The organism is Brevundimonas bacteroides DSM 4726, assembly GCF_000701445.1.
GTDB classification, from domain to species: domain Bacteria; phylum Pseudomonadota; class Alphaproteobacteria; order Caulobacterales; family Caulobacteraceae; genus Brevundimonas; species Brevundimonas bacteroides.
This window is the reverse complement of sequence record NZ_JNIX01000016.1, coordinates 54230-107741: the sequence shown is the minus strand read 5'-3', so window position 1 is coordinate 107741 and position 53512 is coordinate 54230. Positions and strand designations below refer to the sequence as shown.

Annotated in this window: 65 protein-coding genes (2 of these 65 cut by a window edge); 36 read left to right on the top strand and 29 right to left on the bottom strand. The window is 68.1% G+C overall.

All coding sequences use genetic code 11. The annotated features are described in order from the left end of the window. The 5 genes from gspD to Q333_RS0114605 form a co-directional block, all read left to right on the top strand. Nucleotides 1-232 carry the end of a type II secretion system secretin GspD gene (gspD, locus tag Q333_RS0114625; protein WP_029417991.1) on the top strand. It extends 1811 nt beyond the left edge of the window, so the window shows 232 of its 2043 coding nt (coding positions 1812-2043); its start codon lies beyond the left edge, outside the window; the stop codon is at nt 230-232. A gap of 55 nt (nt 233-287) precedes the next feature. Further along, complete coding sequence (locus tag Q333_RS0114620) at nt 288-1436, top strand: GNAT family N-acetyltransferase (RefSeq protein ID WP_029417990.1); 1149 nt, start codon at nt 288-290, stop codon at nt 1434-1436. Nucleotides 1437-1524: 88 nt separating this feature from the next. Further along, a complete protein-coding gene (gene phhA / locus Q333_RS0114615) occupies nt 1525-2400 on the top strand; it encodes a phenylalanine 4-monooxygenase (RefSeq protein WP_029417989.1) in 876 nt (291 codons plus the stop codon). Between the two features lie 102 nt (nt 2401-2502). Further along, on the top strand, nt 2503-3402 hold the full coding sequence (lpxC, locus tag Q333_RS0114610) for a UDP-3-O-acyl-N-acetylglucosamine deacetylase (protein WP_029417988.1): 900 nt from the start codon (nt 2503-2505) through the stop codon (nt 3400-3402). Between the two features lie 83 nt (nt 3403-3485). Then, the gene (locus Q333_RS0114605; protein WP_029417987.1) at nt 3486-4673 is read left to right on the top strand and encodes an acyltransferase family protein; all 1188 of its coding nucleotides are present in this window, start codon (nt 3486-3488) and stop codon (nt 4671-4673) included. Here Q333_RS0114605 and pgeF read toward each other — a convergent pair. The 3 genes from pgeF to lgt are packed head-to-tail and all read right to left on the bottom strand — an operon-like array spanning nt 4621 to nt 7368. Next, the gene (gene pgeF, locus Q333_RS0114600) at nt 4621-5400 is read right to left on the bottom strand and encodes a peptidoglycan editing factor PgeF (protein ID WP_029417986.1); all 780 of its coding nucleotides are present in this window, start codon (nt 5398-5400) and stop codon (nt 4621-4623) included. The genes Q333_RS0114605 and pgeF overlap by 53 nt on opposite strands. Continuing rightward, nucleotides 5397-6491, bottom strand: coding sequence for a class I SAM-dependent methyltransferase (locus Q333_RS0114595; RefSeq protein ID WP_029417985.1), 1095 nt, complete (start codon nt 6489-6491; stop codon nt 5397-5399). The genes pgeF and Q333_RS0114595 overlap by 4 nt, the downstream gene beginning before the upstream one ends. A gap of 4 nt (nt 6492-6495) precedes the next feature. Continuing rightward, entirely contained in the window at nt 6496-7368 is an 873-nt protein-coding gene (lgt, locus tag Q333_RS0114590) for a prolipoprotein diacylglyceryl transferase (protein WP_029417984.1), read from the bottom strand. 177 nt (nt 7369-7545) lie between these two features. On the opposite strand from lgt, the gene Q333_RS0114585 reads away from it, so the two are divergent. The 3 genes from Q333_RS0114585 to Q333_RS0114575 all read left to right on the top strand — a co-directional run bounded on the left by Q333_RS0114585 (nt 7546) and on the right by Q333_RS0114575 (nt 9198). Then, on the top strand, nt 7546-7836 hold the full coding sequence (locus Q333_RS0114585; protein ID WP_029417983.1) for an accessory factor UbiK family protein: 291 nt from the start codon (nt 7546-7548) through the stop codon (nt 7834-7836). A 79-nt stretch (nt 7837-7915) separates the two neighbouring features. After that, the gene (locus tag Q333_RS0114580; protein ID WP_029417982.1) at nt 7916-8416 is read left to right on the top strand and encodes a type III secretion system chaperone family protein; all 501 of its coding nucleotides are present in this window, start codon (nt 7916-7918) and stop codon (nt 8414-8416) included. Between the two features lie 32 nt (nt 8417-8448). Then, the gene (locus Q333_RS0114575; protein WP_029417981.1) at nt 8449-9198 is read left to right on the top strand and encodes a pyrroline-5-carboxylate reductase family protein; all 750 of its coding nucleotides are present in this window, start codon (nt 8449-8451) and stop codon (nt 9196-9198) included. Here Q333_RS0114575 and Q333_RS0114570 read toward each other — a convergent pair. From Q333_RS0114570 to Q333_RS0114560, 3 genes are read right to left on the bottom strand one after another with little or no spacing between them, the layout of a single operon-like run. After that, on the bottom strand, nt 9175-9663 hold the full coding sequence (locus Q333_RS0114570) for a hypothetical protein (RefSeq protein ID WP_029417980.1): 489 nt from the start codon (nt 9661-9663) through the stop codon (nt 9175-9177). The two genes, Q333_RS0114575 and Q333_RS0114570, sit on opposite strands and share 24 nt — an antisense overlap. A 56-nt stretch (nt 9664-9719) precedes the next feature. Next, on the bottom strand, nt 9720-11063 hold the full coding sequence (locus Q333_RS0114565) for an ATP-binding protein (RefSeq protein WP_029417979.1): 1344 nt from the start codon (nt 11061-11063) through the stop codon (nt 9720-9722). 2 nt (nt 11064-11065) lie between these two features. Beyond that, on the bottom strand, nt 11066-11782 hold the full coding sequence (locus tag Q333_RS0114560) for a response regulator (protein ID WP_245591556.1): 717 nt from the start codon (nt 11780-11782) through the stop codon (nt 11066-11068). Nucleotides 11783-11870: 88 nt separating this feature from the next. On the opposite strand from Q333_RS0114560, the gene Q333_RS0114555 reads away from it, so the two are divergent. The 5 genes from Q333_RS0114555 to Q333_RS0114535 all read left to right on the top strand — a co-directional run bounded on the left by Q333_RS0114555 (nt 11871) and on the right by Q333_RS0114535 (nt 15434). Beyond that, the gene (locus Q333_RS0114555) at nt 11871-12749 is read left to right on the top strand and encodes a branched-chain amino acid aminotransferase (RefSeq protein WP_029417977.1); all 879 of its coding nucleotides are present in this window, start codon (nt 11871-11873) and stop codon (nt 12747-12749) included. 63 nt (nt 12750-12812) lie between these two features. Further along, nucleotides 12813-14084: a NupC/NupG family nucleoside CNT transporter gene (locus Q333_RS0114550; protein ID WP_029417976.1), complete on the top strand. Its 1272-nt coding sequence runs from the start codon at nt 12813-12815 to the stop codon at nt 14082-14084. A 16-nt stretch (nt 14085-14100) separates the two neighbouring features. Next, nucleotides 14101-14721: a glutathione S-transferase family protein gene (locus Q333_RS0114545; protein ID WP_029417975.1), complete on the top strand. Its 621-nt coding sequence runs from the start codon at nt 14101-14103 to the stop codon at nt 14719-14721. A 36-nt stretch (nt 14722-14757) separates the two neighbouring features. Beyond that, on the top strand, nt 14758-15063 hold the full coding sequence (locus tag Q333_RS16685; protein ID WP_051651354.1) for a type II toxin-antitoxin system Phd/YefM family antitoxin: 306 nt from the start codon (nt 14758-14760) through the stop codon (nt 15061-15063). Beyond that, complete coding sequence (locus Q333_RS0114535; RefSeq protein ID WP_029417973.1) at nt 15060-15434, top strand: type II toxin-antitoxin system VapC family toxin; 375 nt, start codon at nt 15060-15062, stop codon at nt 15432-15434. Before Q333_RS16685 ends, Q333_RS0114535 begins: the two co-directional genes overlap by 4 nt. 1 nt (nt 15435) lies before the next feature. Here the strand turns inward: Q333_RS0114535 and Q333_RS0114530 are convergent, their stop codons facing one another. Next, nucleotides 15436-15870 carry a PaaI family thioesterase gene (locus Q333_RS0114530; RefSeq protein ID WP_029417972.1) on the bottom strand — a complete coding sequence of 145 codons (435 nt, stop codon included), beginning with the start codon at nt 15868-15870 and terminating at the stop codon, nt 15436-15438. 48 nt (nt 15871-15918) lie between these two features. Here Q333_RS0114530 and Q333_RS0114525 point away from each other — a divergent pair, with 48 nt between their 5' ends. The 3 genes from Q333_RS0114525 to Q333_RS0114515 are packed head-to-tail and all read left to right on the top strand — an operon-like array spanning nt 15919 to nt 17802. Further along, nucleotides 15919-16233 (top strand): DUF3253 domain-containing protein, encoded by a 315-nt coding sequence (locus tag Q333_RS0114525; protein ID WP_029417971.1) that lies wholly within the window; start codon nt 15919-15921, stop codon nt 16231-16233. Next, a complete protein-coding gene (locus Q333_RS0114520) occupies nt 16223-16810 on the top strand; it encodes a uracil-DNA glycosylase family protein (RefSeq protein ID WP_029417970.1) in 588 nt (195 codons plus the stop codon). The genes Q333_RS0114525 and Q333_RS0114520 overlap by 11 nt, the downstream gene beginning before the upstream one ends. After that, nucleotides 16807-17802 (top strand): alpha/beta fold hydrolase, encoded by a 996-nt coding sequence (locus tag Q333_RS0114515; protein ID WP_029417969.1) that lies wholly within the window; start codon nt 16807-16809, stop codon nt 17800-17802. Before Q333_RS0114520 ends, Q333_RS0114515 begins: the two co-directional genes overlap by 4 nt. On the opposite strand, the gene purD is transcribed toward Q333_RS0114515, so the two are convergent. Beyond that, nucleotides 17799-19091, bottom strand: coding sequence for a phosphoribosylamine--glycine ligase (gene purD, locus Q333_RS0114510; protein WP_029417968.1), 1293 nt, complete (start codon nt 19089-19091; stop codon nt 17799-17801). The two genes, Q333_RS0114515 and purD, sit on opposite strands and share 4 nt — an antisense overlap. A gap of 50 nt (nt 19092-19141) precedes the next feature. Next, nucleotides 19142-19333 (bottom strand): hypothetical protein, encoded by a 192-nt coding sequence (locus Q333_RS17690; RefSeq protein WP_157072476.1) that lies wholly within the window; start codon nt 19331-19333, stop codon nt 19142-19144. A gap of 27 nt (nt 19334-19360) precedes the next feature. Here Q333_RS17690 and xseA point away from each other — a divergent pair, with 27 nt between their 5' ends. The 4 genes from xseA (at nt 19361) to Q333_RS0114485 (ending at nt 22634) form a co-directional block, all read left to right on the top strand. Next, nucleotides 19361-20953, top strand: a complete 1593-nt coding sequence (gene xseA / locus Q333_RS0114500) for an exodeoxyribonuclease VII large subunit (protein WP_029417967.1) — start codon at nt 19361-19363, stop codon at nt 20951-20953. A gap of 28 nt (nt 20954-20981) precedes the next feature. Further along, nucleotides 20982-21176: a DUF2093 domain-containing protein gene (locus Q333_RS0114495; protein WP_029417966.1), complete on the top strand. Its 195-nt coding sequence runs from the start codon at nt 20982-20984 to the stop codon at nt 21174-21176. After that, on the top strand, nt 21173-22036 hold the full coding sequence (locus Q333_RS0114490; protein ID WP_035294511.1) for a M23 family metallopeptidase: 864 nt from the start codon (nt 21173-21175) through the stop codon (nt 22034-22036). The genes Q333_RS0114495 and Q333_RS0114490 overlap by 4 nt, the downstream gene beginning before the upstream one ends. A gap of 70 nt (nt 22037-22106) precedes the next feature. After that, nucleotides 22107-22634 (top strand): response regulator, encoded by a 528-nt coding sequence (locus tag Q333_RS0114485; RefSeq protein WP_029417964.1) that lies wholly within the window; start codon nt 22107-22109, stop codon nt 22632-22634. Here Q333_RS0114485 and Q333_RS0114480 read toward each other — a convergent pair. Both Q333_RS0114480 and Q333_RS0114475 read right to left on the bottom strand, forming a co-directional pair. Beyond that, nucleotides 22589-23530 (bottom strand): lysophospholipid acyltransferase family protein, encoded by a 942-nt coding sequence (locus Q333_RS0114480; RefSeq protein ID WP_029417963.1) that lies wholly within the window; start codon nt 23528-23530, stop codon nt 22589-22591. The genes Q333_RS0114485 and Q333_RS0114480 overlap by 46 nt on opposite strands. Continuing rightward, complete coding sequence (locus Q333_RS0114475) at nt 23520-24290, bottom strand: SDR family NAD(P)-dependent oxidoreductase (RefSeq protein ID WP_029417962.1); 771 nt, start codon at nt 24288-24290, stop codon at nt 23520-23522. Before Q333_RS0114475 ends, Q333_RS0114480 begins: the two co-directional genes overlap by 11 nt. A gap of 110 nt (nt 24291-24400) precedes the next feature. Between Q333_RS0114475 and tipF the strand changes: the two genes are divergently transcribed. Then, nucleotides 24401-25675 carry a flagella assembly cyclic-di-GMP phosphodiesterase TipF gene (gene tipF, locus Q333_RS0114470; RefSeq protein WP_029417961.1) on the top strand — a complete coding sequence of 425 codons (1275 nt, stop codon included), beginning with the start codon at nt 24401-24403 and terminating at the stop codon, nt 25673-25675. Nucleotides 25676-25932: 257 nt separating this feature from the next. On the opposite strand, the gene lpxK is transcribed toward tipF, so the two are convergent. From lpxK to Q333_RS0114445, 4 genes are all read right to left on the bottom strand, one after another. After that, nucleotides 25933-26943, bottom strand: a complete 1011-nt coding sequence (gene lpxK, locus Q333_RS0114465) for a tetraacyldisaccharide 4'-kinase (RefSeq protein ID WP_029417960.1) — start codon at nt 26941-26943, stop codon at nt 25933-25935. 172 nt (nt 26944-27115) lie between these two features. Continuing rightward, the gene (locus Q333_RS0114455) at nt 27116-28399 is read right to left on the bottom strand and encodes a 3-deoxy-D-manno-octulosonic acid transferase (RefSeq protein ID WP_029417959.1); all 1284 of its coding nucleotides are present in this window, start codon (nt 28397-28399) and stop codon (nt 27116-27118) included. Next, the gene (locus Q333_RS0114450) at nt 28396-29082 is read right to left on the bottom strand and encodes a lysophospholipid acyltransferase family protein (protein ID WP_029417958.1); all 687 of its coding nucleotides are present in this window, start codon (nt 29080-29082) and stop codon (nt 28396-28398) included. The genes Q333_RS0114455 and Q333_RS0114450 overlap by 4 nt, the downstream gene beginning before the upstream one ends. A 1-nt stretch (nt 29083) precedes the next feature. Next, a complete protein-coding gene (locus Q333_RS0114445) occupies nt 29084-30916 on the bottom strand; it encodes an ABC transporter ATP-binding protein (protein ID WP_029417957.1) in 1833 nt (610 codons plus the stop codon). Nucleotides 30917-31013: 97 nt separating this feature from the next. Between Q333_RS0114445 and Q333_RS0114440 the strand changes: the two genes are divergently transcribed. Further along, the gene (locus Q333_RS0114440) at nt 31014-31682 is read left to right on the top strand and encodes a fused DSP-PTPase phosphatase/NAD kinase-like protein (RefSeq protein ID WP_029417956.1); all 669 of its coding nucleotides are present in this window, start codon (nt 31014-31016) and stop codon (nt 31680-31682) included. Nucleotides 31683-31685: 3 nt separating this feature from the next. On the opposite strand, the gene Q333_RS0114435 is transcribed toward Q333_RS0114440, so the two are convergent. The 5 genes from Q333_RS0114435 to Q333_RS0114415 all read right to left on the bottom strand — a co-directional run bounded on the left by Q333_RS0114435 (nt 31686) and on the right by Q333_RS0114415 (nt 34608). Further along, on the bottom strand, nt 31686-31889 hold the full coding sequence (locus tag Q333_RS0114435) for a hypothetical protein (protein ID WP_029417955.1): 204 nt from the start codon (nt 31887-31889) through the stop codon (nt 31686-31688). Then, the gene (locus Q333_RS0114430; RefSeq protein WP_029417954.1) at nt 31886-32110 is read right to left on the bottom strand and encodes a hypothetical protein; all 225 of its coding nucleotides are present in this window, start codon (nt 32108-32110) and stop codon (nt 31886-31888) included. Before Q333_RS0114430 ends, Q333_RS0114435 begins: the two co-directional genes overlap by 4 nt. Before the next feature lie 93 nt (nt 32111-32203). Continuing rightward, complete coding sequence (locus Q333_RS0114425; protein WP_029417953.1) at nt 32204-32449, bottom strand: DUF4170 domain-containing protein; 246 nt, start codon at nt 32447-32449, stop codon at nt 32204-32206. A gap of 21 nt (nt 32450-32470) precedes the next feature. Further along, on the bottom strand, nt 32471-33265 hold the full coding sequence (locus Q333_RS0114420) for a 3'(2'),5'-bisphosphate nucleotidase CysQ (RefSeq protein ID WP_029417952.1): 795 nt from the start codon (nt 33263-33265) through the stop codon (nt 32471-32473). Then, the gene (locus tag Q333_RS0114415) at nt 33262-34608 is read right to left on the bottom strand and encodes a TldD/PmbA family protein (protein ID WP_029417951.1); all 1347 of its coding nucleotides are present in this window, start codon (nt 34606-34608) and stop codon (nt 33262-33264) included. Before Q333_RS0114415 ends, Q333_RS0114420 begins: the two co-directional genes overlap by 4 nt. A gap of 91 nt (nt 34609-34699) precedes the next feature. Between Q333_RS0114415 and Q333_RS0114410 the strand changes: the two genes are divergently transcribed. The 6 genes from Q333_RS0114410 (at nt 34700) to Q333_RS17685 (ending at nt 40439) form a co-directional block, all read left to right on the top strand. Beyond that, complete coding sequence (locus tag Q333_RS0114410) at nt 34700-36226, top strand: UbiD family decarboxylase (RefSeq protein WP_029417950.1); 1527 nt, start codon at nt 34700-34702, stop codon at nt 36224-36226. A 32-nt stretch (nt 36227-36258) separates the two neighbouring features. Next, entirely contained in the window at nt 36259-36846 is a 588-nt protein-coding gene (locus Q333_RS17110) for a hypothetical protein (RefSeq protein ID WP_051651353.1), read from the top strand. Continuing rightward, on the top strand, nt 36843-37460 hold the full coding sequence (locus tag Q333_RS0114400) for a hypothetical protein (protein ID WP_029417948.1): 618 nt from the start codon (nt 36843-36845) through the stop codon (nt 37458-37460). The genes Q333_RS17110 and Q333_RS0114400 overlap by 4 nt, the downstream gene beginning before the upstream one ends. Nucleotides 37461-37501: 41 nt before the next feature. Further along, a complete protein-coding gene (locus Q333_RS0114395) occupies nt 37502-39331 on the top strand; it encodes a M14 family metallopeptidase (protein ID WP_029417947.1) in 1830 nt (609 codons plus the stop codon). Nucleotides 39332-39333: 2 nt separating this feature from the next. Then, on the top strand, nt 39334-39750 hold the full coding sequence (locus Q333_RS0114390) for an MAPEG family protein (protein ID WP_051651352.1): 417 nt from the start codon (nt 39334-39336) through the stop codon (nt 39748-39750). Nucleotides 39751-39839: 89 nt separating this feature from the next. Next, entirely contained in the window at nt 39840-40439 is a 600-nt protein-coding gene (locus tag Q333_RS17685; RefSeq protein WP_157072475.1) for a hypothetical protein, read from the top strand. A gap of 453 nt (nt 40440-40892) precedes the next feature. Here Q333_RS17685 and Q333_RS0114380 read toward each other — a convergent pair whose 3' ends face one another. From Q333_RS0114380 to Q333_RS0114350, 7 genes are all read right to left on the bottom strand, one after another. Next, nucleotides 40893-41726: an aldo/keto reductase gene (locus Q333_RS0114380; RefSeq protein ID WP_029417944.1), complete on the bottom strand. Its 834-nt coding sequence runs from the start codon at nt 41724-41726 to the stop codon at nt 40893-40895. A 62-nt stretch (nt 41727-41788) separates the two neighbouring features. Then, nucleotides 41789-42655 (bottom strand): alpha/beta hydrolase family protein, encoded by an 867-nt coding sequence (locus Q333_RS0114375; RefSeq protein WP_029417943.1) that lies wholly within the window; start codon nt 42653-42655, stop codon nt 41789-41791. A 66-nt stretch (nt 42656-42721) separates the two neighbouring features. Further along, nucleotides 42722-43222 (bottom strand): hypothetical protein, encoded by a 501-nt coding sequence (locus Q333_RS0114370; protein WP_029417942.1) that lies wholly within the window; start codon nt 43220-43222, stop codon nt 42722-42724. A 66-nt stretch (nt 43223-43288) separates the two neighbouring features. Then, the gene (locus tag Q333_RS0114365) at nt 43289-44467 is read right to left on the bottom strand and encodes a vWA domain-containing protein (protein WP_029417941.1); all 1179 of its coding nucleotides are present in this window, start codon (nt 44465-44467) and stop codon (nt 43289-43291) included. Then, nucleotides 44467-44775: a HepT-like ribonuclease domain-containing protein gene (locus Q333_RS0114360; protein ID WP_162175592.1), complete on the bottom strand. Its 309-nt coding sequence runs from the start codon at nt 44773-44775 to the stop codon at nt 44467-44469. The genes Q333_RS0114365 and Q333_RS0114360 overlap by 1 nt, the downstream gene beginning before the upstream one ends. A 31-nt stretch (nt 44776-44806) precedes the next feature. Then, on the bottom strand, nt 44807-45094 hold the full coding sequence (locus Q333_RS0114355; protein WP_029417939.1) for a nucleotidyltransferase family protein: 288 nt from the start codon (nt 45092-45094) through the stop codon (nt 44807-44809). A 14-nt stretch (nt 45095-45108) separates the two neighbouring features. Beyond that, nucleotides 45109-45636, bottom strand: coding sequence for a GNAT family N-acetyltransferase (locus tag Q333_RS0114350; RefSeq protein WP_029417938.1), 528 nt, complete (start codon nt 45634-45636; stop codon nt 45109-45111). Nucleotides 45637-45701: 65 nt separating this feature from the next. On the opposite strand from Q333_RS0114350, the gene Q333_RS0114345 reads away from it, so the two are divergent. From Q333_RS0114345 to Q333_RS0114310, 8 genes are all read left to right on the top strand, one after another. Next, nucleotides 45702-46622: a histone deacetylase family protein gene (locus Q333_RS0114345; RefSeq protein ID WP_029417937.1), complete on the top strand. Its 921-nt coding sequence runs from the start codon at nt 45702-45704 to the stop codon at nt 46620-46622. A gap of 56 nt (nt 46623-46678) precedes the next feature. After that, on the top strand, nt 46679-47317 hold the full coding sequence (locus tag Q333_RS0114340) for a histidine phosphatase family protein (protein WP_029417936.1): 639 nt from the start codon (nt 46679-46681) through the stop codon (nt 47315-47317). A gap of 172 nt (nt 47318-47489) precedes the next feature. After that, nucleotides 47490-47978: a GNAT family N-acetyltransferase gene (locus tag Q333_RS0114335; RefSeq protein ID WP_029417935.1), complete on the top strand. Its 489-nt coding sequence runs from the start codon at nt 47490-47492 to the stop codon at nt 47976-47978. Nucleotides 47979-48072: 94 nt separating this feature from the next. Continuing rightward, nucleotides 48073-48321 (top strand): exodeoxyribonuclease VII small subunit, encoded by a 249-nt coding sequence (locus Q333_RS0114330; RefSeq protein ID WP_029417934.1) that lies wholly within the window; start codon nt 48073-48075, stop codon nt 48319-48321. Further along, entirely contained in the window at nt 48321-48671 is a 351-nt protein-coding gene (locus Q333_RS0114325; RefSeq protein ID WP_029417933.1) for a tRNA-binding protein, read from the top strand. Before Q333_RS0114330 ends, Q333_RS0114325 begins: the two co-directional genes overlap by 1 nt. After that, a complete protein-coding gene (locus tag Q333_RS0114320) occupies nt 48671-49576 on the top strand; it encodes a polyprenyl synthetase family protein (protein WP_029417932.1) in 906 nt (301 codons plus the stop codon). The genes Q333_RS0114325 and Q333_RS0114320 overlap by 1 nt, the downstream gene beginning before the upstream one ends. 65 nt (nt 49577-49641) lie before the next feature. Then, a complete protein-coding gene (gene dxs / locus Q333_RS0114315; protein ID WP_029417931.1) occupies nt 49642-51552 on the top strand; it encodes a 1-deoxy-D-xylulose-5-phosphate synthase in 1911 nt (636 codons plus the stop codon). A gap of 8 nt (nt 51553-51560) precedes the next feature. Next, nucleotides 51561-51998: an HIT family protein gene (locus Q333_RS0114310; protein ID WP_029417930.1), complete on the top strand. Its 438-nt coding sequence runs from the start codon at nt 51561-51563 to the stop codon at nt 51996-51998. 2 nt (nt 51999-52000) lie between these two features. Here Q333_RS0114310 and Q333_RS0114305 read toward each other — a convergent pair whose 3' ends face one another. Continuing rightward, the gene (locus Q333_RS0114305) at nt 52001-52738 is read right to left on the bottom strand and encodes a polysaccharide deacetylase family protein (RefSeq protein WP_029417929.1); all 738 of its coding nucleotides are present in this window, start codon (nt 52736-52738) and stop codon (nt 52001-52003) included. A 23-nt stretch (nt 52739-52761) separates the two neighbouring features. Next, nucleotides 52762-53512 carry the 3' portion of a DNA polymerase IV gene (locus Q333_RS0114300; protein ID WP_029417928.1) on the bottom strand. 503 nt of this gene lie beyond the right edge of the window, so only the last 751 of its 1254 coding nucleotides appear in the window; its start codon lies off the right edge, out of view — the gene reads right to left on this strand; the stop codon is at nt 52762-52764.

The window sequence follows — 53512 nt, the reverse complement described above, 5'->3', positions numbered from 1 at the left end:
CATCCCCCTGATCGGCAACGCCTTCCGCTCGCGGAACGACAGCCAGACGCGCCGCACCCTGTTCATCTTCCTCAAGCCCACGATCCTGCGGGACGCCGCCGACGTGGCCGCCTCGGCGCAGGAGAGCTACGACCGCTTGCGCGCCGCCGAGCCAGTGCGGATCGACCCGTCGCGGCCGCCTGCGCTGCAGTCGACGCCGAGGCTGGAGCCCGACGTGGACGAGGTGTTTTGACGCGACGCGCAATCGCCTCTTGCCCGGTCCGGATCGGGGAGGGGAGAAGGCCGGGGTGAACGACTTCACCCTTCAGGTCCACGACACCGTCTCCGCCATTGGCCGCGAGGCCTGGGACGCCTGCGCGCTCCCGACCGGCGACCCGTTCGTGTCATTCGACTTCCTCCACGCCTGCGAGGCCTCGGGCAGCGCCGTCCCGCGTCAGGGCTGGGCCGGGCGGCACCTGACGTTGCGGGACCCCGACGACCGGGTCATCGGGATCATGCCCCTCTGGCTCAAGGGCCACAGCCAGGGGGAGTACGTCTTCGACCACAGCTGGGCCGACGCCTATCAGCGGGCGGGCGGGCGCTACTATCCCAAGCTCCTGTCCGCCGTGCCCTTCACACCTGCGACCGGGCCGCGCCTGATCGCCCATCCGGACGTCGACGCCGCGACGGTGGGCGAGGCCCTGATCCACGGCGCCCTGACCCTGTGCGAGCGGCTGGACCTGTCGTCCCTGCACGTCAACTTCCCGACCGAGGCCGAGTGGCGGCTGATGGGCGACCAAGGCCTGCTGCTGCGTCAGGACATGCAGTTCATCTGGCGCAACGACGGCTATCAGACCTTCGACGACTTCCTCGCCGCCCTGTCGTCGAACCGACGAAAGACCATCCGCCGCGAACGGCGTGATGCCCACGCCGGGCTCGACATCCGCGTCCTGACAGGGAGTGATGTCAGAGAGGCCCACTGGGACGCCTTCTTCGCCTTCTACATGGACACGGGGTCGCGCAAGTGGGGCCGCCCCTATCTGACCCGCGCCTTCTTCTCGATGGTGGGCCAGACGATGGCCGACCGCATCGCCCTGATGATGGCCTTCCGGGACAAGACGCCGATCGCAGGCGCCCTCAACTTCATCGGCCGCGACGCCCTCTACGGCCGCCAGTGGGGCGCGCTGGAGGAGGTGCCCTTCCTCCATTTCGAGCTCTGCTACTACCAGGCCATCGACTTCGCCATCTCGCGCGGCCTGTCCCGCGTCGAGGCGGGCGCCCAGGGCGAGCACAAGATCGCCCGCGGCTACCTCCCCACCCCCGTACACTCCGCCCACCACATCGCCGATATGGCGCTTCGCGTGCCGGTGGATCGCTACCTGGAGCAGGAGCGGCGGGGTGTGGAGGCGGAGATCGCCGGGCTGACGGCAGAGTTGTCGCCGTATCGGCAGAGCTGACCGCCCACATTCGACCATGCGCCGAGGACCTAGCCGATTCATTGAACCTGATCGCGGCGACGCCTAAGACGATCCCGAGGAGTTCGCCATGTCCGATTTCGAGCACGTGTTCGACAAGCCGCCGGAAGGGGCGGCCGCTGACTGGACCATCTCGCAGAACTGGCGCGCCTATACCCAGGTCGAGCATGACACCTGGGATACGCTCTATGCCCGGCAGATGACGATATTGCCGGGTCGGGCCTGCGACGCCTTTCTGCGGGGGCTTCAGGCGCTGGATCTGAACACCGGCGGCATCCCCGACTTCGCCCTGATGAACCCCAAGCTGAAGGCCCTGACCGGCTGGACCGTTGTCTGCGTGCCCGGCCTGGTGCCCGACGATGTCTTCTTCGATCATCTGGCCAACCGGCGTTTTCCGTCCGGCCAGTTCATCCGCAAGCCCGATCAGCTGGATTACCTGCAAGAGCCGGATATTTTTCACGATGTGTTCGGCCATGTGCCGATGTTGACCGATCCGACCTTCGCCGACTACATGCAGGCCTATGGCCAGGGCGGGCAGAGGGCTCAGTCGCTGGGCATGCTCAAGAACCTGGCCCGGCTCTACTGGTACACGGTCGAGTTCGGCCTGCTGGAGGACACCGACGGCCTGCGCATCTACGGCGCGGGGATCGTATCCTCGGCGTCGGAGAGCGTATTCGCCCTTGAAGACCTGTCGCCTAACCGGATCGCGTTTGACCTCGAGCGGATCATGCGGACCGATTATCGCATCGACGACTTCCAGCAGGTCTACTTCGTCGTGCCCTCGATCGAGGCCCTCAACGATGCGACCTACGAGGACTTCGGACCCATCTACGAGCGGCTAAAGGGCAAGTCGTCGATCGCGGTGGACGCCATTGAGCCGTACGACCGTGTCATCACGCGCGGCACCCAGGCCTATGCGGCCAAGGGCGGGCGTTTCGCGGCGTAACAATCCGAAACCCTGATTTGGTTTTCCCTCGCGGGCGGCCCCGGTAGGCATCCAACTTCGGTTAATGCGCTTGAGACGCGCGGCCATCGTCGAGTGTTTCCCTTGCCCGCAAGGCCTGATCATCGCGAACGGACCCTGGTCGCCCCGGCGATCTGCGCCGGCGTGGGCGTGCACACGGGCCAGCGCGTGCGCCTGGCGATCCGTCCTGCGCCGACGGGGACTGGCATCGTCTTCGTCCGCACCGATGTGACTGACCGGGACAACCGCATTCGCGTATCGGGTGACGCCGTGGTGGACGCTCGGCTGAACACCATGATCGAGAACAACGCGGGCGTTCAGCTGTCGACCATCGAGCATCTGATGGCGGCCTTCTGCGCGCTAGGCGTGTCGAACGCGATCGTCGAGGTCGACGGGCCCGAGCTGCCGATCCTGGATGGATCGGCCCTGCCGTTCGTCCAGCTGCTGGATCGTGCGGGCTTCCGCCGCCAGGAAGCGCCGGTCCGCTACATCGAAATCCTGGAGCCGATCCACGTCACGGACGGCGACAAGCACGCCGCTCTGCTGCCCTGCGACCGCTATGAGATGCGGTTCGAGATAGACTTCGACAATCCGGTCGTCGGCAACCAGGTCATCGACTTCGTGGTCGACGAGCAGACCTTCCGCGACGAGATCATGTCCGCCCGCACCTTCGGTTTCGCCCATGAGGTCGAGGCGCTGCGTCAGGCCGGGCTGGCCCGGGGCGGTTCCCTGGAGAACGCGGTCGTCATCGACGGCGACGACATCCTGAACCCCGGCGGCCTGCGCATGGAACGCGAGTTCGTGCGGCACAAGGCGCTGGACGCGATCGGCGACCTCTATGTGCTCGGCGCGCCGTTGCTGGGCCGGTACGAGGGCTACAAGGCCGGGCACGCGGTGAATAACCGCCTGGTCCGGGCCCTTCTGGCCGCGCCGCACGCCTGGCGCGAGGTGGTTCTTGAGCCCCAGCTGGCGCGCGCCGGCTGACGATCCCGCCATCTGGTTGAGACGCCCGGACTGGCGTCCCCGCTGAAGTTGAGTCTTGATGCGCCCGGGGCAGGGGCGACGGCGTGCGCGCGCAGGGCGATCAGGCGATCATTCCAGAGGTGCAGGGGCTGCGCGGTGTTACCGCCTGCGCCGTCGTGCTGTTCCACATGGGCTGGCTGTGGTGTGGCTGGCTGGGCGTATGGGTGTTCTTCACCCTGTCGGGCTTCGTCATCACGCGATCCCTGCTGAGGGCCGAGGCGGCGGGCGAGTCCTACACGCCTGTTCGGTTCTATCGCGCCCGGGCGACCCGCATCCTGCCCCTTTATTTCGCCGCGATCGGGCTGGGCGTGGCGTCGCTGTCCGTGGAGGCCTGGGTGTTCGAACGGCCTGATGCGCTTGATCATCTGACGGATGTGCCCTGGCTCCTGACCGGAACCTACAACGTGCTCCGCGCCTTTCCGGGTTACGACCAAACCCAGTTGTTCGGCCATCTGTGGAGCCTGTCGGTCGAGGAGCAGTTCTACCTTCTGTTCCCGCTCGCCTTCCTGGGCCTCCGTCGCAGGATGTTCGCAGGGGTGATGATCGGCCTCGTCGTCGTGGGGCCTTTGCTCCGTGTTGTGCTTCACCTGGCGCTGACGGCGGCGGGATGGTCGTCGGGCGACACGGCGACAGCGGTCTACATGCTGACGTTCAGTCATCTCGACGCTTTCGCCCTGGGGGCGGTGATCGCTCTAAACGAGGAGCGATTGAAGGCGATGGCTGGTACCGTCGCGGCCCGCCGGCTAACACTGGGCATCGCGATCGCGCTGACAGCGATCGCCCTTGTCTGCGTGGCGCTCCAGAACTTCCAGGTCCAGGCGACGGGAAAAGATGTTCTGACCGACGCCTTCGCCGTGAAGCCGGAACTGTTGAGTGGACAGGTCGTCGTCTACGCCTTCGCGGTGGCCGTCGCGGGAGGGCTTCTGGTGTTGATCCTAACGGGAAGCCGGCTGGTCGCGGTGCTCGCGTCCGACAGCCTGGTGCGGCTTGGGACGGTTTCGTTCAGTCTCTACGTCTGGCATTTCCCGCTGCTGTGGATCTATGCCGGAGCGGGCAAGCGCAGCCTGGTCGCAGCCGTGATCTACATCGCAGCCACGATAGCCGCCGCGCTCCTCAGCCACCGCTACCTGGAACAGCCGGCGCGGCGGTGGCTGGAGGCACGGTGGCGCGACGAAGGCGTCAGGCCACGGCGATCGCCGACATCAGCCGCCCAAAGTCCGGCTCGCCTTTGAGGTAGGCTCGGCGGTTAGAGAAAAACGCCGCCTCGTCCGCGCAGGTGTCGTGGCCCGTCCAGACGGCCTGGCCGACGCCGGCCTGTTCCAGACGCCACAGGACGAACCTGGGCAGGTCGAAGCGACGCTTGTCGGGGGTGGCTCCGACCGCGAAGAAGCGGTCCGAGCCGGGGTCGTGGTGCTCGAACCGGGCCTGGAAGTCGGCGCCGACCTCATAGCTTTCCTGGGCGATGCAAGGGCCGACCACGGCGCGGATGCGCCTGGGCTGCGCGCCGAGGGCTTCCATCGCGGCGACGGCGCTGTGGACCACCCCGCCCAGCGCGCCCTTCCACCCGGCATGGACGGCCCCGACGACGCCGGCTTCCCGGTCGGCCATCAGCACGGGCGCGCAGTCGGCGGTCAGGACGGCGCAGATGACACCGGGGGTGGCGGTGACCACGGCGTCGCCCTCGGGCCGATCGCCGTACCATGGGCCCTCGGCCACGCGCGTGATGGAGGAATGGATCTGGTAGCAGGCGGCAATGTCATCGGGGGTGCCGCCCATGACCTCGGCGATCCGGCGGCGGTTCTCGGTGACGGCGGCGGGGTCGTCGCTGGAGGCGAGGCCGGTGTTCAACCCCTCGAACAGGCCGCTCGAGACGCCGCCCTGGCGCGTGAAGAAGCCGTGCCGGACACCGTCCAGGATGGGGTGTGTGATGGGTTCGGGCGTTTCCGTCGTCTCGCTCATGGCTCGAATCCTGGAACATCGAGGGTGGGCGGGGAGAAGATCGCCGCCGCTTTGAACAATACGCCCATCTGGTCGTCGGCGGTCAGTCGATGGAGCTGGCGCTGGATGACCGGGGCGGCGTCGGGCCGTGTCGACATCAACCGCTCGGCGCGGGCCTCGATCCCGAGACGGCGGAGGAAATCGCCCTGGCCGAGGCAGCCGGTGACGTCGGCCCCGGCGCGGACGGCGGCTTCGAGCACGGCGGGGAAGTCGGCCCACTGGGTCAGGTCCGCCTCGCCGGGCGTGGCGAGGGGGTCGACCTTGATGTGGCGGCGGAGCGCCTGGAGCGTATCGCCTGGGCCGGGGCGGTCGCGGCCGTAGTCGATCAGCAGGGCCGCGCCCGTCGCCTCGGAGACGAGACGGCCGAGGTCGCGGCCGAAGGCGGCTTGCTGGTCCGAGAGCTCGATCAGGTCGCCGGGGGCGACGTCGAACGCGGGGCGGACGAAGCCGCCGGTGATGCCGGTCAGGCCGAACAGGAGGTCGCCGTCGTCGGACACGCCGACCCGGCGTTCGGCCCAGCCGGTCTCGGTCTTCACGAACTGGCGAGCGGGCAGGCAGTCCAGCACCTCGTTGGCGATCAGGATCACGGGGGCGTCGCGCTCGATGGCGTCCAGGGACGAGACCCAGCGGGGAGGGGAATCACTGTCGTTCAGTCGGCGGCCCTGTACGTCGCGTAGGGGACGGCTGGGTTCAATGAGGACGAGGTCGAGCGCCGACAGGAAATCGGGCGCGACGCGGGCGGCGCGGAGCGCGTCGGTCATCAGGGTTCCGTCGCCGGGGCCGACCTCGACGAAGCGGACGCGCTCGGGCGCGCCGAGGCGCTGCCACGTTTCGACGGCCCACAGACCGATCAGCTCGCCGAACATCTGGCTGACCAGCGGCGCGGTGATGAAGTCGCCGCGCGCGCCCAGCTCCGGCCGGGTGGCGTAGTAGCCGCCTCGGGGGTCATGCAGGCAGCGGGTGACGTAATCCGCCACCGTCATCGGGCCGGTCAGGGCGATCTCGCGGGCCAGCCTGACCTTCAGGCTCCCGCCAATCTCGCTATCTGGCATGGAATCAAGCGGCGACCGGCGGGCGGCTGCGCGCGCGCCAGATCAGCCAGGCCCCGACCAGGATCATCGGGATCGACAGCAGCATGCCCATGGTGATGACGCCCTGCAACGCCTCTGGCATGTGGCTGTCGGGCTCGCGCACCGTCTCGATCGCCGCGCGGCTGAGGCCGTAGCCGACAAGGAACAGGCCGGTGACGTAGCCGGGCTTGGCCAGCAGCTTCCACTTCCAGACGGCGAGCCACAGCACGACGAACAGCACGATGCCCTCGAGCCCGGCCTCGTAGAGCTGGCTGGGGTGGCGCGGCAGGTCGCCGGCGGGGCAGAAGCCGTAGGTTTCGCGGATGCGATCGTTGCAGAAGCGGATGGCCCAGGGGACATCGGTCGTGCGGCCCCACAGCTCGCCGTTGGTGAAGTTGGCGATGCGGCCGAAGAACAGGCCCAGCGGCACGACCGGGGCGATGGCGTCGCCGATGCTGAGCAGATTGGCCTTGTTGCGGCGTCCGAAGATGACGACCGCGAGCACGACGCCGAGGAAGCCCCCGTGGAAGGACATGCCGCCGGTCCAGAGCTGGAACAGCTCCAGACGCTCGCCCAGGCTGTCGCCGGTGAAGATCTGGCCCAGGATCGCGGGCTTATAGAAAAGGACGTAGCCGAGGCGACCGCCCACGATGATGCCGAGCGTGATCCAGAGCACCAGATCGTCCAGCTGGGGCGTGGTCAGGGGCGGCCTGCCGGGTGACCAGATTCGCTCGGTCTTGATGATGCGCGCGGCATAGACCCAGCCCAGCACGATGCCGGCGACATAGGCGAGCGCGTACCAGCGGATCGGAAGCGGCCCCAGCTGGATCAGGACGGGGTCGAACTCGGGGAAGATCACGCGGGCGCTCCTGCAGCGTTGTGTAGGCCCTTTAGCAAGCGGCGCTGCGTCGCGCGAGGGCGCTGCATTTCGGCCTCGATTGACGTTATGCAGGGGGTGGCCGGGTAAGGATTGGTTCACCATATCCGGAGACCCTTCCTTAACGACGCTCGCGCCGCTGGCGGGCCGGAGACGCCGATGCAGACCCGCAATCCCTTCCTCGACGAGTTCTCCAAGCTGGGCACCAGCGCCATGGGGCTGGCCCAAGCGGCGGGCGAGGAGGCCAAGGCCGCCTTCCGCGCCCAGTCCGACCGCTTCGTGGCCGAGATGGACCTGGTCCGCCGCGACGAATTCGACGCCCTGAAGGCCGAGATCGCCGCCCTGCGCGCCGAGGTCGCGTCTCTGAAGGCCCCCGCCGCCAAGAAGGCGAACAAGCCCGAGACGGGAACGTCCACGGACGGAACTCGTCTTCCGGACGCAGCCGGTTGAGCCGAATCCGCGAACACGCCTACCGTCTCCTTATGGCGCATGAGTCGCGCCCCGCCCCCCGCGAGACCTGAGTTTTCCAATGGATGCTGTCGGACACGAAGTCGACGTTCCCTATGATCCGCTGGATGTGGTCGAGCATGTGCTGAACGCCGAGAACCTGCCGTTCGACCGGACCGACGACGGCGACCTGGCCTTCGCCCTGGCCGGCGACTGGAAGGACTACGAGCTGTGGTTCGCCTGGCGGCCGGAAGGCGACTGCCTGCAGCTGTGCTGCGCGCTGGATCTGCGCGCAACCAAGGGGCGGCGATCGGCCGCCTATGAGCTGGTGTCGATGGTCAACCAGCGAACCTGGATGGGCCATTTCGAGGTCTGGCCCGAGGACGGCGAGATCGTCTTCCGCCATTCGCTGGCCCTGCCGCACGGCGAACGGCCGACGCTGGCCCAGGCCGCGTCCATGATCGACGCGGCGATCGAGGCGGCGGATCGGTACTATCCGGCCTTCGACTTCATGATCCGGGGCAACAAGCGGCCCCAGGACGCGATCGACAGCTGCCTGTTCGAGACGGTGGGGACGGCCTAGCCGACTCGCTTGCCAGCGCGCACGATCCGCGCGTGACCGGTGCCCTTCGCATCACGCTTCTCGGCCATGGCCGTCTCGGTTCCGCATTGGCGGAAGGCTGGGGGCTGACTGGCGCGGCGACGCCTACGATCCTCACGCGGGCCAACCAGCCCGTTTGTCCGGCCGGCACCGAGGCGCTCGTCATCGCAGTCAAGCCCGCACAATGGCGGGAGGCGGTGACGCCGCTGGCGACGTCCGTGCCGCCGGGCGCCGTTGTGATTTCCGTGATGGCCGGGGTCCGCTCCGCCGACATCGCGTCGGTTCTCAGTCGACCCATTGCCCGCGTGATGCCAACCACGGCAGTGGCTAAGGCGCAGGGAGTCGCCGCGATATGGGCAGACGATGTGGAAGCGCGAGGGGTGGCTCACGCTCTGTTCGATCCTGTCGCCGACGCAGTGGATCTCGATCAGGAGGCCCTGCTTGACCCGGCCACAGCGGTCGCCGGCTCCGCGCCGGCCTTCTTCCACGCCTTTGCGCAAGCGTTGGCTTCGGCAGGATTTGAGGCGGGGCTGCCCCCCGAGGCGGCCGAGCGTCTGGCGCGAGGGGCGTTGCGGTCGGCTGGGGCAGGCGCGGCGACCGACGCTTCGTTCGAAGACCTCATCGCGCGCATCGCCTCGCCTTGCGGAACGACCCGCGCCGGGCTCGATGCCCTAATGGAAGCGCGGCTCAGCCATGCGGCGAAAGCGGCCGTCGAAGCGGCCGTCGCCCGCGCCCGGACCCTAGCGGGTGACCAGACGTCCTGAGGCCAGGTTTACCGCCAGACGGCTGTAGGCCCGCTCGGCGTCCTGCCAAGTGGTGAAGCCTTGAACGTCGGCGAGCGTCGGCGAGTAGCGCGAGAAGCGGACGGGCAGGCGCTGGCCATCAGCGGTAACCACCTCGCCCTCGATCGTCGCACCGCCGATGGAGATGCTGTCGATGATCGACAGGCCGGGCCGGTCCACCGCCTGTTGGAAGGTCGGACGGTTGGGCTTCAGGTCGGTGATGACCAGATTGATCTGGGCACCGTCCAGCGCGCCGCGCCGATCGAGCTCGCGCGACACCACCGAGCGCAGGCGCTCCAGCTGAAGATCCACGTCGCGCTGACCCAGGGTCTCGACCTGTTCGACCAGGTCCCCGCCGATGGTCACATTGACGGTGGGTTGAGCGGCGGCCGGAGCGGCGAGGCTCACGGCGAGGGCGAGGGGAGCGAGAAAGGCGAAACGGCGCATGGCGACCTCCGAGTTTTCCCTGACAGGGAGAAGATGCGCCCTGTCGGACGGTTTCGCTAGCCCGGCAGGCGAACCAGCGCCTTCAAACCTCCGAGATCGCTGCGATCCAGGGTGATGTCGCCGCCGTGGCTGCGCGCCACGTCGCGTGCGATGGCGAGGCCGAGACCGACGCCCTTGCGGTTCTGGTTGCGGCTTTCGTCCAGCCGGCTGAAGGGGCGGAAGGCTTCCTCGTGCATGTCCTCCGGGATGCCAGGGCCGTCATCCTCGATCGCGATCTCGACACCGCCCGACGGCAGGGCGCGGGCGGACAGTCTGACATGCTCGCCATGCGAAGCGGCATTGCCTGCCAGGTTGGCAAGCGCGCGCTTGAAGGCGAGGGGACGTAGGGAAGCGTTCAGGCCCTTCGGCGCGGCGATCTCGACCTCGGCACCGGCGCGTTTGACGTCCTCGCCCGCCGTTTTCAGCAGGGTCGCCAGGTCGACCGTCTGAGGGGCCTCTCCCGCCTCGCCGCGCGCGAAGGCGAGGTATTCGTCGATCATGTGCTCCATCTCATCGAGGTCGCCTTTCATGGCGGCCTGACGCTTGAACGGCGGGGCCAGCGCCAGTTCCAGCCGCAGGCGGGTGAGCGGCGTGCGCAGGTCGTGGCTGACGGAGGCGAGCAGCGCCGTCCTCTGGTCGATGTGACGCTGGATGCGATCGCGCATGTCCATGAATGCGGCGGCGGCCTGACGCACCTCGCGGGCGCCGTGGGGCTTGAAGCGGGTAGTGACCTCGCCGCGTCCGAAAGCCTCAGCCGCGTCGGCCAGTCGTTCGATGGCCCGGACCTGATTGCGGATGAACAGGATGGCGACGCCCATCAGCAGCGCCGTCGCCAGCATCAGCCAAAGGACGAAGATGTGAGCCTGGGTCGCCACGGCGCGCTCTCGCGGGGCGATGATACGCAGCACGCCGTCGCGCTGCTGCACCTGAATGTCGACGTAAGCCGGGTAGCGGGTGGTGTCGAACCAGAAGGGCTGGTCCAGCCGGCTATCCAGCGCCGCCTCCAGCGTCCGGTCCACCACGCCGATGGGGCCGCGCCGGGGCTCGGTGGGGATGGTGGCGTCGGGGCGCAGGGCGACGGATAGCTGCATCGACCGCTGGGCCTGATCGGTGATCTCGGCGAGGTTGGCGGGGGTGGGTTCGTCGCGATAGCTCTCGGCGGCCCAGGCGATGTCGCCGGCGAGACCTTCGGACAGACGCGCCGTCACCGTCTGCCAGTGCATGTCGAAGAAGGCCCAGGTCACCGCGCCCTGCATGATCAGGATCGGCAGGACGATGATCAGCAGTGAGCGTCCCCACAGCGTCGTCGGCAGGCGGCGCTTGAGAATCCGCGCGACGACGGGGAAGGGCAGCAGACGCATCGTTAGTCCGGCGCCAGCATGTAGCCGACGCCCCGGACCGTCTGGAGGTAGCGCGGGTTCTTGGGATCGACCTCGAGCTTCCGGCGCAGGCGCGTCACCTGGACGTCCACCGCGCGGCCGGTGATGTCGGCGGTGTCGGGCGACAGGTCCATGCGCTCGACCGGGGCGTGGGCGTTCAGCGCCAGGGTCTTGAGCAACTGCGCCTCGGCTTCGGTCAGGCGCATGGGCGCCCCGTCCTTGGTCAGTTCGAGCCGTTCCAGATCGAACATCGCCGGACCCAGCTTGATCTCGCGCGGCATGATCGGCTTGACGCCCGTGCGCCTCAGGATGGCGTCGATGCGCAGAGCCAGTTCCTTGGGCTCGAACGGCTTGGACATATAGTCGTCCGCGCCGCGCGACAGGCCCTCGATCCGGTCAGCCGGTTCTCCACGCGCGGTCAGCAGAAGCACCGGCGTCTTTGACAGCTGCGCCTTGTTGCGGACCCAGCTGGTCAGCTCCAGCCCGCTCTCGCCCGGCATCATGACGTCGAGCACGACCAGGTCGAACTCGATCAACTCCATCAGGCGCCGCGCGGCGGCGGCGTGGGCGGCGCCCGTCACGCGATAGCCTTCGCGCGCCAGAAACTCCTTCAGCAGCTCGCGGATGCGATCGTCGTCGTCGACGATCAGAAGGTGGCGGCCGACGCCCGCCCCAGCCACGGGTCCGGACCGGCCGCTCACGCGCGGGCTCCGAATCTGCGGGTCCGAACGTTGACCTCAGGCGTCCGGAGGGGTCTAACCGCCCAATCTGCGCAGGAGACGTTGTTCAATGGCTTTGGTCCCTTTCGACGATCGTGACGGCTGGATCTGGATGGATGGCGAATTCGTGCCCTGGCGGGAAGCGAAAACGCACGTTCTGACCCATGCCCTCCACTACGGTTCGTCGGTGTTCGAAGGGGAGCGTATGTATGGCGGCGAAATCTTCAAGCTGACCGAGCATTCCGAGCGCCTGGTGCGATCGGCGGAGCTGCTGGACTTCACCCTTCCGTGGTCTGTCGCCGAGATCGACGCCGCCTGCAAGGCGACGTGCGAGAAGATGGGCATGGAGGACGCCTATGTCCGACCCGTCGCCTATCTGGGGCCCGAGCAGACCTCCGTGTCGGCGCTGAACAACAAACCGCACCTGGCCATCGCCGTGTGGGACTGGCCCAGCTACTTCGACCCCGAGGTCAAGAAGAAGGGCATCCGGCTGGAGTGGGCCAAGTGGCGCCGTCCGGACCCGGCGACGGCTCCGACGACGGCCAAGGCGGCGGGTCTCTACATGATCTGCACCATGTCCAAGAACGCCGCCGAGAAGCGCGGCTTCTCCGACGCGATGATGCTGGACTGGCGCGGCTATGTCGCCGAGGCGACCGGTGCCAACGTCTTCTTCGTGCAGGACGGCGTGATCCATACGCCGGATGTGACCCACATCCTGAACGGCATCACGCGCCAGACGGTGATAGACATCGCCCGCGCCAAGGGCATCGAGGTCGTGGTCCGTCACATCCGACCGGAAGAGCTATCGACCTTCAGCGAATGCTTCCTGACCGGCTCGGCCGCCGAGGTGACGCCGGTCCAGTCGATCGGTGAATACACCTTCACGCCGGGCGACCTGAGCCTGGGTCTGATGGAGGACTACGGCAAGCTGGTGCGGCGCATCGCCTGACGTCCGCTTGCGGTCTCCCCGGTCGCCGTGCAGGAAGGCGGTTCGGGGAGATCGTCCTAAATCATGTTCAGCGCACTGAACCTGCAGAGCCTTGTCGGGCTCGTCGTCATTGTCGCGGCCTGCTGGCTTTTGTCGGAGAACAAGCGTCGCTTTCCGTGGCGGCTGACGCTCGGCGCGATCGCTGTGCAGGCGGCGCTGATCCTGGCGCTTTTCGCCATCCCGGGGTCGCAGGGCGTGCTTTCGGCGATCACAGGCGCCGTCGATGGTCTGGCGCAGGCCACCGCCCGAGGGACGCAGTTCGTGTTCGGCTATCTGGCGGGCGGCGATCAGCCCTATGCGGTGACCAATGAGGCGGGGCTGTTCACCTTCGCCTTCAACGTGCTGCCGCTGATCCTCGTGATTTCGGCCCTGTCGGCCCTGCTTTGGCACTGGCGTATTCTCAAGTGGATCACGCTCGGCTTCGGCTTCCTGTTCCAGCGGACTATGGGCCTGGGCGGGGCCTCGGCGCTGGCGGTGGCGGCGAACATCTTCCTCGGCATGATCGAGAGCCCCATCGTCATCCGGGCCTATCTGGACAAGCTGACCCGGTCCGAGATCTTCCTCATGATGGTGGTCGGCCTCGGTACCGTCGCCGGTTCGACCATGGTGGCTTACGCCTCCATCCTGTCGGCGGTGCTGCCGAACGCGGCGGGGCATGTGCTGGTGGCGTCGATCGTCTCGGCCCCGGCGGGCATCCTGCTGGCGCGGATCATTATTCCGGAGAAACCGGGGGAGGGCGGCGAGGTCGCCGACTATGGCTCCGCGCTGAAGTACGACAGCGCTATCGACGCCATCGTGAAGGGCACCGCCGACGGCCTGATGGTGGTGCTGAACATATCGGCCGTACTGATCGTCTTCGTGGCCTTCGTGGCCCTGGTGAACATCATGATCGGGGGTTTCTGGTTGTTCGACGCGCCGGTGACGGTCGAGCGCCTGCTGGGCTGGCTGTTCATGCCCATTGCCTGGCTGATCGGCGTGGACTGGGCCGAAGCCGGCAAGGCGGGCTGGCTGCTGGGCGTCAAGCTGACCCTGACCGAGTTCGTCGCCTTCATCGAACTAGGCCGGGTGCCGCTCGAGGACATGAGCGAGCGGACGCGGATGCTCTTGACCTATGCCCTGTGCGGCTTCGCCAACATCGGTTCCGTCGGCATCACGGTGACGGGCCTGTCGGTCCTGATCCCCGAGCGACGCGAGGAGGTGCTGGGCATGGTGTGGAAGGCGCTGTTCGCGGGCTTTCTGACCACCCTGATGACGGCGGCGGTTGTGGGGGCCATGCCGGCCTCCATATTCGCCTGAACCGGAGACCGCCTGCATGAGACTGTTCAGCAGCCACCGCGCCCCCAACCCGCGCCGCGTGCGCTGGGTCATGGCCGAGAAGGGCATCGAGGACGTCGAGATCGTCCAGGTCGACATCATGGTCGGCGACCACAAGTCGCCGGAGTACCGCGCCAGGGTCGGGGTGCCCCACGTTCCGGCGCTGGAGCTCGACGACGGCACGACCATCTCGGAATCGGTGGCGATCGGTCGCTATCTGGAGGCGCTGTATCCCGAGCCCAACCTGTTCGGCGTCGACGCCCGCGAGCAGGCGATCATCGAGATGTGGACCCGGCGCTGCGAGTTCTATCTGGCCAACCCCATCATGCTGAACGTGCGCCTGACTCACCCGGCTCTGGCCGCCATCGAGGCGCATCAGCAGCCCCAGGTCGCCGACTATAATCGGGTGGCGGCCGAGCGCTTCATGCGGACACTGGACCGGCATCTGGCCGACCACGAGTGGATCGCCGAGGACCGTTTCACCATCGCCGACATCGTCGGCGCGGTCGGGCTGGATTTCGCCCGGCTGGTCAAATATCGGCCGCCGGAGGAGCTAACGCACCTCAACCGCTGGCTGGACGCCTGCCGGGCGAGACCGGCGGCGAAGGCGGGGGTGTAGATTGAATTTTGGGGTTAGCTAAGTTAGCTTACCGACATGGCCGTCACCGCCAACATCCATGAAGCCAAGACCACGCTGTCGAAGCTTATTGAACGCGCCTTGGCGGGCGAGCGGGTCATCATCGCCAAGGCCGGCAAGCCGCTGGTCGAACTCAGCCCTATCAGCCAAACCGCGGCCGTCGATCGGGCGTCGATCTTTGGAATGTTCGAAGGGCAGATGATCCTCTCTGACGACTGGGAGGAATCGGCTTTCGACGCCGAGATGCATCGCAAATGGTACGGCGAGGAGCCTGACGCTCAGACGCACGTCGCCGAGCCATCGCGCCGGTACACGCCTGAGTGAACCTGCTGCTCGACACCAACGTGGTCGTGTGGATGCTCAGCAATCCCCGCCGGCTGAACGCTGCCGTCAGGCAGGCGCTCGAAAAGCGATCCAACCAGCTGTACGTCAGCGCAGCGTCCGTTCTCGAAATGACGTCCAAAGCCTCGTCGGGCCGATTGGTTTTCAACGAGCGAATGCGATCTGTTCTGATGGAGACATGCACCTCAGTGCCGGTGCTCGCCGACCACGCGCTGTTGGTTCAGATGTTGCCGTTGATCCACAGAGATCCGTTCGACCGCGTGATCGTGGCTCAGGCCATGATCGAGGACCTGACGCTCGTCACCGGCGACCATCTGCTCGCCGAGTATGGTGCTCCGGTGATCCTGACTTGACCTAGCCGCGCGGCCTGAACTTCCGGATTATGCCGGAGTAGGTCATTAGCGTTCGCCCGCCCGTCGTTATCTGGCCGCGCACGAAGATCAGCGAACCGCCGGCGCGGACGACCTCACCGGTCGCCTCGATCAGCTCGCCGACATAGGCGCCGTCGATCAGGGTCGAATCCAGCTGCACGGTCACGCCGTTCTTGCCCTCCATCTCCTGATAGGCCGTCTGGAACAGGGCGATGTCGGCGAAGGTCATCAGGCAGCCGCCGTGCATCCGGTCGCCGGCGTTCATGTGCTTGGGCTCGGCGCGGAAGGCGCAGCGCATGCGGCCGTCGGGATCGGGGCGGAAGTAGAAGGGGCCGACGACCTGGTCGAAGGTCCCGTGCAGGTCATAGGTCTGCCAGCCCGCGAACTCGCCTTCCGTGACTGTGACCTTCTGAACCATTCCGCCTTCAGCCTTCTTTTCGATTCCGCGATGCAGCATATAGGCCCGATGAGCGATCCAATCGAAGCGGCGATTTTCGAGACCCTGGCCAAGGCCGATCCCAAGGGCGTCGGCGGCAAGTCCGTCGAACCGGCCGAGGTGGCCAAGGTTCTGGAGCCCGAACAGTGGAGGCGCATGCTGCCTAAGGTCAGGACGACGGCGCTGGGCCTGATGCGGCAGGGCAGGCTGACAATCACCAAGAAGGGGAAGCCGGTCGATCCTAACGACTTCCGAGGCGTCACCCGGCTGCGTCTGCCGACCGAGGCGGAGACCGCCGCCGCGCTCGCCGCCCGGCCGCCTGCGTCCGAGGATGATGACGACTGACCTCGACGCGGTCCTGGCCGACATCCGGGCCTGCCGGGCTTGTCTGGGCGAGCTGCCGCACGAGCCCCGGCCGGTGGTTCGGGTGTTTCCGGAGACGCGGCTGCTGATCTGCGGCCAGGCGCCGGGACGGCGGGTGCACGAGAGCGGCATGCCGTTCACCGATCCGTCGGGAGACCGGCTGCGCGACTGGATGGGGATCGACGCCGAGACCTTCTACGGCGACCGGCGCATCGGCGTGGCGGCGCAGGCCTTCTGCTATCCCGGCACGGCGCCGCAGGGCGGGGATTATCCGCCGCCGCGCCGGTGCGCGACCCTGTGGCGGCCCAGGCTGCTGGAGGCCCTGCCCAGGATGGAGCTGACGTTGCTGGTCGGCGGATACAGCCAGGCATGGGCGCTGGGCGAGCGGGCCAAGGCGAACATGACCGAGACCGTGCGGGCCTGGCGGGAGTATGCGCCGTCGATCCTGCCGCTGCCACACCCGTCGTGGCGGAACACCGCCTGGCTTAAGCGGAACCCGTGGTTCGAGGCCGAGGTCGTGCCGTGGCTACAAGGACGGGTGCAGGAGTTTCTGGCGTGAGGCGGGGCGTGATCTCGGTTCTGGCGGCGCTAGCGCTGTCCGCCTGCGCCGCGCCGTTTGTGCAGGCGCCGATGACGCTGCCGCCCGGTTTCTCTGGGCCAGTGATCGAGGATCGCGCCTTCGTCGTTCAGGACGGGGCGCGGCTGCCCTATCGCCTCTGGGGGCCGGAGGCAGAGCCGTGGGCTGTCGTCGTGGCCCTGCACGGCATGAACGACCACTCGGCGGGGTTTCGGCTGGCGGGACCTTGGTGGGCGGAGCGCGGCATCGCCACCTACGCCTACGATCAGAGGGGCTTCGGCGCGGCGCCCGGTCGAGGCCTCTGGGCGGGCGAAGACCTGATGGCCGAGGACCTGCGCGCCGTCGTCGCCCTCGTGCGCGCGCGCCATCCTACGGCCCGCATCGCCGTCGTTGGAGAGAGCATGGGCGGAGCGGTGGCGATTTCGGCCTTCGCCTCGGACCGGCCGCCTGTCGCCGATCAGGCCATTCTGCTGGCGCCGGCCGTCTGGGGGTGGTCGAGCCAGAGCCCGTTCAATCGCGCCAGCCTGTGGGTGACGGCGCGGCTGCTGGGCGACCGGGCGGTGGAGCCGCCGGACTGGGCGGTGCGGGACATCCGGGCGACGGACAACCTGATCGAGCTGATCGCCAACGGGAACGACCCGCGTTTCATCCGGGCAACGCGGTTCGACGCGCTCTACGGTCTGGTCGACTTGATGGAGACCGCCACGGTCAAGCTGGGGCAGGTTAGGGGGCCTGTCGCCCTGCTGTATGGGGCTAACGACCAGATCATCGAGAAGGGTCCGATGCGACGCGCCCTGATGCGCGCGGGCGATCCGCCGAACCTCAGGACGGCTTGGTACGCGGACGGGTGGCACCTGCTGAACCGCGACCTTCGGGCCGAGGTCGTGTTCCGCGATGTGGAGGCCCTGCTGCGCGATCCGGACAGTCCGTTGCCCAGCGGCGCGCCGGAGGTCCTGCCGCAGTTGCGGCGCTAGTCGTCGTCGGCGGGCAGGCGCTCCATCGCGCGCCAGCCGATGTCGGTGCGGTTGAAGCCGCCGGGCCAGTCGATCTTGCGGATGGCGCGATAGGCGCGATCTCGGGCCTCGGCGATGTCGGCGCCCTCGGCGCAGATGTTCAGGACACGGCCGCCCGCCGCGATCAGATAGCCGTCCTCGTCGCGCGCCGTGCCGGCATGGAAAACCTGGACGTGCGGGCCGAAGTCCTGGTCGGCGCCCCGGATGATGGAGCCTTCCAGCGGGCTGTCGGGATAGCCCTTGGCCGCCATGACCACGCAGGCGACGGTCTCGGCCTTGAACTGGGGCTCGGGCAGGCGCGAGACGTCGCCGCGCGCGCATGCCAGCAGATAGGGCACGATGTCGACCGCCAGCCGCATCATCAGCACCTGGCATTCCGGGTCGCCGAAGCGGGCGTTGAACTCCACGACCTTGGGGCCGTCCTCGGTGGCCATCAGGCCGGCGTAGAGCACGCCGCGATAGGGCATGCCCTCCAGCGCCATGGCCTTCAGCGTCGGCTGGACGATGCGACGGTTGGCCGTCATCACCAGATCCTCGTCGAACACCGGCGCGGGCGAATAGGCCCCCATGCCGCCGGTGTTGGGGCCCATGTCGCCGTCGTAGGCGCGCTTGTGATCCTGGGCCCCGCCGAACAGCATCGCCTGCTTGCCGTCGCACAGGGCGAAGAGCGAACCTTCTTCGCCGGCCATGAACTCCTCGATGACGACGCGGGCGCCGGCGTCGCCGAAGCGGCCGCCCAGCATGCGCTCGATCTCGGCCTCGGCGTCGCGGCGATCGGGGCTGATCGCCACGCCCTTGCCCGCTGCCAAGCCGTCGGCCTTGATGACGTAGGGGGGCTTGAAGACTTTCAGCGCGGCGCGGGCGTCCTTGATCCGCTCATAGACGCCGTAGTGGGCCGTGGGGATTTCGTGGCGCGCCATGAAGGCCTTGGAAAAGGCCTTGGAGGTCTCCAGCTGGGCCGCGCGCTGGGTGGGACCGAAGCAGGGGATGCCTGCGGCGTTCAGCCGATCCGCCAGACCGGCTTCCAAAGCTACCTCCGGGCCGACGACGACCAGGCCGACGCCCAGTTCGCGCGCCAGCCGGGCCAGCCCTTCTCCGTCGTTCGCCTTGTAGCCGGGCAGGCACTCGGCGACCTTGGCGATCCCCGGATTGCCCGGAGCGCAGTAGAGGCGCTCGACCAGCGGCGACTGGCGGATTTTCCAGGCCAGGGCGTGCTCGCGCCCACCCGACCCGACGAGGAGGATGTCCATGACCGGGCAATGGCCGCGCGGGCCGGGCCGGTCAAGGGTCGAGGCCGTGCTCAGAGCATCGAGAAGACGACGTAGGCCCCGAAGGCCAGCATCATCAGGAGGCCAAGGATCAACCAGATGCCGAGCGGTGGCGTTCCACTGCGCCGACGCAGTTCACGCTCGCGCGGGTCGTCCTGATCGTGGGGCGGGATCTCGTCCTGGCTCATGGGCGAGATATTGGCGCAAGCCTGTGGTTTGCGCACCCCCGCATCCCGTCTAGACTCCGGCGGATGAGCGACGACTACGTATTTGGGGGTGCCGCCGACGCCGAAGCCGCCCCCGCGCGCGACAACAACCCGCCGCTGTCGATTTCGGAGCTCTCCTTCGCGCTGAAACGGACGCTGGAGGACAGGTTCGGCCATGTGCGGCTGCGCGGCGAGGTGTCCAAGGTCAATCGCCACGCCTCGGGGCACGTCTATCTGACGCTGAAGGATGACAAGGCCTGCATCGACGGCGTGGTCTGGAAGGGCTCGGTGAGGGGATTGGGCATACAGCCCGAGACAGGGCTGGAGGTCATCGTCACCGGCAAGATCACCTCATATCCAGCGCGGTCGTCCTATCAGATCGTGATCGAGTCGATGGAGGCGGCCGGGGCGGGGGCCCTGTTGGCCCAGCTGGAGCGGCTCAAGGCGCGACTGGCGGGCGAGGGGCTGTTCGAGGCAGGGCGCAAGCGGCCGATCCCGCTCTATCCGCGCACGATCGGCGTGATCACCAGTCCGACGGGGGCGGTGATCCGGGACATCCTGCATCGGCTGGCGGAGCGTTGGCCGTGTCATGTGATCGTCTGGCCCGTGGTGGTGCAGGGGGATGCTGCGAGCGGCCAGGTGGCGGCGGCGATCCGTGGCTTCGACGCCCTGGCGCCGGGCGGGCTGGTCCCGCGACCCGACCTGCTGATCGTGGCGCGGGGCGGGGGCTCGGTCGAGGACCTGTGGGCCTTCAACGATGAGGCTCTGGCCCGGACGGTGGCGGCGGCGACCATCCCGATCCTCTCCGCCGTGGGGCACGAGACAGACACCACGCTGATCGACTTCGTCTCGGACCGGCGCGCGCCGACCCCGACGGCGGCGGCGGAGATAGCCACGCCGGTGCTCGCGGAGCTGCGGGCCTTCGTGACCGATCTCGAGCGGCGTCTGGATCGGGCGGGGGCTCGGCTGCTGGAGGATCGGCGTGTGCGGCTCAGGGCCGTCGCGCGCGGCCTGCCGGCGCGGCCCGAGGAGCTGGTCGCCGTGCCGCAGCAACGGCTGGATCATGCGGCGAGTCGGCTGCTGGCGGGATTGCACCGGAACACGGAAGCGCATCACAGGCGGCTGGCGGGCGTGGCCTCGCGCCTCGGGCCGGGGCTGCTCCATCGGGTCGTGGAGCAGAGGACCGCACGGCTGGATGGTCAAGGGGCGCGGCTGGCGGGGGCTCTGGCGGCCAATCGCGCCAAGCATGAGCAGCGTCTGCTACGGGTTTCCGCCCGGCTGAGCGACGAACCGATCCGGCGACGACTGGATCAGAGGTTGGCGCGGCTCGACGCCCTGTCGGCGCGACTGGATCGGCCCTTGCCTCTCTCGCTGGAGCGGGCCGAGACGCGACTGGCCGCATTGGGCCGGGCTTTGGCCACGCTCGATCCCAAGCGGCCGAAGCCGGGATTCGCCCGGATCGACGATGGGGCGGGGCGGATGATCACTTCGGCGGCCGAACTGGCTCCGGGACAGGCGGTCAGCCTGGTCTTCCCCGACGGCTCGCGCGGGGCGCGGGTCGAGGGCGAAGCGACGGCCCGGCCTCGCCCGGCGGCGCGGCCGAAGGCGTCGGTTCTGGATCAGCGCGACCTGTTCTGACGACGGCTTTGGGGTTAGTCTGGCTCTCATGACCAGCGTGCCTCAACCCGCATCCCTGCACTACGGCGACGGCGAGTTCGCCGTGCTCAAGCCCGGCCCCTTCGTGCGCTGCGCGGTGACGGACCGGCCCATTCCGCTGGAGGCCTTGCGCTACTGGTCGGCCGAGCGGCAGGAGGCCTACTACGGCCCGGTCGAGGCGCTGTCGCGGATGGTCGAGAAGTGACACCGGACCGGCGCGGCCTGCTGGTCGGCGCCGCAGCGGCCCTCGCCACGCCTGCATGGTCGCGCGACCCTGCCGACCTCGTCCTGACCGGCCGTATGGTGCAGGGCGGCTTCGTGATGGGCCGGACCTGGCCGCGCGCCCTGATCTTCATCGGCGGCGAGGCCCTGGCGACGGCCTCGGACGGCGGCCTGTTTGTCGTCGGCTTCGACCGGGACGCCCCGACCTCGGTGGTGCTCGAAGCGCGATCGGGCGCGCGGTCCGAGCGTCGGACCCTGCCGGTGGCGCGCGGCCAGTTCCCCTCGACCCGCATCGACGGTTTGCCGCCATCGACTGTGGAGCCCAGCGACCCGGCGTTACTAAAGCGCATCCAGCGTGAGGTGGCGATCAAGACCGAGGGCTTCGCCAGCCGCCACGACGGCGACGATTTCCGCTCGGGCTTCGATTGGCCGCTGGCGTCGTTTCGGGTGTCCAGCGAGTGGGGCTCGCAGCGGGTGCTGAACGGCACCCCGGCCCGGCCGCACTACGGCATCGATCTGGCCGCGCCACAGGGGACATCGATCCGGGCTCCGGCGGACGGCGTGGTCACGCTTGCACAACCGGGGATGCATTTCGAAGGTGGCCTGACCCTGATCGATCACGGCCAGGGTTTGATCACCGCCTACCTGCATCAGTCCCGCATCGACGTGCTGCCCACCCAGCGAATCAGTCGAGGACAGGTCATCGGCGCGGTCGGAATGACCGGCCGGGCGACCGGCCCGCACCTATGCTGGCGCATGCGATGGCGGGATCGGCAGATGAATCCGGCGCTCATGGTCGGACAATCCGCGCCGGAAAGCGGTTACCGCTCCGGCCGAGCTTGATCTGGGTCTGGACGGAGCCTTTGGGTCTGCCTAGCGTTTTCGGCTGACCGTCGGGGAGGCGGTTGCCTAAATGTCTTCACTGCAATCTCTGAATGTTCTGCTGGTTGACGACAACCAGCACATGCGCGCCATCACCGCCGCCATCCTTCAATCGGCGGGTGTGCGCAGCATCCGCGAGGTGTCCGACGGTGCCGCCGCCCTGGACATGGTCCGCGACTTTCCGGTCGACTTAGCGATCGTCGACTTCAACATGTTCCCGCTGGACGGCGTGGAGTTTACGCGCCTGATCCGCAACAGCCGGGACAGCGCCAATCCCTATCTGCCCATCATCATGATGACCGGCCATTCGGAGAAGAGCCGGGTGGTAGAGGCCAGGGACGCGGGCGTGACCGAGTTCGTGGTCAAGCCCATCACCGCCAAGGCGGTGTTCGATCGCATCCAGGCCGTAATCATGCGCCCTCGGCCCTTCGTGAAAACCGAGGACTACTTCGGCCCGGACCGGCGCAGGGTGAACATGCCGAACTACCCAGGGCCGTTCCGGCGCTCCAACGATCAGGCGGAGGCTGTGGCCGAAGGCGCGGGGTCCAGCGCGGCGTAGACCCGGTCAGGCCAACGCTTGTGCACCCAGAACCAGTCGACAGGGTTCTCGCGGACCCGTTCCTCGATGAAGGTGGTGATGGCTTGGACCCCGGCCTTGATAGCGGCCTGGCGGTCGCCTGTGCTTTCGAGTTCGATGGGTTCGTGCGCCGTGACGCGGAAGCGGACGCCAGGCAGGCGCACCACGCTCATCGGCTGGATGACCGTGCCGAAGCGCAGCGCCAGGCGGCTAGGGCCGGGCGCGGCATTCACGGGGTGGCCGAAGAAGTTGACTTCGGGGCCCTCCGAGAACTTCTGATCGTTCATCAGGGCGACGCTTTCGCCGCGCCCCATGCCGGCCAGCAGTTCGCGCGCGCCGTCGCCGCCCTTAGGGGCGAAGAGCTTGACGCCATAACGGGCGCGGGCGGCGACGATCTGGGCGTCGACATAGGGGTTGTTGGCGGCGCGGTAGGTGACCTGGACCGGCACGCCGGAGGCTACCAGAACGGCCGCCATGGTCTCGATATTGGCCAAGTGACCCGAAACGAAGACGACGGGCTTTCCGGACGCGCGGATGGCCTCCAGCCGCTCGGCCCCGACGATGTCGATACGGCCGGACGCGGGCGTCAGCCGGTCCATGACCGCGGTCTCGGCGAACGTGCGTCCCGTCTGCTCCCATTGCGCGATGGCGAGACGCTCGCGCTCCTTGGGGTCCATGTCCGGAAACGCGATGCGCAGGTTGCGCATGACCGTGCGATGGGTGCCGGTCTTCGGACCCAGCGTCCGCAGCAGCCAGCCGCCGAAGTTCGACGCCGCCTCCAGCCCGATCAGCCGCATCAGGCCGATGAAGCCCGCGAACGCCGCCGCCTCCAGACGCCAGATCAGGTCCTGGCGGAGTGAGACCCGCTCACCAGGCAATGGTGATGCCGCCGTCGACGACCAGGGTCTGGCCGGTCATGTAGCTGGAGGCGGGCGACGACAGATAGACCGCCGCGCCCGCGATCTCGTCCGGCTGGCCGATGCGGCGGAGGGGCGCGGGGTCGGTCGCGACCTTCAGGATCTCGGGGTTCTCCCACAGATATCGGGCAAAGTCGGTCTGCACGAGGCCCGGCGCGATGCAGTTGACCCGCACGTTCGACGGCCCCCACTCCACGGCGAGGTTCCGGACCAGCTGCATGTCGGCGGCCTTGGAGATGTTGTAGGCGCCGATCAGGGCGTTGCCGCGCAGGCCGCCGATGGACGACACCACGGTGATCGACCCGTCTTTCCGTTCCAGCATCTGTGGCGCGACCATCTGGATCAGCCAGTGGTTGGAGACGACGTTGTTCTGCAGGATCTTGTCGAACTGCTCGTCGGTGATGCCCGCCATCGGCCCGGCATAGGGATTGGACGCCGCGTTGCAGACCAGGATGTCGATCTTGCCGAAGGCGGCGTTGGTCTCGTCGACCAGCCGTTGCAGGTCTTCCTTGGAGGCGATGTTGGCGGGGATGGCGATGGCGCGGCCCTCGCCGTGTTTCGCATTGATCGCGGCGGCGACCTCGTCGCACGGTCCGGCCTTCCTGGACGAGATGACGACATTCGCGCCGTGCTCGGCCAGCCGCTCGGCGATGGCCTTGCCGATGCCCTTGGAGGAGCCGGTGATGATGGCGCTCTTGCCGGTGAGGTCGAACAGTTCCATGCGTTTCCCCTGATATCGGCGTCGTTTATTCGCGCCACGCCCTAGCGGTCCGGCCCTGATAGCCTGATACTCGGCCGATTCCATCCGGGAAGTCGGACAAACCCGTTCCCATGCGTGCACTGACCAACGGCTTCCTGTTCTTCGGCTACGTCTTCCTGGCGATGACGGTCGGCGCCTTCCTGTGGCGGGCGGGGCTGGGCCTCGGGCCAGGGATCGCGGCGACCTTCGGCATGCTGGGCGTGCTGGGCGCGGCCCACGCCCTGATCGCGGGGGCCGCCGAGCGCCGTCGCCTTAAAGCCGAGATCGGCGCCGTGCGCGAGGCGCATCGCTTGCTGGCCGACGCTATGGAGCAGACGCAAGGTGCCCTCGGCGACCTGGCCCAGGCCATCGAGGCGGGCGCCCTGACCCGCACCGAGGAACTGTCCGGCGAAGTCCGCATGCTGGAAGATCTGATCCAGCAGATGAGCGCCTCGATCGACCAGCGTCTGACGGTCACCCCGATGGCGGCCCCCGATAGCCCCGAGGCGCGCCGGCACCAGCAGTCGAACCTGCTGCTGAAGACCGTCCACGATGCGCTGAGCGAGAACCGCGTCGACCTGTATCTCCAGCCCGTCGTGACCCTGCCGCAGCGGCGGACGGTCTTCTACGAGAGCTTCACCCGGCTGCGCGATTCCACCGACCGGGTGATGATGCCCGCCGAATACCTGTCGATCGCCGAGGGCGAGGGGCTGGTGCCGGCTATCGACAATCTGCTGCTGTTCCGCTGCGCCCAGATCGTTCGGCGCCTCGCGCGGCAGGACCGCAAGGTCGGCGTCTTCTGCAACGTCGCCCTCTCCAGCCTGGGCGACGAGACCTTCTTCCCGCAGTTCCTGCAGTTCCTCAGCGAGAACCGCGACCTGAACCAGGCCCTGATCTTCGAGCTGGGCCAGGCGACGTTCGATGCGCGCGGCGCTGTCGAGGCGCGCAACATGGCCAAGCTGGCCGACCTGGGCTTCCGCTTCTCGTTGGACAAGGTCCAGACGCTGGACCTGGACTTCAACGATCTGCAGCGGTCGGACGTGAAGTTCATCAAGGTCGCCGCCGACCTTTTGATCGAACAGCTGCTGGACATGGACGGCGGCGCGCCGATCCCCAGCTTGCGCGACATCCAGGCCGCCGATTTCGCCCAGCTGACCCGTCGCTATGGCATCGAGGTCATCGCCGAGAAGTGCGAGAGCGAGCGCCAGATCGTCGATATCCTGGAGCTCGACGTGACCATCGCCCAGGGCCACCTGTTCGGCGAGCCGCGCGCGATCAAGGAAGCCGTGCTGGCCGAGACCGATCCGCCGGCGGACTTCGTGCGCTCGACGCTGATCAATGCGGAACGGCGGCGGCGCTACGCCTGAGCGCCTCCGTTGACAGAGAAAGCGCGTGGCTAGCAATCCGTCCCGCCGCAGTCTCGAGTTCAACGACAAGGTTCTCGCCTTCGCGGTACCGGTCATAACGTATCAAGCCGTTGGCTCGGCTCTGGCGCTCTTGGGTGTCCTCGGCGTTTTCGCCTGGCTGTGGATCACCGGAGATTTCGATGCTTTCCGGGGCTTACTTCGGACGATGGGGTGGAGCGTGCCCATCCTTGGGGTGCATCTGGGCGGATCAATCTGGCTCAGCCGCTGGATACGGCGGCGATTGCGTCCTTGAAGCCCGCCTCGTCCTCGACCCTTGCCACGACCGGCCACGACGTCACCCGCGAGCGCCACGCGGGCGGCAGGCGCACCCAGTCCTTCTCCGTCGTGACCAGACCCGCCTCGAACAGGGCCGCGCGGTCGGCGAGGAAGGCGAGGTCCTCAACGCGGTAGTCGGCGTGGTCCGGAAAGGGCGCGAAATCCTTCAGGTCGCAGCCGGCGGCCTTGAGCGCGCGCTCTACTTTCCATGGCTTGGCGATGCCAGCGAAGCCGACCTGGGGGCCTGACGGCGGCGGTCCTGCGGGCTCCAGCCGGGCCACGAAGACGGGCAGGGCGCCGAACAGGGCCAGCAGCTCCGGATCGGCACCGGGCGCATCGGCAGGCAGGAGCAGGATCACGGCGTCGGCGCGGGCCAGCCCGGCCTTCAGCGGCTCGCGCATGGGGCCGGAGGGGAAGACCGAGCCGTCTCCGAAGGGCCATTCGTCGCCGCGCGTCTCCCCGTCCACCACGATCAGGCTGAGCGTCTTCTTCAGCGCCGGGTTCTGGTGGCCGTCATCCAGCACCAGCGCCTGAGCCCCAGCCGCGACCGCCGCTCTGGCTCCCGCCACGCGATCCCGCGCGACCCACATCGGGGCTTCGTCCGCCAGCATCAGGGGTTCGTCGCCGACGTCGCTGGCTGAGTGGCTGGCCGGATCGACGCGCACCGGCCCCTCCAGCCGTCCGCCATAGCCGCGCGACAGGCCGTGGGCCTCCACGCCTGAGGCGCGCAGCAGCCGCAGCACCTCGCGGGCGACCGGCGTCTTGCCCGAGCCGCCGACGGTCAGGTTGCCGATGGAGATGACCGGGACGCCGACGTCCTCGCCCGGCGTCCGGGCGACCCGTCGCGCCGTCGCCGCCGCCCACAGCCAGGATGCGGGCTTGAGCAGGGTGCGCGTCACCCGGCCGTGGCGTCCGTGACGCTCGTACCACCAGCGGGGGGTCGTCAACTTCATCCCTTCTCCCCCTGCGGGAGAAGGTGGCCGAGCGCAGAGAGGTCGGATGAGGGCTGAAACTCGGTCTGACCGGGGAGTGACTGCCGGACACACATGATGCGCGTCCGCATACCCCTCATCCGGCCCTCCGGGCCACCTTCTCCCGCAGGGGGAGAAAGAACGTGCCGCGCTGTCATCGGCCCGCCCTCGGCAACAGCGACTGCAGGCTCTCCCACAGCCGGTCCAGACCCGCTCCGGCGTCGGCGGCGGCGCGACGGGCGTGTTCGCCCATGGCCTTGGCACCGGCGGGGTCATTCAGCAGGGGCGCGACGACGGCGGGCAGGTCTCCGGGCGAGGCGACAACGACGAGACCGCCTGCCGCTGTCAGCGCCTCGGTGACCTCGCGCCAGTTGGCCGCGTCGGCGCCGGTCACGGTGGGCTTGCCCAGCCGCGCGGGCTCCAGCGGATTGTGCCCGCCCCACGGTTCGCGGCCCAGGAACGATCCGAACGAGCCGCCCATCACCACCACGTCCGCCAGCCGCAGGAACAGGCCGAGCTCGCCCAAGGTATCGGCGACGTAGATGTCGGTCTCGGCGTTCGGAACGGCGCCGCGGGAGCGCAGGGCGAAGCGGTAGCCGTCGCGGGTCAGGGCGGTCGCGATCTCGCCGCCGCGCTCTGGGTGACGGGGGACCAGGATCAGGCAAAGACGCTCGGTCAGGTGATCCAGCGCCCGGACGATGGCGATCTCCTCGCCCTCGTGGGTCGATGCGGCGACGACCACGGGCCGGTCACCGATGGCCGCCGACAGGGCGGTGAAGGCGCGGGCGTCGTGGGGCAGGGGGCCGCCGGAGAGCTTCAGGTTCACCAGCCCGTCGATGCGCCCGCCCAGCGCCTGGATGCGGTCCGCCGAGATGATGTCCTGCGGAAGGATGCGATCGAAGGCGCCGACGATGGTCCGCGCCGCGCCGGGAAAGCGCGCCCAGCCTTCGGCGGTCTTCTCGGTGATCCGGGCGCTGACGAGCGCCAGCGGCACGCCGCGCGCCTTGGCCGCCAGGATCAGATTGGGCCACAGCTCGCTCTCGACGAAGACGCAGAGCGCGGGCCGCCAGTGGTCGAGAAAGGCCGCGACCGCGCCGGGGGCGTCGACCGGGGCGTACTGGTGGATGACGCCCGGCGGCAGGCGCTGGGCGAGCAGTTCGGCCGAGGTCACCGTGCCGGAGGTGACCAGCACGGTCAGGTCGGGACGGCTCTTTCGGAACCGCTCGACCACGGGCAGCAGCGACAGGGTCTCGCCGACGCTGACGCCATGCAGCCAGACGAGGTCGCCCGGCGGCCGCGCCACGCCCGCGACGCCCAGCCGCTCATCGACCCGACGGGGGTCCTCCTTGCCCTGCTTGGCGCGAGCGTCGAGCAGACGCGGGGCCAGAGGCTCCAGCATCCGCGTCAGCAGGCGGTAGGCGGTCAGGGCCAGGCTCATATGCGCTCCAGCCCCGTCAGGACGTCGGCGCGAGCCTCCACGGCGGTCAGGCGCTCGGTCCAGGCGCCCGTCACCTCGGCGAGGTCGGCGCCCTCCGGATAGGGCTCCAGGTCGTAGACGATAGCGCCTCGCGCGAAGGGCAGGGGCAGGAGAGCGCGGTCCCAGCTGTTCAGCCGGATCGCGGGATTGCAGCTCATGCCGATAAACAGCACCGGCGCGCCGGACATGCGGGCCATCAACGGCATGCCCTCGGCCATGACCCGCGCCGGGCCGCGCGGGCCGTCGGGGGTGATGGCGAGCGCGCCGATCTTCAACTGCTTCAGGCCGTCCCTGAGAGCACGAGATCCTCCCTTGGCGGCGTCGGCCTTGTCCTTGTTGGCCGAGGAGCCGCGCACGGCGGGGAAGCCTTGGCGAGCCACAGCCTTGGCGATGAATTCGCCGTCGGCGCTGAGCGATATCAATGCCTTGGCGGGCTGAGCTCGCGTCAGGTCCCAACAGGCAGGCGACAGGCCGATGCGGGAATGCCAGAAGGCGCAGATGACCCCGCCCTTCGCCGCCCAGACCGCCTCGGCATGCTCGCGGCCCTCGTAGCTCCAGCGGATGGTGGCGAAGCAGAAGCGCATCCAGGCGGCGAGCAGCGACGCCAGCAGGCTCTGGATGACCGGGTTCCTCAGCGGCCTCACGTCAGGCGACCGAGGCGACGGATGGCGTTCCGTCCAGAGACTGGGCCTTGGCCAGGCGGCTGTACAACCCGACCCGCTTGACCAGGGCGTCGTGGCTGCCGCTCTCGACGATGCGGCCGCCTTCGAGCACCAGAATGCGGTCGGCATGCCGCACGGTGGACAGCCTGTGGGCGATCATCAACGTTGATCGACCGGTCATGAGCCGCTCAAGCGCGGCCTGGACCAGGGCCTCGCTCTCGGTGTCGAGCGCCGAGGTGGCTTCGTCCAGCAGCAGGATCGGCGCGTCCTTCAGAAAGGCCCGGGCGATGGCGATGCGCTGGCGCTGGCCGCCCGAGAGCCGCAGTCCCGCCTCGCCCGCGCGGGTGGCGTAGCCTTCGGGAAGCGCGGTGATGAAGTCATGCGCCGCCGCGGCCTTGGCCGCCACCTCGATCTGGGCTTGCGTCGCGCCCGGTCGGCCGTAGGCGATGTTGGCCGCTACGGTGTCGTCGAACAGGAAGGGCTCCTGCGTCACGAGCGCAATGCGGTCGCGCAGGTCTGTCAGGCTGAGCTCGCGCAGGTCGACACCGTTAAGCGTCACCGCGCCGGCGGTCACGTCGTAGAAGCGCGGCAGGAGGCTGAGCAGGGTCGACTTGCCGCCGCCGGACGGGCCGACGAGGGCGACGGTCTCGCCTGGCGCGACGGTGAAAGACACGTCGGACAATGTCGGCCCGGCGGCCGCATAAGCGAAGGATACGTCCTCGAAGGCGATGGTCACCGGCCCGGCGGGCAGGGGCCGGGGCGTCGCCGCCTCCCGGATTTCGGGTGCGATATCGAGGGCGGCGAACAGCCGACGCGCCGCCGTCATCCCCTCGGTCATCACGGTCTGGAGGTTGGTCACCTGACGCAGCGACTGGCCGGCAGACATCAAGAGGCCGACATAGGCGGCGAAGGCGCCGATGGTCAGCTGGTCCTGTCGCGCCTGCCAGCCAGCGTAAGCCATGATGGCCGCGACGATCAGCACGGCGACAAGGTTCGAGGACGGTCCGGCGAAGGCGCGACTGTCGGCCGACTTGATGACGTGCTTCTGGCGGCGCGACACGACCTCGCCGACGCGCGCCTCCTCGGCCGCCTCGCGGTTCTCGATCTTGATCAGGCGGACGCCGTCCAGGTTCTCCATCAGGGCGGTGGACAGGTTCTCAGTCTCGACCATGGCGCCGGTGGTGGCCTTCCTCATCCGCTTGCCGAAGCGGCGGATGATCCAGGCGATGACGGGCGCGCCGAGGAAGACGACCAGCGTCATCTTCCAGTCCAGCCAGAGCATGTAGCCGAGCACCGCGACCAGGGTCAGGGCGTGCTGGGTATAGTTCACCACGCCGTTGGTGAAGGCCTCGCGCACCAGATTGGCGTCGAACAGGACCGAGGAGACGAAGGCGCCGGAATGCTGGCTGCGCAGCCGCGCCAGGTCGGCCCGGATCATGGCGCCGAACAGCCGCACCTGGATGTCGCCGACCACGCCGTGACCGATGCGGTTGACCAGCGCCGCCTGACCCAGCGCCGCGGCCGTGGAGATCAGGCCGACGCCGACGATGATCGCCGGCACGCCCCACAGCGCATCCTCCGGCGGGATGCGGAACAGGCCGCCGAGCACGCTGACCGGCTGTCCCAGGAACATGCCGTCGATGGCCGGCTGCAACAGCTGCAGCACGGTCGCCGTGCTGATCCCCGCAATCGCCGCGCAAATCAGCGACAGGATCAGCGCGCCCCGGCGTCGGGACAGATAGTCCCGCCAGACGCGCGCCAACAGGCCGTGCGAGGGCGCGGGCAGGGCGTCCGGGTTCGGAGCGGTCGAACTCATCCGCCGGAGGTCGGACGCCCGGGCGGTCAAGTCAAGCGAAGTCCGCTCATGGCTTGGCGGTGGCGCAGCGCGTCGGGGCTCGCTATCTGCGCACCCCATGACCAGCCGGTTCGACATGGCGAGCGAGGCGGGCCGCAAGGCCGCCGAGCGCGACTACTTCTGGAACGACCACGCCTTCCTGCGGATGGCGTTCCAGAACGCCCACTGGCTGGGCCCCGACCTGGTGCGCACCAACCAGCCCTCGCCGCGACAACTGGAAGGTTGGGCGAAGCGGGGGATCAGGACCGTGATCAATCTGCGCGGGCAGAGGGACGAGGGCTATTACTGGCTGGAAAAGGCGGCCTGCGAGCGACTGGGCCTGACCCTGATCGACGCCCCGCTGGACAGCCGGGACCCGCCGGGCAAGGACCGGGTACGCCGCGCGCGCGACCTGTTCGCCACGATTGAGTATCCGGCGCTGATCCACTGCAAGTCCGGCGCTGACCGGGCCGGGCTGATGGCGGTCTTCTATCGCCACTTCCACTTGGGAGAGCCGATCTCCGAGGCGATGCGCGAGCTGTCGAAGAAGTATCTGCACAGCCGCGAGGGTCTGACCGGCGTGCTGGACCACTTCCTGGAGACCTACGTCCGCGAGATCGAGCCGACCGGCGTGGGCTTCATGGAGTGGGTCGAGAGCGACGCCTACGATCCCCAGGCCATGCGAAAAGAATTCCGCGCCAACTGGTGGGGCAAGCTGCTGACCGAGAAGCTGCTGAGGCGCGAGTAAGGTTCAACCCCAGGGGCCGGTCGGAGTGCGCGACGGCGGTTCGTCGCGTGTGCGGGTCTCGGCCTTCTTCTCGCTGGACCAGCCCCTGAACCAGCGGCGGTAGCCCTCGGCGTCGCGCAGGGCGAAGATCCAGATCACCAGCGTGGCGAGCAGCCCGACCAGGGCCGCGATCTGCGTGCCGTCGAGCGTCGTTCCGAACAGGGTCATGCCTGACGCTCCGGCTCGCGAACGGGTTCGTTCAGGGGCTGGGGCAGGGGCGCATGGGCGAAGGGGTCGGCGGCCTGTTCATCCGGCGTCGGCGGTTCGCCCCAGGCGGTGTCCTGCTCCTTGCGCTTTTCATAGGGGCGCGAAGGCGGCTGGCGCGTGGCCACGGCGACGATGGCGACGCCCAGCGCCAGAAGGCTCAGCACGATCAGGGTCGGGGTCATGGGATCGCTCCTGTGCTCTGGCGGAACCTAGACCGAAACAGCGCAAACGTCGCCGTGACGGTTCCCGCCGCGACGATTGGCCCCCGCGCGGACTCAGGCCTCTCCGCGCGGGTCGATCAGCCGGTGGGCGTGCAGGATGAAATACCGCATGTGGGCGTTGTCGACGGTCGCCTGGGCCCGCGCCTTCCACGCCGCCTTGGCCTCGGCATAGTTGCCGAAGGCGCCGACGAACTCGACCTTGGAAAGGTCGCGGAACACCGGCTGGTCCAGATGGCGCAACTCGCCCCCGATCACGAGGTGCAGCAGCTGGGGGTCGGCGGTGTTGGGGGCGTCGGTCATGGAGGGCGTCCGGGGGAGGGGCTATTGGCGCAGCGGGATAGGCGCAGTCCGCCGGATGATCAACGGGTGGAGCGCCGGAGCCGAGCAGACCAGGCTGGCCTGTCGGGGGTCAGGCTGGTTGAAGCGCCAGGGACGGCCGTGGTGGTCGGAGACCCTGGCCCCGGCTTCGCCCGCGATCAGGGCGCCGGCGCAGACGTCCCAGTCCCACTTGGGCGTCAGCGCGATGGCGGCGTCGAAGGCGCCGGACGCCACGAGCGCCATGCGATAGGCGAGGGCGTTCCTCTTCTCGTAGCGCATGGGCGGCCAGGGCTCGGGCCAGTGCGGCCCTTCCATCAGGCGGGCGTCGGCGAGCACGGCGGCATCGTCCAGGGTGGTTTCATCTGATGCTGAGATCGGTCTGCCGTTTAGGCGCGCGCCACCGCCGGCTGCAGCCTCGTAGGTCTCGCCGGTCGCGGGCACATGGATGACGGCGGCGATGGGCTGGCCGTCCTCGACCACGGCGATGGGCACGCACCACCACGGTCGGCCCTTCATGAAGGCGACGGTGCCGTCGATGGGATCGACGACGAAGATGCGCCGCCGCGAGAGGCGGTCCGGGCTGTCGCCGGTCTCCTCGGACAGCCAGCCGTAGTCGGGGCGCACAGATAGCAGCCGGTCCTTCAGCATGGCGTCGACGGCGAGGTCGGCGCTGGTCACGGGTGATCCGCCGGGTTTCGACGTGATCTTGAGCCCGCGCGCCCGTTCCGCCTCGGCCAGGGCGCCGGCCGCCAGCGCCGCCTCGCGGATCAGGGTCAGGTCGGCGTCCAGATCGGTCATTTGCCCGCTATGGCGACGCCGTCGATCAGCAGGGACGGGCTGTTGGCCGAGCCTCGGAACTCCAGGTCCGAGCCCGGGACCAGCCTCAGCATGAACTCCGCCAGCTTGCCGGCGACGGTGATCTCGCTGACCGGATAGGCGATCTCGCCGTTCTCGAACCAGAAGCCGTGGACGCCCGCCGACCAGTCGCCGGTGTTGGGGTTCAGCGACGGGCCGAACATGCCCGTGACGACCAGGCCGGTCCCGGCGTCGGCCATCAGGCCCGCCTGATCCCGCTCCCCCGGCGTCAGGTGCAGGTTATGGGTCGAGACGCCCGGAGGTCCGGCGGAGCCCCGCGAGGCGTGGCCGGTGGTTTTCAGGCCCAGCTGGGCGGCGGCGGCGCGGTTCAGCAGCCAGGTCTTCAGCACGCCGTCCTCGACGATTGTGATCTCTTCGACCGGCGAACCCTCGTCATCGAAGGGCGTGGAGCCCAGACCGCGCACGCGGAACGGGTCGTCGATGACGCTGACGCCGCTCGCCAGCACCTGCTGACCCATGCGGCCCATGAGGAACGATGTGCCGCGCGCCACCGACGGCCCGGCGATGGCGCCGATCAGGGGCGACAGGACCTGGGTCGCGATCCGGCGGTCGAAGATCACCGGCGCGGTGGTCGAGGCGATCTTCCTCGGCCCCAGTCGGGCGGCGGCCTTGCGCCCGGCCTCGGCGCCGATGGCCTCGGGCGAGGGCAGGTCGGAGAGGTGGCGGGTGGTGCGGCCCTCTCCGCCGCGCTCCATGGCCCCGCCGCGCTCGGCGATGACGCTGGCATGAAGCGAGAAGCCGGTGGCCTCATACCGGCCGTCGAAGCCCTCCGATGTCACCAGCCGCCAGCGCGAGGAGGAATAGCCGGCGCCCGCGCCCTCGGACCGCGCGACCTCCGGCGTGGCCAGCGCCACGGCCTCGGCTTCGCGCGATACGGCTTCCAGCTCGGCGGCGGACTGCTCGCTCGGGTCGAACAGGTCCAGCTCCCGGAACGGCCCAGTGGCCAGCTGATCACGCGGGGTGATGTTGTTGTAGGGATCTTCCGGCGCCAGCCGCGCCATGGCGACGGCGCGTTCGACCAATCGGGTTCGCGTGGCTTCCGACAGGTCCGAGGCGGACACGGTGGCCTGGCGCCGTCCGACGAAGACCCTCAGGCCCAGATCGCGGCTCTCCTCGCGCTCGACGTCCTCCAGCACGCCGTTGCGAACCCCGACCGACAGGGAGGCGCGTTCGGAGGAGACGGCCTCCGCAGCGTCGGCTCCGGCCTTCAGGGCGTCTCGGACAAGATCGTGCAGAAGGTCGGCGGGCGCAGGCGTGTTGGGCATGGGCCGCATATGGCCGACGCGCGCCTGTGCCGCAATCTGTACGGCCGTCCGGATGGGTGACAGCGACCGCCGGCGGCTCTACGACCGCGCCATGGCATACAGAGACCTGCGCGAGTTCATCACGGTGCTGGAGGCGCAGGGCGAGCTCGTCCGCGTGACCGAGCCCGTCTCGACCGTGCTGGAGATGACCGAGATCCAGACGCGCCTTCTAAGGAACGGCGGCCCCGCGGTGCTGTTCGAAAAGCCCGTCATGCCTGACGGCTCGATCAGCCCGATCCCGGCGCTGGCCAACCTGTTCGGCACGGTCAAGCGCGTCGCGATGGGCGTGACGCTGGAGAAGAAGCAGCGGACCACGGCGGCGGAGCTGCGCGAGGTCGGCGAGCTTCTAGCGTTTCTGAAGAACCCGACGCCTCCGCGCGGCTTTGGCGAGGCGATGGAGCTGCTGCCGCTGGCCCAGACCGTCATGGCCATGCGGCCCAAGGTGGTGAAGTCCGCGCCGGTGCAGGAGGTGGTGCTCAAGGGCGACCAGATCGACCTGACCAGCCTGCCCATCCAGACCTGCTGGCCCGGCGAGCCCGCGCCCCTGATCACCTGGGGCCTGGTGGTCACCAAGGGCCCGTCCGAGGACCGCGAGGACGACTTCAACCTGGGCATCTACCGGATGCAGGTGATGGGCAAGGACCGCGCGATCATGCGCTGGCTGGCGCATCGCGGCGGGGCCCAGCACTATGCTCGCCACAGGAAGAAAAAGACCGGCCCCCTGCCATGCGCCGTCGTGCTCGGGGCCGATCCTGGGACCATCCTGGCGGCCGTGACGCCGGTGCCGGACACCCTGTCGGAGTATCAGTTCGCTGGTCTGATGCGCGGCCAGAAGGCCGAGCTGGTGCCCTGCAAGACCGTGCCGCTGATGGTGCCCGCCCGCGCCGAGATCGTGCTGGAGGGCCACGTCCTGCTCGACGAGCACGCGCCCGAGGGCCCCTACGGCGACCACACCGGCTACTACAACTCGGTCGAGACCTTCCCGGTGTTCCAGGTCAGCGTCATCACCATGCGGCGCGATCCGATCTATCTGACCACCTTCACCGGCCGGCCGCCGGACGAGCCCAGCGTGCTGGGCGAGGCGCTGAACGAGGTCTTCATCCCGCTGCTGCGCGCCCAGTTCCCCGAGATCGTCGACTTCTGGCTGCCGCCCGAAGGGTGCAGCTATCGCATCGCAGTGGTGTCGATGAAGAAGGCGTATCCCGGCCACGCCAAGCGGGTGATGCTGGGCGTCTGGAGCTTCCTGCGCCAGTTCATGTACACCAAATGGGTCATCGTCGTGGACGACGACATCGACGCCCGCGACTGGAAGGACGTCATGTGGGCCATCTCCACCAAGATGGACCCGGCTCGCGACATCACCGTCATCGAGAACACCCCGATCGACTACCTGGACTTCGCCAGTCCTGACAGCGGCCTGGGCTCCAAGATCGGCCTCGACGCGACGGACAAGTGGCCGCCGGAGACGAAGCGCGAGTGGGGCGAGGTCATCCGTATGGACGAGGCTGTGGTCGAGCGGGTGTCGGAGATGTGGGGCCGGCTGGGATTGCCGGGAGACGGAACGCCGATCTGGAAGTAGCTTGACCGCATGAACCACGGTCGGGGGGCCGATTGAGCGACTTCGAGTTCTTCTTCAGCTTCTACGGGTTAATCCTCGGCCTGTCGGTGGCCGAGATCGCCTCGGGCGTGGCGCGCACGGTGCATGAGAGGGGCCAGGTCAAGGTGGGCTGGCTGACGCCCATGCTGGCGGTGTTCGTGTCGCTGGACGTGGCCGGCTTCTGGGTGGTCGCCTGGCAGGACTGGCGCGGGATCGAGGTGGACTTCGGCATACTGGTCATCGGTCTCGTCATGGCCATGACCTATTACGTCGCCGCGGCCGTCGTCTTCCCGCGCGAGTTCGAAGGCTGGGCGTCGCTTGACGAGCATTTCTGGGCCCGGCGGCGCATCATATTCGGCGCGATCCTGTTCACCAACCTGGTGGCGGTGGCGGGAACGGTCTGGGCCTGGCAGGCGGCCGACCGCAGCTATCCCTTCCCGATGAACTGGATCAGCTGGACGTATTTCGTCCTGGTGGCGGCCGCGCTGGTCATGCCGCGCGGGCGGGCCATGTACGCCATCCTCGGCCTGCTGATCCTCTATTTCCTGAACTGGCTGCCGCAACTGAATCCGCTGCAAGCGGCGGTCGAGGCCGCGACATGAGCGACTTCGAGTTCTTCTTCAGCTTTTACGGCCTGCTGCTGGGCCTGTCGGTCGCGGAGCTGACCGGCGGGTTCGCGCGGCTGCTGCATGAGCGGCATCGGGTGCGGTTCGGGTGGCTGACCCCCCTGCTCGCGCTGTTTGTGGCGATCGATCTGGCCACGTTCTGGAATCAGGCGTGGCGGTTCTTTCGCGACGCGCCGTTCAATCCGGCGCTGTTGCTGGTCGGACTCATCATCGCCGCGACCTTCTATGTCGCGGCCAGCGTGACCTTTCCGCGCGTGACGGCGGAGGGCGTGGAGACGCGGATCGACCTCGACGAGCACTTCTGGGCGCACCGGCGGGTCGTGTTCGGCTGCGTCCTGGCGGCCAACGCCATGGTGTGGGTCCTGCTCGGACTGCTGGCCATGGCGGACCCGGCGTGGGCGGCGGTCTGGACGCCCCGGATCGTCTTCGGCGTCGTCCTGTTCGCAGTCTGCAATCTGACGGCGGCGTTCGCGCCCCAGCGATGGCTTGTCATCGGGGCGCTCGTCGTCGTGCTGGCCTACACTCTGTGGAACATGGTGCGGGCGGCGTCCCAGCTGATCGCGTCGGGGGCGTGGTCGCCGCCGGTCTGATCCACCCTTGCCAGATCGAGCGCGTCGGTCGACGAAGGGCCATGCGCCCTATCCTAATCCTCGCGGCCGTCGCCGCCCTCTCCAGTAGCGTGAGCCCCGCCATGTCCCAGTCCGTCCGCAACGCCGCGCCCTGGGATCAGGCCTTCCTGCCGCCCGCCCTGGCTTGGGACGGTGCTAGTCGCAGCCTGCTGGCCGACGACTCCAACCCCTGGATCACCGACTTCGAGCGCGACCCGGAGTTGAACCACAGCCCCGACTACGCCGCCACCCGCGCCTGGTTCGACCGGCTTGACGCGGCGTCGGACCTGATCCGCATTGAGGAGTTCGGCGTCTCGCCCGAGGGCCGGCCGATCTACGCCGTCATCGCCAGCCGGGACGGCGCGACGCTGGATCCCGCCAAGCCCGTGCTGCTGGCCCAGGCGGGCATCCATCCGGGCGAGATCGACGGCAAGGACGCCGGGATGATGCTGCTGCGCGACATCGCCTTCGGCGACAAGGGCGGGCTGATCGACGACGTCAATCTGGTGCTGATCCCCATCCTGTCGGTCGACGGGCATGAACGGGCCAGTGCCTACTCCCGTCCCAACCAGCGCGGGCCGCGCATCCAGGGCTGGCGCAACACCGCCACCAACCAGAACCTGAATCGCGACTTCCTCAAGCTGGACCAGCCCGAGATGCGGGCGCTCCGGGCCTTCATGAACCGGCTGGACCCGGCGCTCTATCTGGACATCCACGTGACCGACGGCATGGACTATCAGTACGACATCACCTTCGGCTTCAACGGCGAGGACGGGGTCTATTCGCGGTCGCCCGCGATCTCGGCGTGGCTCGACGGCCGGTTCAAGCCGGCGATCAACGCGGCGCTGGAAGGGCAGGGGCACATCCCGGGACCGCTGGTGTTCGGGGTCGATGGGGATGATCCGAAGGCCGGGCTGTCGGACGGCGGACTGGGCGAACGGTTCTCCAACGGCTGGGGCGCGGCCGCCCATGTGCCGACGGTCCTGATCGAGAACCACAGCCTGAAGCCCTATGAGCAGCGGGTGCTGGGGACCTATATCCTGATCGAGGCGTCGCTGCGCCTGCTGGCCGAGGAGGGCGCCGCCGTCCGTTCCGCCATTAGCGCCGACCGGGCGCTGAGGCCCGCCGAGATTCCCGCCAACTTCGTGCCCGATCCGACGCCTCTGGAAACCCGCGCCTTCCGGGGCGTGCTCTATGAGACTTATGAAAGCCCGGCTTCGGGCCGCACCGAGATCCGCTGGCTGGGGCGGCCCGATCCGGAGCTGTGGCAGGTGCCCTACTTCGGGTCGCGGCCGTCGCTGACGCTGCGCCGGCCAACCGCCTACTGGGTGCCGGCCCACCGGGCGGACCTGATCGAGCGGCTGCGCATCCACGGACTGCAGATGGAGACCCTGACCGAGCCCCGGACCGTGTCCGTCGAGATGCTTCGCCTCGTCGATCCCGGGATCGCGCAGCGCGCCAACGAGGGTCACGTCCAGATGAGCGTGCAGACGGTCGAGGCTGAACAGCGCACCTGGACCTGGGCGCCCGGATCGGTGCGCGTGCCGACGGACCAGCCGCTGGGCGATATCGCCGTGCTGCTGCTGGAGCCGCAGTCCAACGAGAGCTTCTTCGCCTGGGGTCTGGTCCCGGAAATCCTCAGCCGCGTCGAGTACATCGAGGGCTATGCCATCGCGCCTCTGGCCGAGGCCATGCTGGCCGCCGATCCGGCTCTGAAGGCCGAGTTCGAGGCCAAGCTGGCGGCGGATCCGGCGTTCGCGGCGAACGGTGACGCGCGGCTGCAGTGGTTCTATGAGCGCACGCCGTTCTATGATGACCGCTACCGACTCTATCCGGTCGGCCGGGAGGGCTGAGCATGATAATCGACGGTGACCTGAGCGGCGCCGAGGCCGCCGCGCTGTGGAGCGGCGTGCTGCTTCTTTTGCTGGTGATCCTGTCAATGCGTGTAGCTCTGACCCGACGGTCGCGACGCGTTTCCCTTGGGGACGGCGGCGATCCCGATCTGGCGCTCAAGAGCCGGGTGTTCGGCAATGCGGCCGAGTACATCCCCGTCGGCATCGCCGCGATGGCGATCCTCGCGACCTTGGGTATGCCGGCGGTGGGCATCCACATGGTGGGGGCACCTCTATTGATCGGGCGGGTGCTTCACGCCGCGGGACTGCGGGGTGACAAGGCCACGACGGCGCGGCTGTTCGGCATCCTGTTGACGTGGCTGTCGCTATTCCTGGCGGCGATGATGCTGGTGGTCCACGCCTTCGTCGCGCCGCGCTGACGAAGAGCTGCAATCCACAGCTCATCTTTTCCCGCGATAGCGGGCCAACGTCGACTCAGGCTAGCTACCTCTCGGCTAGGAGGTTCTTCGTGAGTGGGCCTATTCTAGAATACACAACCGAGTGGTCTAAAGTCTATGACTTTCAGACTCTAATCGCGTCAAGTTTTGTCTTGATGGCGGCTGCAATTGCGCTCTTCACTCCTCGTATCCAAGCACTGATTAGTGTCAACGAGCGACGTCTTCGTTACAGGGCGACACTGAGACATCTACTGGTGCTTCTAGAACGATACCGCGGAGAACTGTTTCGTGTCGAGGATGCCATAGAGCGCGCTTCCCGACCTGAGAGTCAGCGCGAATTGTTCTCAAATGTCACAGTTATAAACCAAAAATATATAGTGATCCCTTTTAATGTTCGCGTCTTGGATTACACCCGCGACTTTATTGATCTTGTGCCTTCTGGCCTACTGGACAAAATGTTCATGTATGAAACGGTAACTGAGGACATGAACTCCCTTGGTAGTCGCAATGGGTCTGGCTATGTCTACCGCCCCGTCGAAGGCTTGGGCGGCGGGATAGGGGGGCCGCAGTTCGACGTCTTGATGGACCGAATCGAAACAGCTAAGGCTGCTACCCAGGAGCTAGAAAGCGCGATCTATAGTCAACCGGGGGTCAAGGGAGATGACGCGTAGGACTAAACTGGGCATAGCTGTGAACGAGGACGTTATTCCGTCCAGCCAGTGGGGTACCTTTCGGGATAACCTGAACGAACTGGCCAATAAGATGCCAAGTCCGCTTAGGGCCACTTTTGCCGAAGACCTCGGAGCCTTTGAGGCAGAGATTGGTCGCAGAAAGGGCTGGGCGTTGTGCACCGATGTGGTAGCCATTAATGAGGTCCAAACTAGTCCTCTCGTGAAAGAGTACGTCCTTGCATTCAAGCCGGCAGAAGTCGCTCGAATGCCAGAGTACAGGGGTAGATTCCAACCGCCAGCGAACAGTCCGGAATACGCCGTTTTGGTCAACCTGGACTTTGGAGCCGATACGTCGACGGCTCAAGTTCTGGGTCGCAGGCGAAATGGTGAATCGTTTACTCAGACGGTCGACGGACTTCGAGCTCGTTTGCGTTCAGCTCAAGCTATCCGTCGTCAATCCTGATCCCAAACGAAGTCCCTGTCGATCCAGTCGCCCAGCCGTCCGTCCGGACGCGCCAGACCGTGGATGCGCTTCATCTCCTCGGCCGACAGCTCGAAATCCCAGATGCCGAAGTTCTCGGCGGCCCGCTCGGGCTTCACCGTGCGCGGAATGGCGATGACGTCCTGCTGGATCAGCCAACGCAAGGTCACCTGACCCGGCGTCTTGCCGTGGGCCGCCGCGATCTCGCCGATCACCGGATCGTCGGCGATCTGGCCCTGGGCCAGCGGCGACCAGGCGGTGATCGACGATCCCAGGTCGGCCGCCGTCGCCCGCAGTGTCTTCAGAGACAGATAGGGGTGGTACTCGACCTGGTTGGTGATGATCCGGGCCTTCGACGCCGCCTGGGCCTGGCGGAACTGGGCCGACGGATAGTTGGAGACTCCGATCAAGCGGGTCAGGCCACGGTCCTTGGCCTCATTGAGGGCGGCGATCGTGTCCGGGATCGACGGGGTCACCTTGGGCCAGTGGAGCAGCAGCAGGTCGGGCGTGAACCCCAGGCTGTTCGCCGACTCTTCCGCTTGGGCCAGCAGGGCGTCGCGTTCGAAATGGGCGACCCAGATCTTGGTCGTCAGCCAGATCTGGTCGCGCGGCACGCCGGAATCGCGGATGCCGTCGCCGACCGCCGCCTCGTTCTTGTAGATCCAGGCCGTGTCGATGTGGCGATAGCCGATCCTCAGCGCCTCGGCGACCATGCGCCGCGCGTCCGCCGGCTCCAGCTGCCAGGTGCCGAAACCGAGCAGGGGGATGGTCAGGCCGTCGACGGTGATCGTGGCTTGGTCGGTCATGGCAGGCTCCGGCGTCGTGCGGGGAAGAAGCCGGATATAGGCCGGGCCGGGAGCCCCGCCAGTCAGTCGGCCGTGAGCCAGTCAGCGATTTCGTCCCAGACCGGTTCCATGCCGCGTCGGAACATGCCCTCGTGGCCGACGCGGGCGACGCCATAGTCGGCGGGCCGACGCACGACCAGCTCGGACGGCGCGTTGGGATAGACCTTCAGCATGTCCGGCCCGGTGCGCGTGTTGGCGATGGGATCGTCGGTGAAGATCCACGACCGGATCGGCGCGGTCACCTCGGCGAAGTGGTTGGGCTGGAGCTCGGTCAGCAGCCGCTCGCCGAAGTAGCGGGGATCGTGGCACCACTTGCGCCACGGCAGGAAGACGCCGCGCGGCAGGTCGGCGCCCCGCCACAGGCTCCCGCCCTTGATGTAGCCGTGGCGCGTCAGGCTGAAGGGGCCATAGCCCCACCAGAAGAAAAGCTCGACCGGGTTGTAGCTGAGCGGGTGCTTGCGCCAGTAGCCCGAGCCTACCGCGACGAAGGCATGGCGGCGTATCCTGGCGTGGTTTGGCATGAAGCCGGCGAAGTGGCCTCCCACACTGTGGCCGACATGGGTGACCGGCAGGCCGGGCGTCTCGCCGATCAGCGCCTCGAGCGCTGCGGGCATGTCCAGCCGACCCCAGTCCTCATAGGTCATCCGCATCGCCGCCAGATCATCCGGCCGCGAGCCACCGATGCCGCGCATGTCGTGGGTCAGGACCGCCGCGCCGCGTCCGGCCAGATGCCGCGCGAACCGCTCGTAGAACCCCTTGGGAAAGCCGGTGCCGGACGTCACCAGAACGGCATGGGTCGGCTGAGGCCCCGAGATCAGCCGCATCGACAGGGGATAGCCGTCGGAGGCGGGGGCCGTCAGGTCGCGGAGGATGAGATCGGGGCGCGCCATGGAAGGTCCGTCCTGTTTGGAAACGAACCTGACACGGTGACGCTGGGGAAGGTCAAGGGGGTGGGATCAGTCCCCGATGGGCAGGCGGAAGCGCAGGCCCTGACGCTCGGACGAAGCGCCCGCCGGGCGGCACTCTGTGACGAACGCGACGGCGCCGCCCTCACGCCGGGGCCGGCTCTCGCAGACCTGGTCCTGAACCGTGTTGGCGGACGCGACGCGGCGCTCGGGCTCGCGGCATTCGACCGGGAAGGAGCCGTCGGCGCTGGGCGTGGCCTGGCAGGGCGTCGGCGCATCCGCAGGCCGCAAACCGGCCGGAAGCCGGTCGCCGAGCGCCAGGGAAAGATCGGCCCGGACGCGCGATTGGCAGGCGTCCATCGGCTCGTCGCCGCGCACCAGGGGGCTGCACTGCGATCGCTCCCAGCCGAAGGGATCGGCGAGCGCCCAGGCCGGGAGGTCTGGAGCCTCAGTGACCTCGACCGCCTCGACGACGTCCGCCGGCGGGGCCTCCCAGACCACCGCGCCGGGCGTTTGCTGAAGCGCGAGAAGCAGGGCGAAGACGGTCGACATGACTCGATCCTCCGGCGTGCGGTCACCCTCGCATGAAACGCCGGTTTCCGCGACCGGCAATCCGCCTCAGCGGGTCAGGGCGCGCATCGCCTTGTCGAGCCCGTCCAGGGTCAGGGGATACATGCGCTCGTCCATGATCTCCCGCAGCAGGCCGACCGAGGCGGTATAGCTCCAGTACCGCTCCGCCACCGGGTTAAGCCAGACCGACTTGTCCCACTGCAGCCGCGCGCGGCGCATCCAGACCGCGCCGGCCTCCTCGTTCCAGTGCTCGACCGAGCCGCCGGGCATGGTGACCTCATAGGGGCTCATGGTGGCGTCCCCGACGAAGATGGCGCGCCAGTCGCCGTTGTACTTGTGCAGCAGGTCCCAGGTCGGGATGCGCTCGGTGTGGCGCCGGCGATTGTCCTTCCAGACGCCCTCGTAAAGGCAGTTGTGGAAGTAGAAGAACTCCAGGTTCTTGGACTCGGTCCGGGCCGCGCTGAACAGCTCCTCGCAGAGCTTGATGTGGCCGTCCATCGAGCCGCCGACGTCGAGGAACAGCAGCACCTTGATCGTATTGCGCCGCTCCGGCCGCATCTGGATGTCCAGCCAGCCCTGACGCGCCGTGCCGTCGATTGTGCCGTCGATATCCAGTTCCTCGGCCGCGCCCTCGCGCGCGAAACGGCGCAGGCGGCGGAGCGCCACCTTGATGTTGCGGGTGCCCAGCTCGACCGTATCGTCCAGGTTCCGGTACTCGCGCTTCTCCCAGACCTTGACCGCCCGACCCTGCTTGCCGGGCCCGCCGATCCGCACGCCCTCGGGATTGTAGCCGCCGTGTCCAAAGGGGCTGGTGCCGCCGGTGCCGATCCACTTGGACCCGCCTTCGTGACGCTTCTGCTGCTCCTCCATCCGCTGCTTCAGCGTTTCCATGAGCTTGTCGAAGCCGCCCAGCGCCTCGATCTCGGCCTTCTCCTCGTCGGTCAGGAACTTCTCGTTGAGCAGCCGGAGCCATTCCTCGGGCACGTCCAGCGTCGGCTCCTCGCCCGCGCCGACGGTCTCGATGCCCTTGAACACCTGGCCGAAGACCTGGTCGAAGCGGTCGTAGTGCTTCTCGTCCTTGACCAGCACCGCGCGCGACAGGTGGTAGAAGTCCTCGACCCGGCCGCCTGCCACGTCCCGATCCATGGCCTCCATCAGGTGGAGCCATTCCTTCATCGAGACGGGAACGCGCGCGTCCTTCAGGGCGGTGAAGAAGGGGAGGAGCATTAGTCGAACGCCTCGGGCTCGGGCGGCTGGGGGAGGTACGCCAGCATTTCGGGAGCGTCCAAGGTTGCAAACTCCCAGAGTTGCTGGTGGTCGACCCTCTGGTACTCGTGCGCAATCAGGTGGCGAAGCTTGGCCGCATAGCTCCACGCGAGTTCAGGATATGCGGATTTGACTGCAGGACTGACCTTGTTCGCGGCCTCTCCGAGCACCACAAAGAACATGGCCAGCGCATGAGGCTTGGCCTTGTCAGCCAGAAACGCCTCACGTTCTTCGCCTTCGATCAAATCGGCGATGCTGGCCAGCGCCATCCGCATTTCTTCGACGAGGGCGACGTCGCGTTCAGACCACAAGCGCGTCGCGCTCCGCCGTGTGTCGGACGTAGGGGTTCCGCAGCGCGAGGTTGGTCATCATCTCGACGCGCGCGCCGAGACGTTCTGACAAATCGTCTTCGATGCCAAAGAAGCGAAACCCCAGAGGCTTTACGATATCGACCAGCAGGTCCACGTCGCTGTCCGGCCCCGCCTCGTCCCTCGCGTAGCTTCCGAACAGGCGCACGTTGACGATGCCCTGCTCCTCCAGCCAGGGCTTCAGTTCGCGCAGCTTGGCCAGCAGTTCGTCGCGGGTCATGCCGCCAACATAGTCTATCCGCGGCGCAGGATGAACTCGTCGTCGCGCCAGGCCCCGACCGGGTACTGATATTCGCCCGCCTTTACGAAGCCGTGGGCGGCGTAGAGCCGCTGGGCCTTCAGGTTGCCGCTCCAGACGCCGATCCACAGCGGGCCGTCGGTGTTGGCCTCCATCCAGTCGAGAGACAGGGCGAGCAGCCTCGTCCCGAGGCCGAGCCCTTGCGCCGCCGTGGCGACATAGAGGCGGCGCAGTTCCGCATGGCTGGGACGGGCTTCGGGGTGGGGCAGGGTGTTCGGTCCGGCGTTGGCGAAGGCCAGCAGGTCGCCGTCCCGCTCGGCGACCCACCAGGCCGCGCCGGGCTCGACCAGTTTCGCGGCCGTGGCCTCGGGGCTGAAGCTGGCGTCGAGGAACACCGCCAAATCGGCCTCGGGATAGGGGATGCCGAAGCCGGTCACGAAGGTATCGAGGAAGGTCTGGCGACCGAGCGCGCCGAGCGCCTCGGCGTCGGCGGGGGAGGGGGCTCGGATGACGACGTCGCTCATGGGGCGCGATTAGGGGTTGATCCGGCTGGCGACAAGCGGGGCGAGTCCGCCTAGTGTCCGCCGCCATGTCCGTCGCCCTGTTCACCCATCCTGATATGGCCGAGCACGCCCCCGGCGTCGGCCACCCGGAAAGGCCGGAGCGCTTGGCCGCCGTGCTGGCCGCGCTCGACGACGCAGGTCTATCGCGGGACCGTCGCGCCGCCACGGAGGCCGAGGTCGCTGATCTGGAACGCGTGCACCCCGCCGACTACGTCGCCCGCATCCTTGGCGCTTCGCCGAAGACCGGGTTGGCGCAGCTGGACGCCGACACCATCCTGTCCCCCGGCAGCGTCCGCGCGGCCCGGTTGGCGGCGGGGGCCGTCGTTGATGCCGTCAAAGCCGCGTCCGTCGGAGAGACCACGCGCGCCTTCGCCGCCGTGCGGCCGCCCGGCCATCATGCCGAGCCGGACCGGGCGATGGGATTCTGCCTTTTTTCCTCCGTCGCCGTGGCCGCCCGCGTCGCTCAGTCGCTCGGCATGCCAAAGGTCGCCGTGGTCGATTTCGACGTCCATCACGGCAACGGCACCCAAGCGGCGTTCGAGGCCGACGCCCGCCTGTTCTTCGCCTCCATCCACCAGATGCCGCTCTATCCCGGCACGGGCGCGCCGCACGAGACCGGGGTCGGCAATATCGTCAACGCACCTGTGGAACCCCATGCCGCGCGCGAATCATGGCGCGCCACTTTCGCTGGAGGCCTGATGCCCGCGCTCGATGCCTTCGAGCCCGATCTGATCCTGATCTCGGCCGGTTTCGACGCCCATCGCCGCGATCCCTTGGCCCACCAGAGCCTTGAGGCCGAGGATTTCGCCTGGGCGACGCGGGCGGTGCTGGAGGTCGCGCGGCGGCGATGCGGCGGCAAGGTTGTGTCCTCGCTGGAGGGCGGTTACGACCTCGAAGGGCTCGGCCGGTCGGCCGCCGCCCATGTGCGGGCTTTGGGGGAGGATTGAGGAACGCCAGGCGTCACCGCCGAACCCCTCGCATCATGAGCCCCGACACCCTCCAGATGGATCGCATCGAGCTGGCCGTTCCCGAGCCGGTCGCCCCGCGCGCGCCGGTAACGCCCGGTCGGGTCGGCACGATCACGCTCGCCCGGCATGGCGAACCCGCCCTGTCGCGCAAATGTTATCTGACGTCGGACCAGTACCGCGACTGGTGGGCCAAGTATGAGCAGGGCGGGCTGTTGGCGGGGCAGACCCCGCCGCCGGAGCTGCTGGCCACCGCCCAAGGGGCCGGCGTCATCTTCGCCTCGACCCGTCAGCGCGCTCAGGAGACCGCCGTCGCCGTCTCGAACGGCCGGGCGGTGGTGTCGGATGTTTTATTCATCGAGGCCCCCCTGCCGCCGCCACGCTTCCCCAGCTGGTTCAAGCTGCCGCCCAAGTACTGGGGCGGCGTCGCGCGCTTCTGGTGGCACGCCTTCGACCACCACGACGGACAGGAAACACGCCGCGAGGCCGAGGCCCGCGCCGAACGCGCCGCCCAGCTGCTGATCGCCCGGGCCGAGGCCGGAGAGGACGTGCTGGTCCTCGCCCACGGCTACTTCAACCACATGGTCGGACGTCGCCTGAAAGCCGACGGCTGGAAGCTGGTCCACAACCAGGGCTTCAAATACTGGAGCCAGCGCCGTTACGAGCGGGCGGTCTAACGCCTTGCCCCGTCGAGCCGCACAGTGCACTCTCCCGAGTGGAGACTTTATGTTCGAGACTGTCACAGCCCACTGAGTAGGGTCCGCGATTGCGGCCTGCTCGACACCGCAACGCCACGCGATGCCGCGCTGGTGAGCGGATTTGGCTGTCACAATCACTCAGAGACATTCGATGAAAGACTTCGCTCAAGGCGAAACACTGTACGTGCGCGCAACGCGCTCGGACGATCTTCCGGCCCTTCGGCAGATCATCGACTCCACCGGCCTGTTTCCGGGCGAGATGATCGACGACATGGCGACGCCCTTCCTGACAGAAAGCGGTTCCGCTGATCGCTGGCTGACGCTGGACGACGGCGAACCCATTGGCGTGGCCTACTTCGCGCCGGAACGCATGACGGCGGGAACCTGGAACCTGCTTCTCATCGCGATCCGCTCGGACCGTCAGGGGCAGGGTCTTGGTGCCCGGCTCATCGACGCCGTCGAGCAAGCGCTGGCCAGTGATGGTCAACGCGTCCTGCTTGTCGAGACCTCGGGCCTGCCAGAGTTCGAGCGCACGCGGGCCTTCTACGACGGCCGCCACTACAGGCGGGAAGCTGTGATCCACGACTTCTACCAGGCCGGCGAAGACAAGGTGGTCTTCTGGAAGCGGCTCGACAGCTGAAGCTGAGGGTGTCGGGACGTCGGCTGCGGTCGGCGTCCCTTCACTCGCGCTTCCCCGTTGAAGCGAAAGCGAGGCCCCTCTAGGGTCGGCTCCGATGTCAGACGCTTCCGCCGTTCCCGCCGACCTTTCCTTCGAAGACGCCCTGTCGCGGCTCGAGACCATCGTCTCGCGGCTGGAGTCCGGCCAGGCGCCGCTGGAGGAGTCGATCACGCTTTATGAAGAGGGCGCGCGGCTGAAGGCGCACTGCGAGGCGCGGCTCAAGACCGCCCAGCTTCGGGTCGACAAGATCGTGGTCGGGGCGGACGGTGCCGCCAAGGGTCTCGAACCGGCCGAGTTCAACTGATGGCGGCCCTGTCTGAGCGCATCGCCTTCGACGACTTCATGAAGGTGGACGTGCGCGTGGGTGAGGTCGTGCGCGCCGAGCCGTTTCCGGAAGCGAGGAAGCCCGCCTACAAGCTGACCATCGACTTCGGGCCGGACGTTGGGGTCAAGCGGTCCTCGGCCCAGATCACCCGCCACTACACGACCGACCAGCTGACCGGCCGCAAGGTCGCCGCCGTGGTCAACTTTCCGCCGCGCCAGATCGGCCCCTTCATGTCCGAGGTGCTGACGCTCGGCTTTCCGGACAAGGACGGCGAAGTGGTTCTGGTCGGCGTGGATCGAGACGTGCCGATCGGGGGGAGACTGTTCTGATGCGACTGGCCGCCAACGCCCCTGTGCAGAGCGTCGCCGAGCGGGTGGCCGAGGTCGCCGACATGGTGACCGTCGCGCTCGACGAACTGCTGCCCCGCGCCGACGGCCCGGAATCGCGTCTGACCGAGGCCATGCGCTATGCGGCGCTGGGGCCCGGCAAGCGGCTGCGGCCCTATTTCGCCATGGAGGCGTCGCGGCTGTTCGACATCGAGGAACGGCCGGTGCTGCGCGCCGCCTGCGCCCTGGAGTGCGTCCACGCCTACAGCCTTGTCCATGACGACCTGCCCTGCATGGACGACGACGACATGCGCCGGGGCCGGCCGACACTGCACAAGGCCTATGACGAGGCCACCGCCGTGCTCGCCGGCGACGCGCTCCAGACCGCCGCCTTCGACATCATCCTGCACCGCGACACCCATGAGGACGCGGAGGTCCGCTGCGCCCTCGCGGCCCGGCTGTCGCTGGCGTCCGGCGCGCGGGGCATGGCGGGCGGTCAGATGATCGACCTGCTGGGCGTCCGCGACGACCTGGGCGGCGTCGCCCGGATGCAGAGGCTGAAGACCGGCGCCTTGTTCACCTACGCTTTCGAGATCCCGCTGATCGTCGCCAAGGCCGAGGAGCGGCATCAGCAAGCCCTGATGAACTTCGCTCACGACATCGGCCTGGCCTATCAGATCGTCGACGACCTGCTGGATTTCGACGGAGACGAGGCCGAACTGGGCAAGGCGGCCCAGAAGGACGCCGCCCAGGGCAAGACCAACTTCGTGACGCTTCTGGGCGTCGATCAGGCGCGGCATCGCGTCGCCCACCTGGCCGATCAGGCCCGCGCCCATCTGGACGTGTTCGGCGTCGACGCCGAAAACCTCAAGGCGAGCGTGGACTTCGTGCTAAACCGTCGGTCCTGACAGGGAGGACGTCGGTCGATCAAAGCCGACGCCATCGACAAGAAACCAAAGGCTCTTCCGTCCCGATGCCCGACACGCCTCTTCTCGACAAGGTCCAGTATCCCGCCGACACGCGCGGGTTTGATATCGCCCAACTGAAGCAGTTGGCCGATGAACTGCGTGCCGAAACGATCGACGCCGTCTCCGTCACGGGCGGGCACCTGGGGGCTGGTCTCGGCGTGGTCGAGCTGACCGTGGCGCTGCACCACGTCTACAATACACCAGACGACATCCTGATCTGGGACGTCGGGCACCAGTGCTATCCGCACAAGATCCTGACCGGGCGGCGCGACCGCATCCGCACCCTGCGCCAGGGCGGCGGCCTGTCGGGCTTCACCAAGCGGGCCGAGAGCGAATACGACCCGTTCGGCGCGGCGCACGCCTCGACGTCCATTTCGGCGGCGCTCGGCTTTGCTGCCGCCCGTGACCAGCAGAAGAAGAAGAACAAGGTCGTGGCCGTCATTGGCGACGGCTCCATGTCGGCCGGCATGGCCTATGAGGCGATGAACAATGCGGCCGAGACGACCGGCCAACTGACCGTCATCCTCAATGACAACGACATGTCGATAGCCCCGCCGGTGGGCGGCATGAGCGCCTATCTGGCCAAGCAGGTCTCGGGCGGCGCCTATCAGAACTTCCGCCAGTTCGGAAAAAAGGTCGCCGAGCACATGCCGCGCCCCTTCCGCGAGGCGGCGAGGAAGGCCGAGGAATACGCCCGGGGCATGATCACGGGCGGCACCTTTTTCGAGGAGCTGGGCTTCTACTACATCGGGCCGGTCGACGGGCACGACCTCGACAACCTGGTGCCGATCCTCAGGAACGCGGCCAACATCACCGATCGCCCGGTGGTGGTTCATGTCGTGACCCAGAAGGGCAAGGGCTATGCCCCGGCCGAGTCCAGCGCCGACAAGCTGCACGCCGTGGTCAAGTTCGACGTGGTCTCGGGCAAGCAGACCAAGGCCGTCTCCAACGCGCCCAGCTACACCAAGGTGTTCGGAACCGAGCTGATCAAGCGAGCCGAACGCGATCCGAAAATCGTCGCCATCACCGCCGCCATGCCCTCGGGAACGGGTCTGGACCTGTTCGGCCAGGCCTTCCCCAGCCGCACCTACGACGTCGGCATCGCCGAGCAGCACGCCGTGACCTTTGCGGCGGGTCTGGCGGCGGACGGCATGAAGCCGTTCTGCGCCATCTATTCGACCTTCCTCCAGCGCGGTTACGACCAGGTCGTCCACGACGTGGCGATCCAGTCCCTGCCGGTGCGCTTCGCCATGGACCGGGCGGGTCTGGTGGGTGCCGACGGCTGCACCCACGCGGGATCGTTCGACATCGGCTACATGGGGGCCTTGCCCGGAATGGTGCTGATGGCAGCGGCCGACGAGGCCGATCTGGCCGCCATGATCGCCACGGCCTGCGAGATCGACGACCGCCCGTCCGCCTTCCGTTATCCGCGCGGCGACGGCGTGGGCGTGGAGATTCCCGAGCTGGCCGCCCCGCTGGAGATCGGCAAGGGCCGGATCGTCAAGGAGGGCACGGCCGTCGCCCTGCTCAGCTTCGGCACGCGGTTGCAGGAGACGCTGAAGGCGGCCGAACTGCTGGCCGCGCGCGGGGTCTCGGCCACGGTCGCCGACGCCCGCTTCGCCAAGCCGCTGGACCACGACCTGATCACCCGACTGGCGCGTGAGCACGAGGCTCTGGTGACCATCGAGGAAGGCGCGATGGGCGGCTTCGGTGCCTTCGTGCTGCAGTTCCTGGCGTCCGAGGGGGCGCTGGACGCAGGGCTCAAGGTCCGCACCATGCATCTGCCCGACGTCTTCCAGGACCAGGACGCGCCCGCCGTCCAGTACGCCGAGGCCGGCCTGAACGCCGAGCACATCGCCGCTACCGCGCTCAAGGCCCTGGGCGTGGAGCAGGCGAGGGGCGCCGCGCGCGCCTGAGCTTCCGGATGACGCTCCACGCCCCCTACGACCCGTCGAACGTCTTCGCCAAGATCATCCGTAGCGAGTTGCCGGCGGTGAAGGTGTTTGAGGACGAAGCCGTCCTGGCCTTCATGGACGTGTTTCCCCAGTCCGACGGTCACGTCCTGATCATCTCGAAGACCTCGACCGCGCGTACCCTTCTGGAGGTCGAACCCGAGGTGCTGTCCCAACTGGCCGCTGCGACGCAGAGGGTCGCCAAAGCCGTCGTTCAGGCGCTCGGCTGCGACGGCGTGTCGATCATGCAGTTCAACGGCGAGGCGGGCGGCCAGACCGTGTTTCACCTGCACTTCCACGTCATCCCGCGCTGGGCCGACCGCCCGCTGACGGGTCACGGTCAGGGCGGCATGGCGGACATTGACGCGCTCAAGGCGACGGCGGCTAAGATCAGCGCCGCTCTGGCCTGAGGTCAGTTCATCCGGGCCAGAGCCTGTCCGACCGGCAAGATGTCGAGCCCCGCCGCCTTGGCCAGCCGGATCACCCGGTCCAGATCTTCGGGCGTGCAGCCGTACGGCGTCGGGCCATCCATCACGTCGTGCCCATAGGCGATCAGCCAGCCTCGGCGCCTCGCTGTTTCCGCCATGAGCGCTTCGAGGTCGTATCCCGGCAGCCGTCGACTCTCGAGCCCGATGGCCTGCGCCGCCGCCCGGTCCGCACGACCGGCGTTGACCCCGTCCCGAACGCCGCGCGCCAGCTTGAACCGCTCCGCCGCAACCGCCTTGGCGGTCAGGGAGACATCGCCATAGGGCCAGGCGAAGGTCGTCATCACATGGCCGTCCAGCCGCTCGGCGACCCAATAGGCGTTGCGGTCCAGATCGGCGGCGTAGGCGCCGGGCGTGGCGCGCAGCGCGCTCAGGTGGCTGAAGGTGTGGCAGCCGACCTCGTGGCCCGCCTCGAACAGGGCCTGAAGGTGCGCCGTCGTGAACTGGGGCAGGCCCAGGTTCTCGCCGCTCTCCAGCCCGCCACAGACGTAGTAGGTCGCCTTGACCCCATGCTCGGCCAGGATCGGCCCGGCCTCGGTCCAGGCGGTCTCGGGGATGTCATCGAAGGACAGGCTGAAGACGCCGCGCTCCGGCGCGACGCGCATCGGCCTCTGATCCAGCCAGCGGCCGGCCCGGCGGCGCATCTTGTCGACGAAGGCGGACATGAGCTCACCCTAGCCGTCGAGCCTTAAGGCCGCTTCAACGCCCGCCCGGCCACCACGGCGCCCGCGCCGAATTTCGCCCTCAGCGCGTCGATCGTCGTCTCGGTCTTCAGCGCCTTCGTTTCGGCCGAGGCGAACAGGCCCTCCGGCGCGTCCTCGGCGTCGTGGATGTCGGCCATGCCGATGCCGATCAGACGATAGGGGCGGCCCAGCTCCGGCTTCAGCAGCTCGCGCCCTACGGCGAACAGGGCGCGCGCGGTCTGCACCGGCTCGGGCAGGGTCTTTCGGCGCGTCACGATCTTGAAGTCCGTGCGTCGCAGCTTCAGCACGATCACCCGACTGGCCACGCCGTCGCGCCGCGCCTTGGACGCCACCTTCTCGCACAGCGGCCACAGCTCGGCCTCCAGGTCTTCGCCGGTGGTCAGGTCGGTGTTGAAGGTGTTCTCCGCGCTCATGCCGCGCCGGTCGTGCTCGGGGTTCACCGAGCGGGCGTCGCGCGCGTGGCTGAGGTCGTGCAGGCGCAGGCCCGTCTCGCCGTAGCGCCTGACCAGATCGCGCACGTCCGCCGCCGCCAGGTCGCCGACCGTGGCGTAGCCGTCCGACACCAGCGTCTTGCCGAACACCGGCCCTACGCCGGGAAGCACCCGCACCGGCTTGGGCGCCAGCAGAGCTTTTGCGTTCGCCGCGCCGATGACCGAGAAGCCGCGCGGCTTGTCCAGCTCCGACGCGATCTTGGCGAGGAAGCGGTTCGGGGCCAGGCCGATCGACACCGTCAGC

Bases quoted from the DNA above. Each gene is read 5' to 3' on its own strand.
- Q333_RS0114585 (WP_029417983.1), top strand. From the start codon at position 7,546: ATGCAGACCCGCAATCCCTTCCTCGACGAGTTCTCCAAGCTGGGCACC.
- Q333_RS0114595 (WP_029417985.1), bottom strand. From the start codon at position 6,491: ATGCCAGATAGCGAGATTGGCGGGAGCCTGAAGGTCAGGCTGGCCCGC.
- Q333_RS0114395 (WP_029417947.1), top strand. From the start codon at position 37,502: ATGCGCCCTATCCTAATCCTCGCGGCCGTCGCCGCCCTCTCCAGTAGC.
- Q333_RS0114400 (WP_029417948.1), top strand. From the start codon at position 36,843: ATGAGCGACTTCGAGTTCTTCTTCAGCTTTTACGGCCTGCTGCTGGGC.
- Q333_RS0114525 (WP_029417971.1), top strand. From the start codon at position 15,919: ATGAGCGATCCAATCGAAGCGGCGATTTTCGAGACCCTGGCCAAGGCC.
- Q333_RS0114375 (WP_029417943.1), bottom strand. From the start codon at position 42,655: ATGGCGCGCCCCGATCTCATCCTCCGCGACCTGACGGCCCCCGCCTCC.
- lpxK (WP_029417960.1), bottom strand. From the start codon at position 26,943: ATGAAGTTGACGACCCCCCGCTGGTGGTACGAGCGTCACGGACGCCAC.
- purD (WP_029417968.1), bottom strand. From the start codon at position 19,091: ATGGACATCCTCCTCGTCGGGTCGGGTGGGCGCGAGCACGCCCTGGCC.
- Q333_RS0114555 (WP_029417977.1), top strand. From the start codon at position 11,871: ATGGCTTTGGTCCCTTTCGACGATCGTGACGGCTGGATCTGGATGGAT.
- tipF (WP_029417961.1), top strand. From the start codon at position 24,401: ATGCGTGCACTGACCAACGGCTTCCTGTTCTTCGGCTACGTCTTCCTG.
- Q333_RS0114445 (WP_029417957.1), bottom strand. From the start codon at position 30,916: ATGAGTTCGACCGCTCCGAACCCGGACGCCCTGCCCGCGCCCTCGCAC.
- Q333_RS0114580 (WP_029417982.1), top strand. From the start codon at position 7,916: ATGGATGCTGTCGGACACGAAGTCGACGTTCCCTATGATCCGCTGGAT.
- Q333_RS0114340 (WP_029417936.1), top strand. From the start codon at position 46,679: ATGGATCGCATCGAGCTGGCCGTTCCCGAGCCGGTCGCCCCGCGCGCG.
- dxs (WP_029417931.1), top strand. From the start codon at position 49,642: ATGCCCGACACGCCTCTTCTCGACAAGGTCCAGTATCCCGCCGACACG.
- pgeF (WP_029417986.1), bottom strand. From the start codon at position 5,400: ATGAGCGAGACGACGGAAACGCCCGAACCCATCACACACCCCATCCTG.
- Q333_RS0114485 (WP_029417964.1), top strand. From the start codon at position 22,107: ATGTCTTCACTGCAATCTCTGAATGTTCTGCTGGTTGACGACAACCAG.
- Q333_RS0114365 (WP_029417941.1), bottom strand. From the start codon at position 44,467: ATGCTCCTCCCCTTCTTCACCGCCCTGAAGGACGCGCGCGTTCCCGTC.
- Q333_RS0114335 (WP_029417935.1), top strand. From the start codon at position 47,490: ATGAAAGACTTCGCTCAAGGCGAAACACTGTACGTGCGCGCAACGCGC.
- Q333_RS0114410 (WP_029417950.1), top strand. From the start codon at position 34,700: ATGGCATACAGAGACCTGCGCGAGTTCATCACGGTGCTGGAGGCGCAG.
- Q333_RS0114380 (WP_029417944.1), bottom strand. From the start codon at position 41,726: ATGACCGACCAAGCCACGATCACCGTCGACGGCCTGACCATCCCCCTG.
- Q333_RS16685 (WP_051651354.1), top strand. From the start codon at position 14,758: ATGGCCGTCACCGCCAACATCCATGAAGCCAAGACCACGCTGTCGAAG.
- Q333_RS0114455 (WP_029417959.1), bottom strand. From the start codon at position 28,399: ATGAGCCTGGCCCTGACCGCCTACCGCCTGCTGACGCGGATGCTGGAG.
- Q333_RS0114310 (WP_029417930.1), top strand. From the start codon at position 51,561: ATGACGCTCCACGCCCCCTACGACCCGTCGAACGTCTTCGCCAAGATC.
- Q333_RS0114565 (WP_029417979.1), bottom strand. From the start codon at position 11,063: ATGCGTCTGCTGCCCTTCCCCGTCGTCGCGCGGATTCTCAAGCGCCGC.
- Q333_RS0114360 (WP_162175592.1), bottom strand. From the start codon at position 44,775: ATGGCGCTGGCCAGCATCGCCGATTTGATCGAAGGCGAAGAACGTGAG.
- xseA (WP_029417967.1), top strand. From the start codon at position 19,361: ATGAGCGACGACTACGTATTTGGGGGTGCCGCCGACGCCGAAGCCGCC.
- Q333_RS0114520 (WP_029417970.1), top strand. From the start codon at position 16,223: ATGACGACTGACCTCGACGCGGTCCTGGCCGACATCCGGGCCTGCCGG.
- Q333_RS0114475 (WP_029417962.1), bottom strand. From the start codon at position 24,290: ATGGAACTGTTCGACCTCACCGGCAAGAGCGCCATCATCACCGGCTCC.
- Q333_RS0114420 (WP_029417952.1), bottom strand. From the start codon at position 33,265: ATGACCGATCTGGACGCCGACCTGACCCTGATCCGCGAGGCGGCGCTG.
- Q333_RS0114390 (WP_051651352.1), top strand. From the start codon at position 39,334: ATGATAATCGACGGTGACCTGAGCGGCGCCGAGGCCGCCGCGCTGTGG.
- Q333_RS0114430 (WP_029417954.1), bottom strand. From the start codon at position 32,110: ATGACCCCGACCCTGATCGTGCTGAGCCTTCTGGCGCTGGGCGTCGCC.
- Q333_RS0114320 (WP_029417932.1), top strand. From the start codon at position 48,671: ATGCGACTGGCCGCCAACGCCCCTGTGCAGAGCGTCGCCGAGCGGGTG.
- Q333_RS0114570 (WP_029417980.1), bottom strand. From the start codon at position 9,663: ATGCGCCGTTTCGCCTTTCTCGCTCCCCTCGCCCTCGCCGTGAGCCTC.
- Q333_RS0114530 (WP_029417972.1), bottom strand. From the start codon at position 15,870: ATGGTTCAGAAGGTCACAGTCACGGAAGGCGAGTTCGCGGGCTGGCAG.
- Q333_RS0114355 (WP_029417939.1), bottom strand. From the start codon at position 45,094: ATGACCCGCGACGAACTGCTGGCCAAGCTGCGCGAACTGAAGCCCTGG.
- Q333_RS0114440 (WP_029417956.1), top strand. From the start codon at position 31,014: ATGACCAGCCGGTTCGACATGGCGAGCGAGGCGGGCCGCAAGGCCGCC.
- Q333_RS0114370 (WP_029417942.1), bottom strand. From the start codon at position 43,222: ATGTCGACCGTCTTCGCCCTGCTTCTCGCGCTTCAGCAAACGCCCGGC.
- Q333_RS0114435 (WP_029417955.1), bottom strand. From the start codon at position 31,889: ATGACCCTGTTCGGAACGACGCTCGACGGCACGCAGATCGCGGCCCTG.
- Q333_RS0114550 (WP_029417976.1), top strand. From the start codon at position 12,813: ATGTTCAGCGCACTGAACCTGCAGAGCCTTGTCGGGCTCGTCGTCATT.
- Q333_RS0114345 (WP_029417937.1), top strand. From the start codon at position 45,702: ATGTCCGTCGCCCTGTTCACCCATCCTGATATGGCCGAGCACGCCCCC.
- Q333_RS0114415 (WP_029417951.1), bottom strand. From the start codon at position 34,608: ATGCCCAACACGCCTGCGCCCGCCGACCTTCTGCACGATCTTGTCCGA.
- Q333_RS0114325 (WP_029417933.1), top strand. From the start codon at position 48,321: ATGGCGGCCCTGTCTGAGCGCATCGCCTTCGACGACTTCATGAAGGTG.
- Q333_RS0114545 (WP_029417975.1), top strand. From the start codon at position 14,101: ATGAGACTGTTCAGCAGCCACCGCGCCCCCAACCCGCGCCGCGTGCGC.
- Q333_RS0114305 (WP_029417929.1), bottom strand. From the start codon at position 52,738: ATGTCCGCCTTCGTCGACAAGATGCGCCGCCGGGCCGGCCGCTGGCTG.
- Q333_RS0114425 (WP_029417953.1), bottom strand. From the start codon at position 32,449: ATGACCGACGCCCCCAACACCGCCGACCCCCAGCTGCTGCACCTCGTG.
- Q333_RS0114350 (WP_029417938.1), bottom strand. From the start codon at position 45,636: ATGAGCGACGTCGTCATCCGAGCCCCCTCCCCCGCCGACGCCGAGGCG.
- phhA (WP_029417989.1), top strand. From the start codon at position 1,525: ATGTCCGATTTCGAGCACGTGTTCGACAAGCCGCCGGAAGGGGCGGCC.
- Q333_RS0114495 (WP_029417966.1), top strand. From the start codon at position 20,982: ATGACCAGCGTGCCTCAACCCGCATCCCTGCACTACGGCGACGGCGAG.
- Q333_RS0114330 (WP_029417934.1), top strand. From the start codon at position 48,073: ATGTCAGACGCTTCCGCCGTTCCCGCCGACCTTTCCTTCGAAGACGCC.